This window comes from sulfur-oxidizing endosymbiont of Gigantopelta aegis (assembly GCF_016097415.1).
Taxonomy (GTDB): Bacteria; Pseudomonadota; Gammaproteobacteria; order GRL18; family GRL18; genus GRL18.
Genome location: NZ_JAEHGE010000001.1, coordinates 3,291,081 through 3,348,751 on the forward strand (window position 1 = coordinate 3,291,081; position 57,671 = coordinate 3,348,751).

Here is a 57,671-nt window from a genome sequence, read left to right on the forward strand (position 1 = left end):
TAATCAAGCCCCTTTTGTGCGCCTAGGGTAATTGATGGTGCTAACTCGGTGATCCAGGAGCTTTTAACGCCAACTTTGTCTTGCAAGAAGATATTGTCATCATATTTGGTGGAGATTCCCATCGCAGGGGATGCACTGAGACCAAAGCCAAGGGGGTAGTCTAAGGTTTTTTCCCCTGCCCATACGGTCGCCGATGTGACTAGGCTAGCTAATATCGCTAGGCTGATTAAATTTGGTTGCACTCGTTTAACTAAAAGAGTCATGCTTTTACCACTTTGCACGGCTTGGTTCATTTATAACTTACCCTAAGTATATTTAATGTTTCATGCTTAATTAGGCTCTTCTCCGCTTTGATGAGTGAGGGTTTACCCAAAATAGAACATACTCTGCTCATCAGGAATGGAGGTTTGCCTGATTTTAAGTTTAAAATATTCGGTATCCCGAATCCCTCTGGCCCTTTTTCTTATTAAGCCAATACTGACATTGCCTGCTTCAATTCTAGCGGATGTCAGCTGATGTTTTGCATAGTTGCAAATACCATCTTTATTCTTTCTCATTGAGCGAGCAAATGTTTTTAAGTAGCTCATATTGCTTTGATCAGCCATGACACACCATTGCTCTAATTCATCTTTCATTTCAGTCACGTCATTGTTATTCCACAGTGCTTGTAACTGTTCTTTCATCAGATATAAAATATTTAAATTCTGATTTTCTGATAACAGGTTATTCAATCGGTCAGATTGTTTCTCAGTGAGCTTGTCTTCATTTTTTAGTAGCAAGTAATAGCATCCCTTGAGTAAATCTTTTCCAGGCTTGCTGGCTCGTCTGAATTCAATCCTACGTTGATTTTTTATCACGTTAGAGAAATTCTTCATGACATGAAATCGATCAAAAACAATATCTGCATTGGGCAATATTTCTCTCACTGATTTTTGATACGCGGGCCCCATGTCCATGGCCACCGCCTCTATTTTTTCAGTGGTTTCCTTCGGTATTCGTTTTAAAAACTTTGTAAATACATCTGAAGTTCGACCTGTTTCTACCCCGATTAAATGTCCTTCAACCATATCATAAATGACCGTCATATAATCATGGCCTTTTGCTCTGGCCTCTTCATCAACACCGATATATTTTAAGTCCTTTAATTTTTCGGGCTCTAATGCAGGCAATGTTTTTCAAGATAAGCTTTGTCAATATTCTTAACGGTTTCCCAACGTATATTGAGATGCCTGGAAACAGCCTGAATGCTGATATGACGACAAAGACCACTAATCATATGACAAAATCGTTGTGTAAAACGACAGCCTTTATCAACAAAGTCACATCGCTCTATTCGGCGTTCATTTTTACTGATACAAACCTGAGCTAACTCAATTTCCAGATAGCATGGATAGCATGGATAGCATGGATAGCCCATAAATGGCACATCACGTACTTGTCTTTTTATGTATCGATTTATCGTCCCTTGCTGACCGGTTAAGGGATCAATTACCTTCCTTCGCTTGTCTCTTTGACAGATTATATGAACTGTCTCATGGTGTTTATTTAACGTTATTTCATTGACTCTTTGGCCAGTCAGTCCCAAAATGGTGGGTGAGATGTTGATACTCATATTACCTATTGCTTATAAAACCTTCAGAAGCTTTATATTTCAACAGGTTTCTTGAATATTAGCATCTTTCTTCACTCATCAAAGCGGAGAAGAGCCCTTAATTAATTAAAAAGTGTGACTTATTTAACATTTTGTTAATAAATTAAGATGTTAGTATATTATTACAATTCATTTCAGCAATCTAGTTGAGTTTAATTATGTTGCCCAACTCAAGGGTAAACCCTAGCAAAACGAAGCGCTAACCTAGCATTATACCTAGTATTTAATTTTTTATATGTAGGGTAAAACCTACATTATTCTCTATTTTGGGACTGAGCCAATAAGCCCATTTACCTTATATACCCATGATGCTTGTAGGATGTGCAAAGCAGTTTGATCGGTTTCTCTGTTTTTATGTTTTATTCACATTATTTAATAGCAAGGAAAGATCTTTTAAAATAAGTTAAAATGCGTATTCATTCATACCATTTTGAGGTTTTACCTTCGTAATGTCGTCCAGTGAAATTCATCATCGTCACCATACAACCAAGCAATTGTATCGCCTATTTGATCTATTGGGTGTTTTTGTCTCTTTACTCCTTGCGATGGGGTTTTATGGTATTCCGCTTAATGCCCAATATGTGCTTGCCGGTACGGCCGCCATGCTGTTTTACTTGTTAATTTCTGAAGCGACTAATATTTATACCATTGAACCGGGTCGCGCTATGAAACGGCGTATTGGCCTGGTGTTGGTGGCCACTTTTTTCACCTTTATTTTTTTGCTCGTGCTTGCTTATGTAACTAAAACCACGGGGACTTATTAACGTATCACGATCACTTTATGGTTTTTCTTGATGCCTACGCTACTCATTATCTGGCGAGTCATTGCTTGTCGCTTGCGTAGTCAATATTTTAAGGATGACAATAATTTACAAAGTGTTGCTATTCTTGGTGCCAATGACATTAGTAATGAAATTGCCGATGAAATTATTAATAATCGCTCTTTGGGCTATCGCTTTGTGGGTTTTTATGACGATCGCGATGAAACCGATGAACGAACACCCAATGACTTATTAGGCCCGATTATCGGCTCATTTGATGATGCGGTAACTGCGGCCAGTAAAGGTGAGATTGGTGTATTGTACATTTCTTTGCCCCTCGCGGCAGAGGTGCGTATTGGCTTATTACTTGAAGAATTAAGTGATAGTGCGGTGGCGGTACATATTATCCCGAATTTCTTTATTTACAATATTCTTCATGCCCGCTGGCATACGATTGGCTCGCATCAGGCGTTGAGCATTTATGATACGCCTTTTTATGGTGCGGGAAGTTTGCTGAAAAAAGTTGAAGATATGTTTATTGGCTCACTTATTTTGCTCCTTATTAGCTTACCCATGTTGGTGATTGCCTTAGCGATTAAAATGACATCAAGAGGCCCGGTATTGTTCAAGCAAAAGCGTTATGGCATTAATGGTCGGGAGCTGACGGTCTATAAGTTTCGCAGTATGACGGTGTGTGATGACGGCGATGTCATTAAGCAGGCAGAAAAAAATGATGCTCGAATCACGCCTTTGGGTGCTTTTTTGCGTCGTACCTCGTTGGATGAATTGCCACAATTTTTTAATGTGCTCAATGGCAGTATGTCAATTGTTGGCCCCCGCCCTCATGCCATTGCTCATAACGAGGAATACCGTAAGAAAATTGGTGGTTATATGTTGCGCCACATGGTCAAGCCGGGAATCACTGGCTGGGCACAGATTAATGGCCTGCGTGGTGAAACACGTTTTATTGAGCAAATGGAAAAACGCATTGACTATGATCTGTATTATATTCGTAATTGGTCACTGGTCTGGGACATTAAAATCATCTGGCTAACCATTTTTAAGGGCTTTGTTAATAAAAATGCCTATTGATTTTGACTTTTTTTACTTGATCGGTTAAAATTTAATCAATATTGTTTGAATTTATTCAGGGGTAATACATTGAACATTAAAAAGAACATTAAGAAAACCATCGCCTGTGCAGTTTTTGCATTGGCCAGTCATAGTGCTTTTGCCGATGTGGCATCAGACTATAGCAATCCGAATATACCAATGGATAAGGTTATTTCTAATGCATTAAGTCAGTCTACACCTCTGACAACAGCAGAAATTGTGGCGCAGCTTCAAGCTGCCGGTGTGGATTCAATCACCATTGAAATCACCGCTGCCGCTTTGATTGTCAATGCCCTCAACTGTACGGACAGAAAAACACCGGAACATGAAGAGCTCAATGGTTGTCAAAAATTAAGCCCTGAGTTAGTCGCTGATGTGTTAATTGCATCTTATGCCGCTCTGGAAAAACTCAATGCCGGTCAACCGGAATATGACCAGTTGACTAAAACAGTCTATAGCTTAATCCCTGTTGGTGAAGAAGCCATATTGGCAACAATTGGTGAGACGGTTTTAGGTAATCCAAATGTTGATCCAACACTCGCAACAGCACCAACTGCTGCTGGTGGAACGCCTCCCGGTCTTACTGCCCCTCCTGCGCCTCCACCTCCGGGTGGTTCTGGCGGTGGCGGTGCTGCAAGCCCTAGCTAAAACTGACTTAAAACAAAATGGGGTGGGCATAAGCCCGCCCTTTTTTATTAATGATTTTTTAATGACATAATTCTGTTACTGACATAGTGAATCAAATATCACCCCGTTCTAGCACTGCTCCTTCTACTCATTCCTCTGATCGTGTTCTTTTTTATTGTTTTCTGGCTTTATTCATTTGGTTACCTTTACCTTTGGGCAGTAATCGCACTTGGGCTATCTCTGTCATGGAAGTTTGGGTGTATTCTTTGGCTCTGTTCTGGCTGGTGTTATTTTTTCAGCAAAAAGTGCGCTTTACAGGTGTGTTTCGCGCCTCGGTTGTTCCCTTGCTCTTATTTTGTCTGTTTTTATTCTGGACTCTCTTACAATCGATTGCCCTCCCCGCTCAACTGGTGGCAGTTTTGTCTCCTGAAACCTTGAATGTCTATCAAAGCACCTTTCAGATTTTAGGTTTTGATTTAAAAACGCTCCCCTTGTCTTTTTAAATGCCTATGCCTCTTATGCTAAATTTCTTGAAACACTGAGTTATTTTTTGCTTTTTTGTTTGTTTTTGTTACTCATAAAATCCACCCAACGACTGCGATTATTTGCCTGGGTCATTGTGATCAGTGGTGTTTTTCAGGCCGTTTATGGCAGTGTAATGACTCTCTCTGGTATTGAGTATGGTTTTTTTGTTGAAAAGGATACTTATCGTGGCGTTGCCACAGGTACTTTTGTTAATCGTAATCATTTAGCGGGCTATCTTGAAATGAGTCTGGCTATTGGGGTAGGTTTATTAATTTCTACCTTGTATGAAACTCAGGCGGGCAATTGGCGAGAGTTTTTTCGACGTATTCTCGGTAGTATTCTAGGCGGGAAAATTCGCTTGCGGATTGCTCTGGCATTAATGGTCATCGCTTTAGTCTTAACCCATTCACGGATGGGCAATAGTGCTTTTTTTATTAGTTTGACGCTGATGGGCATTTTGTATTTAGTGTTGGTTAAAAAACCGCCTCGTAGTGTCAAGCCGACAAATAAAGGTGTTGATAAATGCGATAAATTAAGCTATTATTCTTGTAAAATCAACATTTAAGGGGATATCTAAATGGATAAAATATCTTCTGATATAAAACAACCAAGAATTCCAGTTGAAATTAACGATATTCAGGTTAATTTTTGCAAAAATCCATTGTGCCAAAATTATGGTGTTCCTGCCAGCACAGAAAGCCAAGTTAAACTCCATAAATCACAAAAAGACTGCTACAAATTATCAAGTGGTAGTCGAAAGCCAGTTACTAAACTGATTTGCAAGTCTTGTAATGAGTTATTCCCAGTTAAGAGCAATCAAGGAATTTGGGATGAATTACAGCGAATTGAAGAATATTTAAAAGAAACTCCAGAGGTGTCATGCCCTGATAATTCATGTAAAAATAATCTCATTAGTATTAAGTTAGGAAAAGAATTTTACCAGTCTTTTGGGAAAACAAAATCAGGTTCTAGTCGTTATCGATGCAAGTCTTGTAAGAAAACATTTTCAGTTAAACAATCTACAACTGGTCAAAAACAGCCTCATAAAAACAATCTTATTTTCAAACTTCTAATGAATAAATCCCCTTTAAGGCGAATCTGTGAAGTTGCTGATGTTGGTATGGCGACTGTTTATGCAAAAATTGATTTTCTGCATAAACAGTGCATGACCTTTGTATCAGAAAGAGAACAGAGGTTAATTAAAAGCAATATAAAGCGACTTTATGTTAGCGTGGATAGACAGGAATATATTGTTAATTGGACAAGACGAGAAGATAAACGAAATATTAAACTTTCAGCAATCGGTAGTGCTGACAATGAAACGGGCTACGTATTTCAAATGAATTTAAACTATGATCCTTGTATTAGCCCTATTGAAATAGAAGAAAATGCTTTATCTGTTAATGATTATAATGCCCAATACGCCTATCGAAAACATGCAAGATTCTGGTTGAATGGTGATTATAAAGAGAGTGTGAAAAATTCAAGATCCAAAAAGACAAATGGATCATCTTTAAGTGCCGATATATCAGCAACATACAAGGATGCAATTTCTCGTGATGATATAGAAGAATCAGAAGCTCTCTATCAAGTACAAAAATTGCCTCAAAATGGAATGCAGATCCATTCTGAATATAATATAGATGTATGGACATTTCTTTTTTATACATAAATTGTTCAGTGGTGTTGAAAAAATCAGATTCTTTTTAGATCAAGATTCTGGAATGAGAGCAACCTGCTTAACAGCTTTCCATAACGAAATAAAAAATAGAAGCTGTGATGCTTTTTATGTTCGAATAACAAAGGATTTAACTGTTGATGAAAAGCGGAGAACTTTAAATGATTCCAGGAACTATTTTTCAGATCAGCAAAAAGAACACCCTGATTTATCAAAAAATAAAATAAAATTAAAAATAATAAAAGATCGATTAGAAAACATGCAGGAAATTGGAAACTGGAAAGATAAATGGCTTTTACACCCTTTTCCTAATATGTCTGAACCAGAAAAAGCGATTTGTTATCTTACTGATTATGGTGACTATGATGAAGACCATCAGGCATGGTTATATAACAAAGCCTCCATGCATGGGATTGATAATTTTTTATGCAGGTTAGACGTAGATTATCATTATTAGAGTATTTCATCTGCCAGCAGTTCTGGCAGAAGGTGGTATGGGTATTCTGCTTACAACCCAAAGAACATTGTTAAGTTACTCGATATATTCCGAGTTTATTATAATTATTGTATTGCAGGAAAAGACAAAAAAACACCCGCTATGCGTTTAGGTCTGGCAAAAGGCATTGTTAGTCCAGAAGACATCATTTATTTTTCACCTAATTAACTATGAGCCATTATGAATAAAACAATTTTCAAACAACTTAAGAAAGACAAAGGTAACTGGCTCAATGAAACAGAAGTACGCCAGGGATGGATAAAGATTATTGGTGATGCTTTAAATATTCCTTTTCAAATGGAGAGGCAAAGAGTTGATGCCAGTTATAACAGAGTTATTATTGAATTTAAGGATAAGGGCTTATTTAATGGCAGTACTTCCAGTTCTGCATTTAAAAATGCGGTGTTTGATCGCTTAAAAAATATATCCCGACTCGTGCTAAACTCGAATCCCTCGACAATGAGATTATATTGGAATAGTTACCGATGCAGAGCATATTGCATTTGCACGGTACAGCCGAGGAAAAATAGTTCATGATGCATTATTACCATTAAGTGAATCCAGTGTATCTTTGATAGTTAAGGCTCTGACTGATTGTAAATGGGTTCCTGTTACATCAGAAAATCTAATCACTGATTTTGGTCATAGTTCTGATGCTGGCTGTAATATGTTACAGGCTTTATCTGACGCATTATCAGAGCGACTGGAAAAGAAAAATAATAATAAAATAAAAATGATCTTTGAAGAGTGGAAAGCTCTTTATGGACAAACATCAAATCTTTCCATCAGCCAAGTGAATGGGATTCTTGATAATATTGATTTCAAGTCAATTTCTCTGAACAAAAAAAGTCTGAAGAATTGAAGATCCCTGTTGCACTTTTTGTCATACATACTTACAACTCTCTTTTGATAAAAATTCTTGGTGCAGAAGTTGTTGCCGAACATGCACTAACCACTTATAAAGATTTATCAGAGAAACAGTCAGCCTTGATGGTCAATTATTAATTGACCGAATGGAATATGAAATTGAACAGGGTAATTTCTTTTCTGGTGCTGGAATAAATGGGTTTGGAGAAGAAGTTATTTTCAGTTGGTATCTTGATGTTGCAAGATTGAAACAACATCAAGCCAAAATAATTGATGGATTAAAAGGTATTTTGCTTTCATTCTCCATGTATAGAGCGGATAAATTAACTTCCGCACGTTCAAAAGATGTTCTTAAGTCGTTTTATCAAGATCTCGTGCCAAATGAGCTACGAAAAAGTCTGGGTGAAGTTTATACACCAGAATGGTTGGTTGAAGTCACTCTGGATAGAATCAATGTAAAAAATTTTTTAACTCAACGATTTCTTGATCCAACATGTGGTTCAGCTTCTTTCTTACTGGCTTTAATCAGGAAAATAAAAATACAAGCAACAGATGATGGGTGGGGTGATTTAGAAGTGTTAAAACACATCATAAACAATGTCTGGGGCTTTGATTTAAATCCTTTAGCAGTCCAGACTGCCCGAGTGAATATATTAATCGCTATTTCTGATTTATTAGACAATAACAAAGGAACAGATATAGAAATACCGATTCTTTTAGCGGATGCAGTGTATTCCCCAGCTCGAAATCCTAAAAAAGATGAATTGATTGTCTCTTATAAAATTGGTAGTGAAGTAGCCGATCTTGAAATTTTATTGCCTTCAGAATTGGCTTTTGATAGAAGTCGTTTAGATTCCGTATTTTTACTAATGGATAATTTAGTTTCAAAAAGTACTCAGTGGCGTGAGACAGAAAAAAAATTAATACAAAAAAAAAAATTAATTACATCCAATGAAATGAAAGAATGGAGATCACCACTCAAGCATACTTATGAAAAAATTCTGGATTTACATGAAAGAAACTGGAATGGTATCTGGTTTCGTATAGTGCGTAATTTCTTCTGGTCTGCTATTGCAGGAAAGTTTGATGTGGTTGTTGGTAATCCACCTTGGGTCAGATGGTCAAAATTACCCGAATTATACCGTGAACGTATAAAGCCAACCTGTGATCATTATGGAATTTTCTCAAAAACAAAATTTCATGGTGGAAATGAACTTGATATATCAGGAATGATCACCTATACCGTTGCAGATAAATGGCTCAAAGATGAAGACGGAATTTTAGCATTTGTTATCACGCAAACTCATTTTCAATCACCATCTTCAGCAGGTTTTCGATCATTTTATATCGGAAATAATCAGATCATTCAACCTGTAGGGATTGATGATCTAAAAGCTTTAAAGCCATTTCCTGATGCAGCCAATAAAACAGCTATTTTTTGCTGCTAAAAAATGCAAAGGTAACACAATAAAATATCCTATACCCTATGCTATATGGGAAGCGGCTAAAGGAAATAAAAAAGCAATCCCTGCTCACCTCACAAAACAAGAAGCTCTTGATTCAGTTGACATTGATAAGTGTGAGGCAACCCCTGTTACGGGAGGTGATTCACCATGGGCTATTACACCGAAAGGTGGTTTTAAAGCATTTAAAAGATCACTGGTGCAAGCACTTGGGTTAACGGCAGAAAAGGAGTAACCACAGAATTAAATGGTATTTATTTTGTAAAAATTATTGATACAAATAAAAATAATAATTTGGTGCAAATTAAAACCTGCCCTGACTTTGGAAGAAATGAAAAAGTAAAACCAGCAAGAAAGTTTTGGATAGAACCTGATTTTCTATATCCTTTAGTTAAGGGGGCTGGAGATATACAGGAATGTTATGTCTCAATCAAAAAAGATTTATATGTACTGGTGCCTAATAAGGGGATCACAAAACAGTTATTAGAAGATTGTGAAAATGACATGGAAGACAAACCAAAGTGTGAAGGATTTTTTAGCACCTATCAAGACCAGCTTATTTTAAGATCAACATATAGCAAACGAATGACAGAACACGCACCTTATTTCTGTATTTCAAATGTTGGCAGTTATACTTCGCACCATTTAAAGTGGTATGGCCTGAACAGCCTGGCAATAAATCATTTAGAGCGGCAGTCATTACAAAAGGTAACGATCCTATCAGTGGTCAAAAAGTTTTTGTTCCCGACCACAAATTGTTTTTTGTTGATTTTTATGATTCAGAGCCAGCCTATTATCTTTGTGGTTTACTAAACAGCTCTACAGTACAAGCTTTTATTGATAGTCATAATATTTCAATTCAAGTGGGTAATGTGTTTAAACACATGAATTTACCAGAATTTGATGCAGATAATAAGAAACATAAAGAGTTATCAGCATTAAGTGAAGTAGCACATAATGAAGATAACAAAATCAAAAGACAAGCATTGTTAAAAACTATTTCTAAACTTGGAAATTCATTACTTTGAGCAAATATGGGTGTTTTTATACAAAAATATCAACACCTTTGTTTATCGGCTTGTCGTAGTGTGGTGGTGTTATTTGTGAGTTTATTGGTCATTGATGTTTTTATTGTCGGTGCCTGGTTTGGTATTGATAACGTGGCACAGCGCTTGGAAAACACAAGCGCTAGCAAGGAAACTCGTGACGAGGTGGTCAGAGATACAATCACGATGATTAAGGATTATCCTCTAACGGGCACGGGTGGTGGCACCTATGACATTAGTTTTTTACGCTATCGGGGTGATGACATTTCAGGTTTTTATAATCATGCCCATAATGATTATGTGCAGTTTATGGCTGAATATGGTTTAGTGGGAATGACTCTTTTATCATTGTTGGTTTTAAGTTGTTTATTCTCTGCCTTGTTTGCCATGCGCAAACGAAATCATCGCTTGCTTAAAGGCATGGCTTTTTCTTCGGCCATGGGTATCTTGGCGCTGCTGATCCATTCTATGGTTGATTTTAACCTGCAAATTCCGGCAAATGCCGCTTTGTTTGTGGTTTTGCTGGCAGTTGCAAGGGTCAGTTTACATTTAAAGCTTCGCCATGAATAGAATGCTACAAATGTTATTTTTTGCTCTACTGGTTAAACCATTGGTTTTTATTGTGCTGGGTTTGAATCTTCGTGGCAGAAATAACTTGCCTGAAAAGGGACCGGCCATTATTGCGGCAAATCATAATAGTCATTTGGACACTTTGGTTTTGATGAGCTTGTATCCCCTAAGACAATTACATAAAGTGCGTCCAGTGGCCGCCGTTGATTATTTTTTAACTAATCCCTTGCTCGCTTGGTTTGCTTTAAATTGCATTGGCATTATTCCTCTGGAAAGAAAAAAGCGCTTAGCAAAAACGGACTTGTTTTCTGCTTGTCATGCAGCTTTAGATCAGGGTGACATTTTACTTATTTTCCCCGAAGGAAGTCGCGGTAATCCGGAACAAATCAGTACCATCAAAAAAGGTATTTTTCATATTGTTAATGAGCGCAGTGATACATATATCACTCCTGTCTTGATGCATGGTCTTGGCAGAGCATTGCCCAAGGGTGAGGCCTTGCTAGTGCCCTTTAATTGTGATGTGGTGATTGCCAAAGCATTACAGAAAATGGCTTCTGCCAATGACATGGTGTCGCAATTAAAATCAAGCTATCAAGACTTACAACAATATTGTGTCACCTTGTACACTCCAAAATGTGATAGCGATCACCCATCTCACCAATAGTTCATCTCCACTCTCATTGTTCAGATTCTATTCAGCTCTATACGCGTAATGTAGTCATATACCCATAGATTAATAGACAGATAAAGGAGATTATTATGTTTAAATTATTACCCGTAACGCTTATGCTCATTGCAATACCTGGACTGACATTTCAAGTAAATGCCAAAGAGCATCATCATGAAAACATCCCCAGCCATTATGAGTATGTACCCGTGCTCAGCTCTACAGCGATTTCCCAACGGAAAAATCATAGCACACCTCGTCAGGAGTGTTGGACTGAACAGGTTCAAGTGAGTCAGGCAAGGTCTCAAAATAACAATAACGCCTATGAGAATAGCTATATGAATTCTCTTTTTGGCCGCCAATCTTATACTGGAACGATACTAGGGGGTTTGGTTGGTGGTGGCATTGGTAATGCCCTTGGCCATAGCAAGTCAAATAAAAAAGCGGGGGCTGTTGTTGGAGGTTTATTAGGCGGTGCTGTTGGTTATGATCTGACCCGTAATAGACCTCAAAATGTGACCCATAATGCTCCACGTTATGAGAATCAGCAACGTTGTAAAACTGTTTATGATAACTATGAAGAAGAAAAAATAATTGCTTATAACGTTCGCTATCAGTATGACGGGCAGGTTTATTCAACTCAAATGAAACATGATCCGGGTAATAATTTACGTCTTAAAATTGTAGCCACACCCGTTCAACATTAATTTTTGTGACTTTCAGGATCTATTGTCAAAATTTATTTTTTTTATTTATAATGAAGTGGTATCCTTGACAATTATTTTTCAATGAATGAAAGAAAATGGCAAAGAAACTTTATAGTATTTTTTCTAAAGAACATACGGTCTTACGCAATGCAGAAAAATTCAGAAATGATGCTGATTTTTCTGCACAGTCCTTAGAGCAAGAGTACGACAAGTTAGTCGAAGCTTATAGAGATTTACTGAAACATACTGAGAAATTGACTAATATCGGTGATATTAATCAAATGAAGCTACTTTTGGCTGAGCGCGAAGCTAAAAAACAACAAAAGACCTTAGAAGAAACAGCCGTCTTAAGGGAAAATGTTGAGCGTATTATTCATCATGATTTAAAAAACCCACTTCATGCCATTATCAGTTTACCCACTTTTTTAATACCAAAATTACAAGGCAATGACAGTGCGGTAAAACAATTACAGCTCATTCGTCAATCGGGTGAACGTATGAACAAGCTTATAAACCGCTCCCTTGAGATGTACAAAATGGAAGTTAAAACCTATGAATTAGAGCCGGTAAAACTAGAACTTATTAGTGTGATTAAAAATGTCATTGATAGTTTAGAAGGCATTAACCGTAAAAATATTAGTGTCAATATTTTATTGAACAATCAAGCACTCACTGAGACGGATGAATTTTTTATTTTTGGTGAAGACTTATTGTGTTTTTCACTCCTATCGAATTTACTCAAAAATGCCTTAGAAGCTTCAAGCCATAATGACATTATTACTATTGCTTTGAGTAGTCATGCGATAAAAAATATAAAACAAATAGCCATTCATAATCAAGGTGCTGTGCCCAAAGAAATTCATGATACTTTTTTTGAGAAATACAGTACCCAAGGCAAAAAAGACGGTACGGGCTTAGGTACCTACTCCGCTCGCTTGAATACTGAAACCCTAGGGGGTGAAATTCAGTTTACCAGCAGCGATGAACTAGGAACTACTGTAACAGTCTCTTTGCCTGCACCTTAGTTATTGAGTAAAAATCAGTCGATGGGTAAAAAACACCAACATCTTACTTTTAAGCCAGCCTTTGGTTTAAGTCATCGGCATAGTCAGACTATTTTTTCGACTTTATTTCGTAAACCAATAGCTCCCGTAATTAGAGTTGAACGTTTTACACTCGCCGATGGTGATTTTGTCGAGTGTTATTGGCACCAACAATCTTTTCTTTCACTTGAAAACACTCACAAACCTATTGTGACATTGTTTCACGGTCTAGAAGGTTCTTTTGCTTCCCCCTATATTCAAGGCATTATGAATGCACTTCATGAGGCGGGCTTTTGCCCTGTATTAATGCATTTTAGGGGCTGTTCCGGACTAATGAATATTTTACCTCGCTCCTATCATAGTGGTGATACTGCGGATGCCAGACAATGGTTGAATACCTTACATGCGCGTTATCCTGAGCATCCATTATTGGCTATTGGCTATTCTCTCGGTGGGAATATGTTATTAAAATTACTCGGAGAAGATGGCCATTCATCATCTCTTAATGCGGCAGTTGCAGTGTCTGCACCATTAAAATTAGATCTCTGCGCTAAACAAATGAATCAGGGGTTTTCTCAATTATATCAATATCGATTATTAAAGAATTTGAAGCGCCATTTACTGAAAAAATATCAGCAACATGACATGAAGGCCCTGATCGGCATAGATGAGCAACAAGTGAAACAATTAACGAGCTTTTGGGCATTTGATGATGTTTATACCGGCCCTATTCATGGTTTTTCTTCGGCACAGGATTATTATCAGCAATCTAGCTCACAGCAATATTTATCCGCCATTAGCACTGAAACATTACTGATTCATGCCCTTGATGATCCCTTTATGACACCAAAGGTGATACCTGATAAAAGCCAGCTTTCAAGACAAATAACATTCGACTTACAAGCCACCGGTGGTCATCTTGGCTTTGTCAGTGGGCATATTTTTAAACCAAGCTATTGGTTGGATGAACGGATTGTTGATTTTTTAACAAACCGTTCATAGCTCGGTTTTAAAACATACCCCTAACAGAGAAATTATTCTATTAGTTTTTTTTATAGGTCTGACGTTGACTCAGGTGTATGCCGTCTTTTTCTATACGGATAACTTTTTGTTTGTATAAGCCGCCAATGGCTTTTTTGAATGCACCTTTGCTCATGCCAAACAAGTCGGCAATCTGTTTAGGTGCTGATTTATCATGCACATTGGCAAAACCTTGGTTCTGACTTAAGTAATTTAATATCAATGTGGCATTTTTGTCCCGACTCACCTGCCCACCTTGAAGCGTCAGATCAATTTTTCCATCATCACGAACACGCTTAATAAATCCCTTGATTGACTGCCCGAAACTCAGACGCTGGAATACTTCGTTTTCATATAAGACACCCCAGTAGTGATGCTCAATAATGGCTTTATAGCCCAGCTCGGTGGTATTAGCTATGATCAAATTAACAGCCTCATGTGGCTTGAAATCATGTGCTTCATCGTCATCAATAAATTTGTCAATTTTTGCTGAGGCGACTATGCGTCCATCATTTTTATCACGATAAACATAGACCAGATAAGAATGCCCTTCTTCCATGGGAACATGCTGTTCTGCAAAAGGCACCAGTAGGTCTTTGTCCAGTCCCCAATCGAGAAAAGCACCGATTTGATTCCGGTCAATGACGTTTAAATAAGCAAATTCACCGACTTGTACTTTGGGGATTTGTGTTGTGGCCACCAGACGATCTTCTGAGTCAAAATAAAGAAACACTTTAATCAGATCACCAATTAACAGATCTTCCGGCGTATGACGATTGGGCAATAAAACTTCACCTAATTCTCCGGCGTCTAAAATTGCCCCAAAGTCTAGAAATTTAACCACGCTAAGCTCGTAAGCTTGGCCAACTTGTATCATATTTTTTCTCAATTTTTCTGTTTTTATGTCAGTACATATTATAGGTTCTTTGTCCTAATAGATTTTATGCTTTATACTGTCAATAAGCGAGGTGAAACAAAGTAATACACACGTTTCATAGCAATATTTTGAGTCAATTTGTTTAAGTAGTTTTCAGGATTGTTGATTTTAGCCTATGCGTCATTCTTACCCGATACTCATTCTCTGTTTTGCTATTATCATTGCCTTACTGTTATACACGCTGTCTGAAAATCGTACGAATGCTATCACTTCACATGAAGCTTGGCAACAATATGACGAGGATGTCAGTAAGCTAGTGCATATTTCTGCAATGCTTAACGAGATGCAGCATCTGACACGACTGTATTTAGCCACCACAACGACTGAAGATCCCTTTGAGCTTGATACGCTTATTATCACCGCATCATTAAAACGATCACTTTATATTTTGCATTCTATCGACCTAAGAAGATTAAACCTGGATACTAATGAGCAAGAATTCCTCAGCCAACTTGACACAACAGCAGGTAAGATAAGACTCGCTCAAATCGCTTATGATGAGATGCTAAGAAAAAACGTTCCTCTTAAAGAGCGTCTTGATTTGGCCATTCAAACCATTATTTCCCCACAAAATAAAAATCAGGTCTTAATGCAAGGCTTGTTACATTACATCCGCACCCATACCATTACGGTGTCTAGCAATTACCACACGCAAGAAGAACAAGGTCATGCTCGCATTAAAAAACTACAGTTAATTACTATCTATTTGACCTTTTTCTTTGCCTTTTTGTCCACTTATCTCATTGCCAAAGGTCAAAAAACAATTCAGGACAAAAACAAGGATTTAATGAAAGCCAAAAGCTTCCTCAAATCGGCTATCAACTCGACCCCCATAGCATTACTCATTATCAATAAAGACGGACTCATTGTTATGGCCAATAATAATGCCGCCCAAGTCTTTCAGTATTCTCAAGACGAGTTAATCAATATGAATGTATCTGAATTGATCCCGGAAAACATTCGCCCAAAACATCAGCAATACCTTGATTCATATTGTAATGCCCCCGTTAATAGAGAAATGAATAATGGCTTAACGATTACTGCTCGTAGGCAGTCCGGAGAAATTTTTCCTGCTGAAGTTGGTTTAAACCCTGTTGATGATCAGGATGAGATGTTTATTGCCTGTTCAGTAAAAGATATTACAGATCAAAAAAACATGGAAAATGAAATTATAGCGAGTAAAAATAAGGCTGAACAAGCAAATCAGGCTAAATCTGACTTTTTAGCCAATGTATCTCATGAACTTAGAACGCCACTGCATGCTATTTTAAGTTTTTCACGACTTGGTTTGAAAAACCTCAAAAAAGAACCCAAATTGTCATCCGCTATACCTAAATTTGAAAATTATTTAGATAAAATTTTTACCAGTGGTGATAAATTATTGGGCTTTATTACCGATCTACTTGATAGCGCAAAGTTTGAATCAGGCAAAATGGAACTGGAATATGTGCAGGCAGACATTTTGCAACTTATTAACGTGATTATAAATGAGCAGGAAGCACGGATCCATGAACTCGAATTAGAAGTTAAAATATCTGCCAAATATTATAATCAACATGCCTGTTTTGATAAACATTATATTGGTCAAACTATCAGCAACCTAATCTCCAATGCGATTAAGTATTCACCCCAGGGTGGAACAATCACTATTTTAATTACCACTTGCCAATACCATAATATGGAAGCCCTGCAAGTGAGCGTTCAAGATGAAGGCCTGGGTATACCCAATGAACAGTTGAGTTTAATTTTTGATAAATTTGTACAAAGCACGAATAAAATTGCCGGGGGCACAGGCCTGGGACTTTCCTTATGTAAGAACATTATCGAAGCCCATGGCGGTACAATCTGGGCTGAGAATGCCGATAAAACCCTGCTTAAAAATGCTCACTTCAGTTTTATTATTCCCACCATACAATCACCCAGGCTCATGACTTCTGATAATAATTAACAAGTTTATTCATATTAGGGTTTTGTCTAATGACTTAGCCTTTTCTTCTGTGTTTCAATACGCCTCAGTTCAAATACGAACGACTTAGACTAAAAACAAACTAAACCAGGAGAAATTATGGATAATTTATTTAATGATGATTGGATGAAATCATTTCAAGATATTTGGAATGGCGAACCTGAATTAAAAGATGCTTTAGCGCAGTTAGATTTCAACTCTGCTATTGGCTATGGTGTACCCGGAGAAGATAAGCCACGTGGTTTTATTTCGGTTGTTAATGGTGAAGTCATTGATGCCGGCGCTTACTCTGATGAAGCCTTAAACTGGGACATTCGAGCAGAAGAAAAGAATTGGGGTAAGTGGCTAAACAGCGGCATTGGGATGGCTGGCATGGGTATGGCGGTTACCACTGGGAAGATGAAATTTAAAGTCGGTGACTTTAAGGCAATGATCAAAGATCCTAGAATGGCTGGGCCTTTTGTAAAAAGCTTTGAAGCCATGGGTCGCGTTTAAATCGCTCTCATTCAAAGCTCATAAATCTGCTGCTTTAGGGGGAGTCACTTATGCTAGCTCTAATATATTAGCTCTGACTTCCTCATGAGGTCATTCCCCCCCCCCCTAAAGCACTTGATCAATATATATTTTTAGCGCCCACTGAGCCTGTAGCTCAATACTTGAAAACTCAATATTAACCTGATTGGCTTGCAAATGACCCTTGGGTCAATTTTTTGGAGGACGATGAATGAGTCCCCATGATCAAGAAAGTGATTTATCATTTTTCTGGTGATGGGTTAACCGATGCTCAGCAGCTTGCCAGACGATTACTGGTGAATATCTTGATTGCAAATGGTGATGCCCATTTAAAGAGTTGGAGCCTTCTTTATCAAGATCAAATCACGCCAAGATTATCTCCTGCCTACGACATTGTGACCACCAGCGTTTACATAGATGATGAACGAGAATACGCCCTGAATCTTGGTAAAACAAAAGAGTGGTTTTCAGTGACGGAGGAAAATTTTCAACAATGGGCAAAGAAATCCGGCATTCCGTGGCGCGCTATCAAACCACATATTGATGACACCATGGAAAAAGCACGAGCATTGTGGCCGAAGGCTTTGAAAGATTTGCCAATGGATGAGGCGCATAAAGAAAAGCTCAAAGAACATTGGCTTAAGCTTCACACTGATTTTCGGATAAAGTATTAACTTTAACCTAAAAAAATCAGTTGAAAATAACTTAGAAAGAATTTTCAGAATCAATGAAGATGTAGAGTGGGCATGGTTTTATCTGCCCACGCTGACTCCTGAGCTTATATTCACACTTTCAGCGTGGGCACAAAAAGCGTGCCCACCCTACGACTTTCACAATTCATCAAAAAGCCTTTTTTCTAAACCAGAATAGCGTTGCACTTTTCGACTTACCGCTATACGCCAGATATTTTGTTCAGCCCAAATACTGAGGCGTTTACTGGCTCGAGTGATGCCAGTATAGAGTAGTTCACGTGACAGAATTTGACTATCTATTTCAGGTAGAACCAAAGCAACATGAGTAAATTCTGAGCCCTGAGTTTTATGAATAGTCATCGCATAAACTGTTTCAACATGGGGTAATCGTGCCAGACTAATGCGACGCAGCGAATCATTTTCTGGAAAAAATGCCTGTAGTTTACTTTCTTGCATATCGTCTTGTTCATCGCCTTGCTGTTGCCAGATCAGTCCCGTATCACCATTGTAAAGTTTTACCCCATAATGATTTTCTGTGATCATGATAGGCCGACCCGGATAAAATTCTTTGCTACCCGTGATTAAGCCCTTAGCCTGAAGATAGTTTTCTACTATGTCATTGATGTTATCAACACCATGATGACCTGCTCGGGTTGCAGCCAGCAATCTAAATTGATTCAATTGGTTAAAAGCCTGAAGTATCGCTTGCTCATCATTGCCCTTTATTTCAAAAAGTGGCACATAGTATCGCTCTACCATTTGTTCCAGCCAGGTTTTAAATGAAGCTTCTTTTATTTGTTCAATTTGTTTTTCACCCTGCTTTAGTATTTGCCAACTATTTTCCACTGAACCCTTAATCACTTGACTGGCCAAACGGCCAATTTCTCCCACGCCATCAAAACGATGACTTTTTTGTAACACTGTCAGGTAATCCAGATTCAAATGATCAGCGGTTTGTACTGGTAAATCAAGTCCCGTTAAGTCCGCTAAGATGTCATGACTTTCTAAACTATAAGCCGGTGTTTGTCGCGGTGTTAAATCACTGAGCACACTGCCTGCCGCAACGGAGGGCAGTTGATCTGCATCACCCAGCATAATGATGCGACAATCGGCATCAATAGCTCTCATGAGACGAGTCATCAGGGCTAAGTCAATCATGGAAATCTCGTCAACCAGAACTACATCGTAGGGCAATTTTTTGTTTTCAGCAAAACGAAAATCATGTGAACCGGGAATCACACCTAATAGCCGATGTAAGGTACTGGCACTGTCTGGAATGCTATCTAAGGTTTCTATTGTGGCTAAATTATTTTCTAATAACACGGCCTTGGCCTTTTGAATGGACTCATTCAATCGTTGTGCGGCCTTACCCGTTGGTGCGACCATAGCAATGTGTAAGTTATTGCTTGCCAATGCTTGCAAGGCCGATAAAACTTTAGTGACCGTAAAGGTTTTTCCCGTACCGGGGCCTCCCGCAATAATAGTAAACTGGCGCATTAAAGCATTAGCCACGGCGATTTTTTGCCAGTCTAATTCATCGCTAGCCGTATCGGGAAACAGTTGTTGTAAAATTTGCTTAGCATTCTCTTTACCATGGCCCTTATCAACAACCGCTTTCTTGCTGATTAACGCCATTAAAATATTGGCCAATTCAACTTCAAACTGCCAATAACGGCGTAAATATAAGCGCCTATGTTCATAGACCAGGGTTTGCCCATCATCGGGCTTTATATTCAGTGCGGATAAATGTTGATGCCAGCTATCTCTGTCAGGAAATTGATAACCGGGTTTGTCTTCATCTTTATTCTGCCAAAAGCTTGCGTCGTTGCTTTTAGTATCAAGTTTGAGGCAGGTATGCCCTTCTCTTAAGGCAGAGGAACAAGCCATAATTGAATGCAATAAAATATCATCATCCAGCGCATCTAAAGCCTGAGTGATTTGTCTGGCAAGATAAAAATCAATCGCCTGTACCGCATCTAATTGAGACTGACAATGTTGTAAATGCTTATACATTTTCTGTCCCCTTATTATTTGTACGCTCATTTTTTATAACATTGTTTGGCTCATCTTTACCATCAAACAAATTATCCAGTTCCTTTAGTAGTTCGGCACTGATATCAGCACTGAAGATACCGGTATGAGTTTTTGGATCAGGCGTCATTCCTCTGAGATACAAATAGTGAATACCACCAAAATGTTGCTGTGGTTCATAGTCAGACAGACGCAGTTTTAAATAACGGTGTAGGGCTAAGCTATACAATAAATATTGCAGATCATAATAATTATCACGGATATTTTTTTCTAAATTATCAGTTTGATAGGCACTCAAGTCATTGCCCAAATGAGTGGACTTGTAATCAACGATATAATACTTTCCCTGCCAGTGATAAATTAAATCAATAAAACCATGCATCATACCTTGCAAGGCTTTATTGCCGGGTAATTGAATGGGATTTATTGTGAAAGCAGTCGTCATTTGTCGCTGCTGGCGATGATTGGCCAGTAAACGCCCTAATGCAAGTGGCTTGACTTGTTCCATGGGAAAATAAAATTCAGTTTCTCGTAAGGTATGACCCCAAGAGAGATCACTGAGTCTGGGTGAATTTTCATCTACGCCAAGCGGTGTTTCCAGGCAGGCATCTAACCAGTCCATGAGTTCATGTTGTTTATCCTCATCCAATACTTCATTAAAGCGAGCAATAGGACGCTCAAAACTGCGTTGCCAAAGAGGCTGAGAGAAGTCCGTATGTTCCAGTATATCGTGAAGTAGATTGCCCGCAGCAGCCCCCTTGGTTAAGGTAAAGCGTATAGTGTCCGACTTGTCTTTACTCGCTAATGGCTGGTCTATCTGTTCATCCTGATCTCTATCCGGTGTTGAAATACCACCATGACGTAGATTTCTTGTCAGCGCAGAAAATGAACTTAGCCACCAATTACGTTCAATGCGTGAAGTAAATGATGCGGGGCTTAAGGCCATTGAGTTTTGTGTGCTTGCTTGTTTAACGACAGTAAAATCCGTACCACTGACTGCAACATAATGACTATCTGGCTTGCCTTCTGAGCGGCTGAGCATTTGTAAGCTTGAGGCTAAATCACTCTCATCCGATAATTGTAAAATCTGTCCCAATGCGGACAAATGATAATCTTTAAAGACTGTGGCACACACATAACAACGATGCTCTGCTCGGGTGATTGCCACATACAATAAACGGATACTTTCGGCCCATTCTTCCTGACAATATTGTTCACTGATAACACTATTCTGTCCCATAAAATAACTCTGACGATTATTATGATTAGGGTCATGGTATTTGAATAACTCAATGTTTTTATTGCCAAATTTGATGGGATTTTTATAGCGTGTTGCAAAGGGAATAAATACCACCGGATACTCAAGTCCTTTGCAGCCATGTTGTGTAATTATTCGGATCAGATTGGCATCACTTTCCAGACGTAATTCGGCTTCTGCATTAGCCCCCTGGGTATCAATTTGTTCACGTAACCAATTGAGCAATTGCTCCGGCTGACGATGTCGTTGACTGGCCTGTTGTAATAATTCCAGCAATTGAATCGCATTGGTTAAAGAGCGTTCATGATGCTGTGGATGCGGTTTGAAACCCTCATGTAATATTTCCAACGCCATCGCCATAAAGCCTCGTTTCAACCAAATGATGCGTAAATTAAAGACGCGATCGCGTTGGGCTTCCCATTGTTGTTCATCTTCTTGTAAAGCAATTAGGGTGGCAATATCGCCTCCCAGCAAACGGGTGGATAAGGCTGCAATTAATAAGCGATCATTTTCTAAGGATAGAATCCCACTTAATACCCGTTCTAATTCAAGTGCTTCATCAGAAGAAAAAACATTATCATGGGTACTTAAATAAACAGAGGGATAACCGGACAAACGCAAGGCATCTTGCATAAAAGCGGCTTCTTTTTTGTCTCTAACCAGAATAGCAATATCCTGTTCTTGCAAAGTCTGTTCACCGATACAAGTATTACTGTTTAGCAATTGATCAATTTCTTTACTACACCAGTGGGCAATGACTTCGCAAAAATCCTGATTAACAAAATCTTTTTTACTATTACCCAGCTTATAATCTTCATTAAAGGGAAAGTGGATAAATTGTAAGGCAGCCTGTGACGCATCATCTAAAAACACATCGCTGCTCAAGGCTTTTTTGTCTGCCAACCCACCTGAATTAACCGGGCTGTATTGAATGCCAAACTTAAAGATATCTTTGGCGCTTGCATTTAAGGGCGCACCATAAAACAAGCGATTATAAGCATTAACCATCGCACTACTTGAGCGCCAATTGGTATTCATTTGCCATTGTTGATCGGCATCATTTCTCGCTGCCAGATAGGTAAACACATCACCACCACGAAAAGCATAAATTGCCTGTTTTGGATCACCAATCATATACAGCGCAGCATTTTCCTGTTGATGGTAAACAGCTTTGAGAATATGATATTGCTGAGGATCGGTGTCCTGAAACTCATCAACCAGCGCAACGGGATATTGCGTTCGTATTAACTCAGCCAAAACATTTTCGGGCTGGCTTTCAGTCGCTTCTAACGCATTTGTCTCCAAGGCATTTGTATCTAAAGCTATCGAGAGCTGATTAATCAGATCATCATAGTTCATTAACCGACTACGCTGTTTTTCAGTAATGATTTTTTCACGAATAATGACAATGCCCTGACGCGCAATCTGATAGGCTTTGGCTTTTTGAATTTGTGTCTCAATTTTTCCTGCATCGTCTTTTAATTGTTTGACAGCCTGAAAACAAGCCAATAATTGTTGTTTGATCTCCGGTGGTTTTTTTCCATAGCGAGCACCATGAAACACATTGCTTGCAGATTTTGGCATCAAAGGTGATGTGTCATCCGCATAATCACTATTGAGCCAGTCAATGAGACTCTGCCATTCTTCTGCACGTATATCCTCTTTTGCATGACCCTCTATTAATTGTTGAAAAATAAATGTTTGACTGTCTTTTAACGCTTCTAATGCTTGTTTTTTTCTTGCTTGAAAGTCTTGCTTAAGCGCTTCGGGATCATTACCTTGCACAGCAGTGCTATTGGACAGTAAGTTATAAAAAACTTGACGAAAATCTTCAGGGGATGGCCAGTTATTGCTTAATAATTCATAGTCGTCTGTTTTCGCTAAAATACGATACCAGTCTCTCACCGCTTCTAATTCAATTTCAGCCGTGTCTGCTTCCATTTGTATATTAAAATCCACCCCACTGCTAAAGGCATGTTGGGATAGTACCCGATTGCAAAAACTATGGATGGTAAAAATGGCCGCTTCATCTAAATTCAACAAGGCATTATTCAATGCTGGTGAAACATCAGCAATCGAAAATTTTGCCGTTAGTGCGCCATAAAAACTATCATGCTCAGGGAAATTGCCCCAGTTTTCTAATGCATCCCGCAGTTCTTTGGCAATGCGTCCACGTAGCTCTTCAGTCGCAGCACGGGTAAAGGTCATGACGAGAATATTTTTTACATCTAATTGTCGCTCTAATAACAAGCGTAAATAGATGCGAGTAATATTATAGGTTTTTCCCGTGCCAGCACTGGCTTCAATTAAATGACAGCCGGTTAAAGGTAGTATTTCTGGTTGTAGTAATTCACCCATGATCCGTTGTCTCCTGACGATTGGCATAGAGTGGTGCATACATTTCTTCTATGGCTGATTGCCAGTCCTGCTCCCAATTGGGCAGTTCCGCTTGATCACCCCAAAACCAATTAATGTAGGGGTCACTGCCCATTCCCTGAGTTTGAAATTGATCCTGCCAAAAAGCAGCAAAGGTAAAATTATTGAGCGGTGTATTGGTCGCCTTATTTTTGGCATTACGTTTAATGTAACAGTGCTTTCTACCCAGTTGTGCATCGAATAATAAAGCCTTGTTCATGCCTTGCTGCCAGCGTTTGATAAGAGTGCCTAACAATTCCTGAGCAGTGCTTGCATCAAGAGGGCTATAGCGCACAGTTAGGATGGCCATTTCATTATCTTTTAGCTCACCGCGAAACAGGCCATGAGTTTCTGTTTCACCCAATTCAATTTGCGCAATCAGATGATGGATCCAGAGGCGGATATCATCCTTAGGCTTGGGATTAGCTAAGCGCCAATAGAACAAGTGTTCACCTAATAAAGGTAAATCTGCCTGGAGTTGAATGTTATTGATTGTTATTGTCACTGTTTTAACTTCTAGCTGACGCTTTGTGCTGGATTGAATTTTATCCTGCACATGACGAGAGAATTTAAGCCCCTGCTGTTGCCATTGTTCTAATTCCTGCTCTGTATTGGGTGTGTCGGGCAGTTGGCCGTCTAAACGATGACTCTGCATAACGCCTTCTATTGCATCTGCATTTAAAGACGTTGCCAAAGCAGTGCTGATGATTTCTTCTTGTATGGTATAACGCACTAAATTATTACTGACAAAGGGTTCACTGTCTTCTGGTATAACGGACGCTTGCTCATCAAAAAATAAGCCTAAGCGTTGCTGAGCAAATTGCTTGCAAGGATTGTCAAAAAATCGCACCAATTGTTCGGCATTTATTTGCGTGTCAGCAGTTGAATAGTCGTTCACTTCTATAAGATTATTTCTGAGTTCGCCCGGCTCACTGAGCTTTAACCATTGTTTGCTAAAACTCTGCCATTGACCTTGATAATTAGCAGTATTAAAGGCTTGTAAGGGGACGTTTAATTGACGTTCTGAGCTTTCCCAGCCATAGCCCTTGGTTAGATAATTGCTCAGTTCATTAAGTACCAAGGAGGGTTCTCGTTGATTATTGGTTTTTATATCATGTCCCTGATAACTCAAATACAATTTATCACGGCAGGAAATGATGGCTTCAAGGAATAAGTATCTATCATCACCACGTCTGGAACGATCACCTTTTCTCGGTGGTTCTACGGCCATTAAATCAAAGCTCATTGCCTGTCGTTGTCGGGGAAATTCACCATCATTTAAACCGAGCACAGCAATAATTTTGAAGGGTACACTACGCATTGGCACCATCGAACAAAATGTCACCTGTCCGGCCATAAATTGTCTTCCAGGCTCTGCCTGACTAAAGTGACTCGATAAAAAGTCACGAATTATGCTCAGGGGAATTCGCTGTTTATAATGGGCATGATTGGTATATTCACCTAGATCATCAATGGCCTGCGTAATGATCTGCTGGGCATTATTATCATCGCTTATATTGCTGAATAAACTGTCTTTGATTTGCAATAAAAACTGTTGCCAGTCTTTTGCACTACGAGCCGTTTGCAATTCTCTAGCGCAATATTGCAGTTGTTCCAATAACTCAAAATAGCGACCTAATAATAGCGCTTCATCACCTTCTACATCAGGCAATAATAATTTATCCTGATAAATCAGCGCTTGATCAGCGTGCGCAAAACCGAGCAATAAGCGTTCAAGGCCGTACTTCCAAGTGAATTTATCATTAGAGTCTTTATTTTCAAGTACCTGTTGTTTATGACTTGCATCCAGTCCCCAATGAATAGCAGCACTTTTGAGCCACCGCTCTAATAAGTTTAAGTCCGCTTCAGTGAGAGAAAATTTATCTTGTAGTGCTGGCAAGCGCAAATAAGCCAGCAGTTGACTCACTTGAAAACGACTATCGGGCAAATCCAATAAGTCAGAAAAGGCTTGTACCAGAGGCTCTGAATCCTTGAGTGTTCTGTCGGCAATAGAACAAGGTAAGGGTGGCACTTGTTCACTCCAATCGTTCCAAGCATGCGCAAAAACAGCATCAACATAGGGCGCATAATTTTCAACATTGGGACACATGACAAGAATATCTTTTGGGGTCAACTCTTTATCGTTATTAATCTGATGCAATAACCAGTCATGCAATGCCTGAATTTCTCGCAAGGCACTATGCGCTGAGGCAATACAAATACTGTCATCGTTTTTAAACGACAATGCAGTTGATGCCGACATTTCGGTATTTCGAGCATCATTGAGATTTAAAATATCGGTCTGAATACTTTGCAACAAAGTCAGTTGCTCGCCAGTTTCCAGAGCAAGGTCTTCAGGTGATTCATAAATTGGAATTTCTAAACTGGTATGATCTTGTAATAGATACAAAAAATCTTTACCCTGAGAACCCAGATTGGCCAATATGGGATTGGTACTTATCGTGTCTTGCTCGTCTAAAGCCGGTGAACGCTCATGAGACAATTGTGCATAGTCACTGCTTTTGAGCCAACGGTAAAAATGTTCTTTTGCCTGCGCCTTATCTGTTTTTAAATCGCCCCAGTATTCGACACAAGGGTTAAGATGGAAAAAATGCACTTGAGTGTGCTCACCCAGTTCACTTAGAAATTCCAGCCAAATTTGTGGTAGGGTATTGATGCCAAAGAGGCTGATACGTTCCGGTAAATGACAGGCTTGACTCTTATTTTTAAGGCTTGTGATTGCTTGCCTTAGCAACTGCACCGGATGCTGTGGATCTTGAGCGATTAATAATTGCCATAGAAATGCTTGCCAGCCGCCCTGCCCCAAATCACCTTTTTGCCAGGCCATTAACCAGTCCGGGCGAAAAATTTGATATTGCTCAAAGAGATCGGCCAATTGACAAGCCAATTGGTAACGCTTGTCTTGACTAGCCTCCGACTGACCGCCATGAGTATTTTTATTAGGCGCATTATTTTTAGCCATCCAGTATTGGCTTGCTTCCTGACAGAGAGGATTATTCACCATCGCTTCACTGGCTAATAAATCGTGAATACGCCAGCTTAATACCTCACGGGTATAGCTTGATTGCTCAGGCACTTGATCTTTACCTAAAATAGCTCTGATTTGATTCCAGAAAAAGGCCATGGGCAGACTAAAACTCAGGTTCATACTGATGCCCCGGGTTTCAGCCAGTTTCAGGTTCAGCCAGTGCTGCATACCCTGGCTTTGTACCAGTATAATTTCTTCACTGAGAATGTTGTGATTGGAGCCAGTTTGCATGACTCTATCAAGCAGAAAGACCAGATTTTCAAGGCGGTTGGCAGGATAGATATTAATCAAGTTTACTTATTTCCTGTGCGATTTATTTTATGATGTTTACATTTAGCGGGATTGAATTGACTTAAAATATAGCATAGTTTGTAATAGGACTATACTCCTGATACTTGGAAATTCAGTAATTATTAGATAGGACATCATAATGCTCCAACCCGTTTCCATTCGCATTAATATTCTCAGTAATTTTTTGATTGTTATTGTGCTTATCTCGACAGCACTTTTAGCCTTGCAATACTATTTCAGTCAGCAATTAGCCCTTTCTGCAGCACATAATTATTTTATTCAAACTACCAAAGTGATTGCCCAACATATCCAATCCCGTGACAGACTCACAAAAAACATGCTCAATTACACCGAGTTGTATCCAAATTTGACCCTAGCGCCAGGTAAAGCAGAATAAACAGGCGATTAGAACCGATCCCTATCTTTTTTCTAATCTAAAACAACAAGGCATTACTTTTGCTAAAGTCATTCATCAATCAACTGCCGTTTTAGGCATTGATTTTACTCTAAGCCGACTGAATGAATTCTTACAACATGAAAAAATTGATCCCATTAGATGTACCGGAGTTTCTTTATGATTATGGTGAAATCTATAATTTCTGTGTCGAGAAAGGCGCATTAACAGAAGAGGAACGATTCAAAATCAGTGAGCATGTCATTATGAGCATCAAAATGCTGGAAAATCCTTAAGATTCGGTGCATAAGGCGGTCGCAGTAGGTTCAACTGATTTTTTTAGGTTGAAGCACTAACCGCCAGTGATCGTCCCTATAAAAAGGGCAAAACAATTTCTGAAGCGATTCAAATTATGAGTTTCATGAAGCAGGATCAGCATATTGACGGGGAGATATTTGAATTGTTTTTACGTTCGAAAACTTATTTACACTATGCAAAAAAACACCTCAAGGCTGAGCAAATCGATGAGGTCGATATTGAGTCATATATTCTTTAAAGCGGCATCTCTGGCTTTTTTTCTTTTAGGGCATGCCAGATACTTTTCACATCAACATGCCGGCCTTTATGGCAAATGAGGGTAATTAGAATCTGTTCTAGTGCGGCATAAAGAGAAAATATAATGGCAACTTTTAATGGCCAATCAAGCAGACCGGTAAATAGCAATACATAGGCTATCACACTAATTGCCACCGCAACTTTAACACTTAGGGTATGGTAGCTAGTCCAGGTCTTAAATTTTATAAGGCCTATAATAACAGGCAAAGTGAAGCAAGCAATCATGATGATGACATAAACCAATTCACGCATCACAATATCAGGCCAAAGTAGCCAAGCACTAATTGCCATCGTAATATAAACAAAAAAATCACCCCAACTATCTAACTGAGCACCCAGTTCAGAGACCAGATTCATTCGCCGAGCCAGATAACCATCTAACACATCCGTTAATTCAGTGAAGATCAATAACAAAATAAAACTGATAGGCAGTCCATTAATTGCCAGATACAACAGGATTGGAGCCATTAATATGCGAATGGAGCTAACGATATTGGGTAAATGTCGAGAGATTGAATTTAACATAACTTGAATTTAACGTAGATTGAAATCACTGACTGTATCAAACAGATTTATTATTATTATATTTTTTAGTATAACCTATTTTTCAAAATGATATACAATTTGCATTCTGGGCTTAAAAAATATTATAAAATTAATCAGCTTAATTCTTGACCAATTCACTCTGATAAACTAGATTTAAATGGCAGTTTCATATTTTTTTCTTAAATCTAGGAGAAATTCTCATGATGCAACACAGACTCAGTACCATTGATCCCATTTCCATGAATGAAGTTAACAACTTAGAAGGCAAGCCCTACCTCGTTGTCGGCACACACTACAATGATCTCACCATTTATTTTGAAAATAAAACCAACCGGCAAATGTATGAAGACATCCCTGTGGAATGCCCTGCTAATGACTTCAGCATGGATATAGGCAATAATATTGATGAAGGTATCGATGAAGGCTAATTAGCGCCCATCCGTTTATTCTAGAATTATTTGATAATTTTGACCGTAGGGTGGGCACGCTTTTTGTGCCCACGCTGAAAGTGTACATAATAAGCGCTTGAGTCAGCGTGGGCAGATAAAGCTATGCCCACCCTACGGTTCTTTATATAAAAAAACCTATTGACGGATGGACACTAATTAAGATGCCCAGCACACCAAAAGCTTCTGACAATGAAATTGAAATATTCTTGGCTGATAACCCTGGCTGGTCTTTAAATGCTGGCAAGCTCCAGCAAACGTATATTTTTAAAAATTTTGTCATGGCCTTTGGCTTTATGACTCAAGTAGCTCTCGTTGCAGAACGCTCTAATCATCACCCAGAATGGTCAAACATTTACAAAACAGTGACCATTGACTTAACGACTCATGAAGCTGGTGGAATAAGTCACAAAGACTTCGCTTTGGCAAAAGCCATGGATAGGATGAGTCACCAGTTAATAAATGAGTAGCTTTAAGCTTCAACCACTGGATAACAAGCCTCACCCCAAAAAGCATTATGATTATCCATCATAATTTCAATGATCATGGGAATTAACTTTTTCAGAAAATTAACTGCATCACGCATTTGTTCACGGTTAACCGCACTATTCCAAGTTGCACCACCATGTAATAGCTGATTTCTCAAGGTATAAAGCCGAGAAAAGACCACCGCCAGCACTTTACCCGTATTTTTATTCCCCAAGGCTTTATTCGCACAATGTTTAGCATCATGAAATTTTGTCTGCCATTCATTTTCAGTCAGTTTTTTATTTTGAAAATCCCAAAAAGGCTGAAAGACAAACTTATTGTCCAATAACACACGTATACTACCAGCAAACTCAGACCAAATTAGACCATCAATCTTTTGCTGTGAATCCATCTCACATAAACGATTCATAAAATTCTGAAACGTATCTTGTTCTGTAAAACGTCGATGATCATCAATCTCATTAGCATAAGCTGCATTATAAGCAATCCATAAAAAGATAAATTCTGCATCCAGATCATCCTCACACTGCTCTGCTCGATTAAGCCAACTCAAAGCACGATGAACACGTAAACCCAAATTACGCGGATAATGCTCACGTTCATCACGTTGTCTGTCTTTCAATATTTGATAAGATAAGGTCATTTGCTGATTCCATTGATAGTATTAGTTCACTATAAGCCAAAAATTCATTATCTGCTTGACTATATTCGCCAATTATTTATCTTTTCAGGACAAGTTTGGTTGTCGCCCAATAATATTAGATGTACTTTTATAAAAATCACACTAATCTGTCAATATCTCTCGGAAAAATCTTATAAATTACTTGATTACCCACAAAGCTCCGCCATATTTCGATAACTATACTATAATTATACTATAATTATACTATAATTATACTATAATTATACTATAATTAAAGTATAGATTATGTGTGGAGTAGAATGATGTCAAAAAATAAAATTCAGTTTCAAGAAGGTTATAGTTTATTTGAGCTTTTTAATGATTATGGCACTGACAAACAGTGCCGACAAGCCTTATTTAAATGGAAATTTCCTGATGGATTTGTTTGCCCAGAGTGTGGCAATAAGACTTATTGCACTCTAGAACATCGCCATCTTTATCAGTGCCACCATTGTCATCATCAGACATCAGCAACCTGTGGGACAATATTTGATAGTACCAAACTGCCTTTATCTAAGTGGTTTTTAGCGATTCATCTTATGACTCAATTGAAGACAGCGGTTTCAGCATTAGAATTAAAGAGACAGCTTAAGGTAAGCTACAATACAGCCTGGAGTATGAAACAAAAGATCATGCAGGTTATGAAAGAACGTGATGACAGTAAACCTTTATCAGGCATCATTCAAATTGATGATGCCTACTGGGGTGGTGAGCACAGAGGCGGCTCCAGAGGTCGTGGTTCAGAAAATAAAACACCGTTCGTTGCAGCCGTTTCTACTAATGAAGATGGACACCCGATTGCAATGAATTTAAATGTGCTTAAAGGGTTTAAATCCAGTGAAATAAAACGATGGGCACAAACTCATTTAACACCTGGAAGTACTGTTTACTCAGATGGGTTAAATTGTTTTCCTGCGGTTAAAGAAGCTGACTGTAAGCATGTTCCAATCGTCACGGGTGGTGGTGCGGCAAGTGTTGATAAAATTGAGTTTATCTGGGTTAACACTATGATAGGTAATATTAAAAACTCTATGAAGGGAAGCTATCATTCCATTAACTCAAAACATTTACCTCGGTATCTTGCTGAATTTTGTTATCGGTTTAATAGACGCTTTAACTTAAAAGACATGATGCCAAGGTTTTTATGCGTGGCGATGAAAACGCCACCTATGAATGGAAAGCTCCTAAAAATGGCGGAGCTTTATGGGTAATCAAGATAAATTATGTAGAATGAAAATTTGGTACAAAGTATTCAATTAGGAAATAAATTACCTGATACAATTTATTTGCACCGATCTCTTATTAAGATCTCCCATTTTCTCATAATGGATATTTAAATAATATTGTTAATAAATTGGAGATGAATTTGTCAAGGTTTTATGAAATTGAACCAACTACTGAAAACTATTGGCGTGCTATAGTTTTATTTGGACGTAACACAGCATCTTATAAATTTGCTCTGGCAAAATCACTGTACGATCTTTATGAAAACAGCAATACATTAATTTCCCTTGATGAATTAGCTATTCCCTTTGCAAGCCATCTCTGTGATCACTTAAAAAACATCCTAAACAAATTTCTGGTAATAAAAGTCAATTTTTAAATCAGCTTAAAAGTTATAATGAAGGCAATATTAGAAAGGAGAAATGTTAAATCAAACGGTAAAATTAGGATTTAATAATGTTATTGATGCATTTCATAACGTACATGGCGCTGAAGTTGGTATCCGTTTTTCATAGATGAACGTAAAATTAACGGGAGCATACGTTTAACAGATGATTTTTATAAATTAGGTGAGTTGTTTCAGTTTCATAACCTACAACAGGAAACTGAAGCTCGTTGGAATTTGGTTGAATCTGCCTGGGAAAACAATATCTCTCGAAACTTAATGCTCATTGAATATGAAGATAAAAATAAAATGCTAATTGGTGTAAACTCTATTCGACGCACAACCGTTACTTCAGCACGTTCAGCACTCAATGGCTATCAAAAGGACGTTGTTTTTATTGTTATAGGGAAATATCAACAATAGCAGGAACTCAAGATTTAGCCGACGTAGATCATTTTTCCCTCATAAATTAAAAATGTGTGATAACAATAAACCAATTGATGGTGTTGCGAATCTTGTCCTCTCATGCCAAGAATGCAATAGAGGTGTTAATGGGAAATTTGACAGGCTACCAACCACAGAATTATTAGAGCGTCTCTTTACTCGCAATGAATATCTCATCACATCTCATCACCCTTTAAGAGAAACTCTCATTTCACAAACAGGGATGAAGGTAACAAAACGGCAAGAATATCTACAAGAAGCTTACAATTGTGCCACAATGTATTTAGGATCAGCTGGAAAAGAAAAGTGGCATGCAAAACCACAAGGCATGAATGTTTTCTAAAGTTATTTTAATTGGATGGTTGCTGAAAAATAAGATTGCCATTTCAATTTCTGTTGCATGATTGATTGCTTTAATTAATTTAGGCAACAGATAATCCGTATCTCCTCGAGTTGTCAGCCTGAAATCACTGTTTAAACTTTGTTTACCCATAAAATAATATTAGCCTTTGATTAAAATGGCATTAAGCCATTTCTCATTAGTCCGTTCAGGACGGACATCATCGGTTATCCATATTTTTCCACTGATAAAAAACTACCCTGTATAAATTGTTTTAATCTTTTTTCATTGGCATTGGTGAAAGAACGGCCGTGACTTTCAAAATCAGTATTACCATATTTAAACGAACAATAAAAAATGCCACCCTTCTTTAAATACTGTGAAATATTTTTTATAACCAGTATCATTTCATCTGCGGGCACGTGAAGTAATGATGCACAGGCCCAGATTCCATCATAACTATCTCTGCTTTTAAAATCTTGAAAGCTGTTGACTTCTACTGACTGACCAATATATTCTGATGCAATCGTAGCTAATTCTTTACTGGCATCAAAGGCAGAGATAGCAAAACCATGTTCAATAAAATAGCGACTATCACGGCCTGATCCGCACCCCGCATCAAGTATGTGCATACCTTTTTTAGATATGATAAAAAATATTTTGTATAGATGACATATCGACATCGACACTTGTCAAAAAAATTCATCTGCATTTTTATTATAAAAATCAATCGTCATCATATATATTTTAAGTTATAGATCAAGTGTTCCTGAATTTATGGAGTGCTATTATGCATCGTGGAAAAGCTTATCAATTATATTATCTTTCATAATAGCACGGCTTCATTTAGTATCTTGGGAAAAAACTGAACTAAAAAATCAACATCACTTTCTTCATTCGAATCCCCCTTGTAACAGAGCCAAAACCCTGATATTTTTAGCATGATATTGTTCTAATATTTTATTAATTTGAAGGATTATAAAAAGTGACTATAAGCACTATAAACTAAATGCTTTATTAATACTTATCTTTACGTACCAATATTTTTTCATGATAACTTTAACCGTCGTTTTGATGGGAAGTGACTACATTTCGAACTGTAAGCTGATTTTGATACCCGAAAGGTTTAAAAGCTCGACTATATTCTAGTTAGTGTCCATCCGTAAATAGGTTTTTTATATAAAGAACCGTAGGGTGGGCACTCTTTTTGTGCCCACGCTGAAAGTGTACATAATAAGCGCTTGAGTCAGCGTGGGCAGATAAAGCCATGCCCACCCTACGGTCAAAATTATCAAATAATTTTAGAATAAACGGATGGACACTAGTTAGTCACTAGCTTCAAACGAACTGGGTTTATTTTTATCTCTAATTTCTTGCTGTTTGTTAGCTTCTTCAATAATTTGATGCGTTACACTATAGGATTTTTACAAAACTCTGCAAAGCTTTGTAATTGCTCTTTTCTGGCCAGACACCAGTTTTTTGTCCAGCTGACCAATTGTTCTTTGATAGTTTGACAACAGTTCGATATATTCTTTTCTGTTTTTTGGTCAATCATTATTGGTGGTAAACCAGCATGCAAAACGGGTAAGTTTGCGAGTAGTCTTGCAAGCCTTCCATTCCCATCCCAGAAAGGGTGTATATGTGCAATGCCAGAATGGATTGTTGCATAAACTTCTGATGCTGTTTTTGTTGTTAGTTTTCTGTTTTGTGCAAGGTTAATATATTGAATAACTTCACTCATTAAGCAATCAACAGAATCAGGATGTGCATATTCAATGTATACTCTTTTATTGTCATCATCTACAGCATAAGTGCCATTTTGCTCTACTTTCCAGGCTCCATTTGGCTTATATATGTCCGTTATCAATTCTGTTTGGATTGCTTTGTGTAGTAAAAAACATCCTCTTTATTGACCTGACGAGCAATCATTGTATACATTAAATCAATGGCTTTGATGTGTCAACACTTTTCCGGACAGTTTTCTAAATATTTTTTGGCTGTTTCAAGTGATTTTTGTCATTTTGTATTTCCTATCATTTTAGTTTCTCATGTTAACTTTAAACAGATGAAGAGAAAGGGCTTTGCCCTCTGGAACGATAGAGCCGTTCCATTCACCCAAGGTATTTTCACAACGGTAATGATCCTGTTACAATATCTTCACGGCACAGGCTGAGGAGCCGATGGCCGTCAACGGTAATGGGCGGCATTTATGTCGCCTTTACCCCTCTTCAATCAATCGATTTAAGCTATTTCCTGCTGTATTTCATAATCGACTGGTGACAAATAATCATTAGCCGAATGAAGTCGCTCCCGATTATAAAATACCTCAATATATTCAAATATTGCCTGCTTTGCTTCTACTCTGGTTTTGAATCGACAATGGTGCGTCAATTCAGTTTTCAAACTATGAAAGAAGCTCTCTGATACAGCATTGTCCCAGCAATTTCCTTTGCGGCTCATAGACTGAATTATGTTATGATCCGACAATATTTTTCTATGACTATCAGAGGCATATTGGCTACCTCGGTCAGTATGCCAAAGCAATCCATCCATTGGTTTACGCTTCCATATGGCCATCAGTAAAGCATCATTGACTAGCTTGGCTTTCATTCGCTCATCCATCGACCAGCCAACAATTTGCCTAGAGAATAAGTCAATGACAACCGCTAAATATAACCAGCCTTCCTTGGTGGCAATATAGGTAATATCACCCACATAGTAGCGATCAGGTTGAGAGACAGTAAACTCTCTTTCCAGTAAATTTGGAGATATACGCTTATTATGCTTGGAATTAGTCGTCGCTTTAAAGCGTCTCTTCGTTTTACAAAACAAACCGGCTTTTTCATTAATCGACCAATTCTCCGGCGGCTTATATGAACGCCTTTTTCAGCCAGTTTTCTTTTAAGACGACGGGTTCCATAAGTCTTGCGACTGTCTTCAAACAGTTTTTTAGCTGCTCAGTAAGCGCTTCATTTTCTTTCTCTCTATCCGTTTTAGGAGAGCTAACCCAATCATAATAGCAACTACGGAAACATCCATAAAACGGCACAGAATCGTTACCGGGTAATCTTTAGCCTGATCAGTTATCCATGCGTACTTCACAAAGTTTCCCTTGCAAAGTACGCTGTGGCCTTTTTAATAAATCACGCTCCTGAATCACTTTTGCCAATTCTTTTTTCAGACGTTTTACTTCATCATAAATGTGTTCATCACTTCTATTGGCTACCGTCTTCACCGGTTTGGAATATTTACTGATCCAGGTATGTAGAGTATTTACATTAACACCTAGCTCCCTGGCAGTCTGAGAAACGGGTTGATCCGTCTCATTAGCTAATTTGACAGCTGATTCTTTAAATTCTGATGTATAGCTTTTATTCGGTTTTTTTGTTTGATCATTCATTTTAGGTCACACTTTTTATCTTTTAGTTATTTTAAGTTGTGTGTCCGGTTAAGTATAGCCACATTACTTTAGCATGTCCGATGATTTCGTTATGCTCTTTAATTGGTTTTCCAGAGACAGTGAGCCCCTCATCCAGAATAAATTTTGTATCACCCAGAGAAAGCGTATTGCCTTCAATTGCAGTGGAACTATGTGTCCATTGATCACGTAACTGGTTTAAAACAGTTTGTTGTAAGTCTTTGTCTAATGATTCTAAAAACTGCATTTTGCTCATAATAAGACCCAAGATATTGTGCGCTATTGATGATGCGCTTCGTTCCTCAGCAGCATCCTACTGCTCTATAATCCATTTTGAAAATAGATAAGGATATTTGTATTTAATATTATCACGTCTCATATTCCTCAGCACTGATTTTTAGGTTAAAGAGTTTGAATTTAACAATGATATTTATTTTGTGGGTGGTACAACAATAGAAAAAAAAAGGACTGATGAGTAATCATCAGTCCTTTTTTGAATATGGTGCGCTCGACAGGAGTCGAACCTGTAACCGCTCGGTTCGTAGCCGAGTACTCTATCCAGTTGAGCTACGAGCGCATACTTTTTTGTTATTTAAAACCGACGTTTTAAATAAATTTAGCTCTTAAAAAGTGGGTGAATTATGAAGTTTTAAGATAGATTTGTCAACCCAATCTTTTATAAAACCTGCAATATTTTCGATTCTATTTTAAGTGCTTTAAAATGGCGAAGAGGGGGGGATTCGAACCCCCGATACGGCTACAAACCGTATACTCCCTTAGCAGGGGAGCGCCTTCAGCCACTCGGCCACCTCTCCAAAATTTGAACGCTAGGATACCTTTAGTTAGCGTTCAGGTAAAGTCTTTTTTTACTTTTTTACAAACTATTTTTAAATTTCAATCCTAAGCTTTTAAAATTCAACCTCAAGGAGCATTTTTAAAAATTACTTGTTGCCATCTGCTTCATCAGCAGATGATTTTTCATTCTGAATACGCTCGTAAATCTCTTCACGGTGAACAGAAACACTTTTAGGTGCATTGATACCAATACGGACCTGATTTCCCTTCACGCCCAATACAGTGATATGTACGTCATCACCAATAATCAATGTTTCACCAACACGGCGAGTTAAAATTAGCACTATGGTTCTCCTTTACACTTAGCCAAGATTATTATTCGTAAACCAGCAATATTCAGCTAAACGAGCTTTTAATAATTAATACTTATGTTTTACTACTAGCTACTATTAATACAATAGTGCTAAAAAAAAGAAATTTCACCTTCTTATTGAAAAAATATAAAAAAAACTCATATTTTCCACTTATTTTTGTTGTAAAACTCTTTTTTAAACCATTTTCCTATGTTTTTTCGCAAAAACAACTATTTTAAAACTTTTCTTAAACTTTCTGTTCCAAACCAAAAGCAGTATGTAAGGCTCTAACGCCTAATTCTAAATACTTTTCGTCTACAACAACAGAAATTTTTATTTCTGAAGTAGCAATCATATTAATATTAATGCCCTCTTCAGCTAATATTTTGAACATTTTGCTGGCAATGCCCGCATGAGAACGCATACCCACACCCACTAATGATATTTTGACAATTTTATCGTCACCCACTACTTCACGTGCACCTAGGTCGTTAGATACTTTGCCCAAGACTTCTTTAGCTTCAACATAATCGTTACGATGTACGGTAAAAGTAAAGTCGGTAGTGCCATCAGCACTGATGTTCTGGATGATCATATCAATTTCGATATTACTATCACCCACAGGTCCCAAGATAGCATATGCAACACCTGGTTTGTCAGGAACACCCAAAATAGTGAGTTTGGCTTCATCCCGATTAAATGCAATACCCGAAATTAATGCCTGTTCCATATCATCATCCTCATAGGTAATAAGGGTGCCGTTAGCACCGTCACCTGAGCCATCATTTGCAAAGACTGGCTCATCAAAACTGGAGAGTACTCTTAAAGGAACGTTGTATTTTCCTGCAAACTCTACCGCTCTTATTTGTAGCACTTTTGAACCAAGACTTGCCATTTCGAGCATTTCTTCAAAAGTGATTTTATCTAGTCGTCTGGCTTCAGGGACGACTCTTGGATCGGTGGTATACACACCATCCACATCCGTATAAATCTGGCATTCGTCAGCCTTAAGTGCTGCGGCTAAAGCGACTGCAGTGGTATCTGAACCACCACGGCCTAAAGTCGTAATATTGCCACCATCATCAACGCCCTGAAAACCGGCCACAACAATGACTCTGCCCTGCCCGATGTCAGCGCGCATTTTTTCTTCTTCAATACTGAGGATGCGAGCTTTATTGTGTGCGCTATCGGTCAGTATGTGTACTTGTGAGCCGGTATAGGAACGCGCAGGAATACCACGCTTGTTCAAGGCCATACTCAAGAGTGCAATCGTTACCTGTTCACCCGTCGAAAGCAGTACATCGTATTCTCTCGCTTCAGGCTTGTCGTCAATTTCATGCGCCAGGGAAACTAAACGATTGGTTTCACCACTCATGGCTGAAACCACGACCACAATATCGTCACCATTATCACGAAACTTACCGATACGCTTCGCTACATTTTCTATGCGTTCGACTGTGCCTACGGAAGTGCCACCAAATTTTTGAACAATTAAAGCCATATCGATTGTTTCAGCTGTTTTTTAATCGAGCAACTATACTAATAGTGTCGCTCGAAATAATTTATAAGGTTTTTACAAAGCCGCTTATTCTAACTGATTTTCTACCCAAGATGGAACCGCTGCAAGTGCTTTTTCCAGATTTTCTGGTTGATTACCACCGGCCATCGCCATATCGGGTCGTCCACCGCCCTTTCCACCCACCTGACTGGCCACACTATTAACCAAATCACCGGCTTTGAGTCGCTTGATGCTGTCTTTACTGACGCCTGCGGCCAGGCTCACTTTATCGCCATTCACTACAGCAAGCACAATGGCACAAGAGCCTAATTTGCTTTTCAGCTGATCCATGGTGTCACGCAAGCCTTTTGCATCCACGCCTTCAAGTTTGGCGGCCAATACTTTAAGGCCACCAATTTCAACGGCATTATCACTTAATTCACCACTTTGAGCATTGGCCAGTTTGCCTTTTAATTGTTCCAGTTCTTTTTCTAATTTCTTCGAGCGATCCAGCAAGGCTGAGACTTTATCAAACAACGAATCTCGATTGCCTTTTAGTAACGAGGCGCTATTATCCATTTGTTGTTCATTACGCTCAATATAAGCCAATGCACCCTGCCCTGTCATCGCTTCAACACGACGCACACCAGCAGCCACACCACTTTCGGCGGTGATTTTCATCAGGCCTATATCACCCGTACGACTCACGTGCGTACCACCACACAGTTCAACAGAAAAATCACTCATGCTTAATACGCGTACTTTATCAGCATATTTTTCACCAAATAAGGCCATTGCACCACTTTCTTTAGCGGCATCGATGTCCATTAATTTTGTCTCAACACGGTGGTTATTGCGGATCTGCTGATTTACTAAATTTTCAATAGTTTGTAGTTGTTCAGCCGTGATGGCTTCAAAGTGAGAAAAATCAAAGCGTAATTTTTGCTCATCAACTAATGAGCCTTTTTGTTGTACATGATCGCCCAACACGGTTCTTAACGCTGCGTGTAACAAATGTGTTGCTGAATGGTTGCAGGCAATGTCACTGCGCTTAGTTTGACTCACTTGAGTTCTAACAACATCACCCGTTGTCAATGAACCTTTTACTAATTGCCCTATATGGACGAAAACATCGCCATTTTTCTGGGTATTAATCACATCAAATTGCGCACCCGTGGCCGTTGTTATCGTCCCGCTATCACCAACTTGGCCACCCGACTCCGCATAAAAAGGAGTACTGTCCAGAATAATCATTGCGGTTGCATCTGACACGGCCAATTGCTGACATTGTTCGCCATCAATAATAATATTGAGGATTTTTGAGTTGTCATTATCCAACGCATCATAGCCAACAAACTCGGTTTTGCCTTGCAGGTCAATACTATCGTTATAGTCAATATCAAAGGCACTGGAGGCACGTGCCATTTCACGCTGCTTTTCCATGGCGGTGTCATAGCCTTCCCGATCAATGTCCAAGGCATGTTCACGGGCAACATCGGCGGTTAAATCAATGGGAAAACCATAGGTATCATAGAGTTTAAACACCACATCACCGGGGATAACCTTGCCTTTCAGTTGTTTTATTTCGGCACTGAGGATTTGCATCCCCTGATCCAGTGTTTCGGCAAAGCGAATTTCTTCCTGCTTAAGGATTTTTTCAACTTGCGCCTGTGCCTTGGTCAGTTCGGGATAGGCTGCGCCCATTTCCTGATTCAGAACATCGACTAATTGATAGAAAAATGGTTCTCTCAGTCCTAACTTGTGTCCGTGACGTATAGCACGACGAATAATACGGCGCAATACATAGCCCCGCCCTTCATTGGCAGGAATCACACCGTCAACAATAAGGAAGGAACAGGCACGAATGTGATCGGCGATCACGCGTAAGGATTTATTTTCTAAGTCCTGACATTGTGCTAATTCAGCAATGGTTTTGATGATGTGTTGAAACAAGTCAATTTCGTAGTTGTTATGCACGCCTTGTAAAATAGCCGCCAGACGTTCCAAGCCCATACCCGTATCAACAGAGGGATGTGGCAAGGGAGTCATTTTTCCGGATTTATCCCGGTTGTATTGCATAAAGACCAGATTCCAGATCTCGATATAGCGATCACCGTCTTCTTCGGGCGTACCCGGTGGTCCACCCGGCACATCAGCACCGTGGTCGTAAAAAATTTCACTGCAAGGACCACAAGGGCCGGTGTCACCCATGGACCAGAAATTATCTTTGGCACCAATTTTTGAAAAACGATCCGGTGAAATTTTCATTTCCTTCAGCCAGATATCGGTAGTTTCATCGTCGTCTTCGAAAACTGTGACCCATAGGCGTTCTTCCGGTAAGCCGACGACTTCGGTTAAAAATTCCCAGGCATATTGAATCGCATCACGTTTGAAATAATCACCAAAACTGAAATTGCCCAGCATTTCAAAAAAGGTATGATGTCTGGCGGTATAGCCAACATTTTCTAAATCGTTGTGTTTACCACCTGCTCGTACACAGCGTTGGCTACTTGTGGCACGTTTATAATTGCGCTTGTCCTGTCCGAGAAAAACATCTTTGAATTGCACCATACCCGCATTGGTAAACAATAAGGTCGGATCATTTCCTGGCACTAATGGGCTGCTCGAGACACATTTATGTTCATGTTGTTCGAAGAACTCAAGAAAGGCTGTGCGTAATTGCGCACTGGTTTTGATGGAAGCGTTTGCCATAATGGAACTTATTCTCTTTACTAATTATTTAGACGGTTTATTTCAAAGATACTGTTTTACAATAAATTTACGGTTTAATACTTATCTGCAAATAAGCGTTGAATCAGTTCACCGCTAAAACCACGCTGATATAAAAAGCGTGATTGTTTGCTTTGTTCTTTGTAGTCTTTTGGCAATTGTTTGCCAAAACGCTTGTTTCTAGCCGCTTTAATATGTGCCTGCCAAAAATCATAGGCGTTTTCCATATAATCATCGACCATCTCACCCGCAATACCGCGATTCTTGAGTTCATGACGAATTTTTATTGGCCCAGAGCCTTTATTGATTCTGGAACGAATAAAAGCCTCGGTAAAACGTGCTTCGTCGAGCAGTTTTTCCGCCAGTAATTGTGCTAGAACCACTTCTATTTGTTCTGCGATTCGCTCTGGTTTATCAAGCTCTGGTTTATCTAGATCTGATTTGCCTAAGTCAGACTCAGTGTTTGTTTCTCGTCGATTTAATTTACGCTGCAACTTTTGGCGCATTTCAGCAATGCTATGTTCTCGACCAGCCAGTATATTCATTGCTGAGATGCGTATACTGAGTAAACGCTTCTTTAACGCTTTTGCCTCTACTTTTTCCTCTAGAGACTCGTGTTGAATATCATCGTCAATAATATCGGTATCCATACGGGCAAAGCCTTCTTCTCAAAATCAAGTTAAATTTGAACCAGAGCAAATTAAGACGGCTGGGATTTTAACATATTATGCACTTTGATTGCTAGAAAAGTAGCGCCTAAAGCTGAGAGAGAATCTCGACTTAAAAAGGCCTACAGCCCTGTTAGAGTATGATTCTATCATAAGTCCAGTACAAGCCGATTAGAGCGATTAACAAGGAACCGGGAATCACAACAAATTTCCTATATTGCTGCTCATTGGCCAATTGTCTACGCAGACCAAAGCCAAGGATTAAATAAGCCACTAGAATAATGGATAATTGGGCTATTTCTACCCCGACATTAAAGCTAATTAAAGCCGTCGCAAAATCATTTTCCGGCATACCAAAGTCAGATAAAACGCTGGCGAATCCCATTCCATGTAAAAGGCCAAAGGCAAACACAATGAACAGACGACTACGATGCAAACGCGGAGAAACAATGTTTTCAATGCCAATAAAGGCAATCGACAAGGCAATCAAGGGTTCAACAATATTGGCAGGCAAATTAATATAGCCATTCATCGATAGGCCCAGGGTAATGGTATGGGCAATGGTGAACATCGTGACTTGCCATAATAAGGGCTTCATACGGACACTGAGAAGAAAAATTCCCAGAATAAACAAAATATGATCCAATCCCTTAGGCAGAATATGTTCAAAACCAGAGACAAGATAGACTTGAATTATTTCCAACACGGTCTGTTGAGTAAACACTTCAGTCAAGGAAAAAGGCTGGCTAATCTCATCGTCTTTCAACCATTGCCAAGATGACCAATGCCATTTTTCATTCACTTCATCCACTTGACGCACACGTACTGCATTATCGCCAAAACGCTCAGGATAATACCAGGATAATGATTCCGCCGACGTATCTATCGCCCCGGATAAAATAATCACACTGATTCTAGGGACTTTGACATAGCCCCGCTCAGGGATAGTCACTTTGTCTATATGGGGCTGTGTTCGCTGGCCATTGATCAGCAGCTTTACTTCATCTAAAAAGTCACTTTCAAAAGGCACAAAAGCCTGACGTAATTTTTCTGGAGGGAGTACACGTAAATCATCATAGGCCTGTGCATTGGGCGACTCTTTGGTATTCTTATAACGGGCATTAATACCTGTTAATAACGCTTCAATACTGGCACGAATTTCTATTTGATAAGTACCATCTGTTTTGACACTAATTTCAATCAGAGCAGGCTTTACCACGTCGGCATGGGCAATGCTGCTCCCCAAAATGGTCGCTAAAGTAAGAAAACTAAGAAAAAGAGTGCATAAAGCATAAAAATAAGATTTTCTGATCATAAAAACAACTTCTATCGATATAAAACGATTAAATTCCTAAAAAAAGTATGATATAAAAGAAAAATTATTATACTATAAAAAAAAACTAAAAAGCTTACACTTAATCCTCGATTAATAGCTCAAACCCCATAGTTAAAACCATAGGATGTTTTATGTCACCAATAAATCGCCGAAAATTTATAAAATACATTGGTACAAGTGCAGCTGCCACCAGTCTTCCTGCGATGTTACCGCTTAGCACAGCCAACGCCACGCAAGGCAAAAAGTTTCCTAAAGATTTCTATCACTTACCGATTCAAGGCAATGTTCGTATTTTGCATATCACCGATGTTCATGGTCAGTTAAATCCCGTTTATTTTCGTGAGCCCAATGTTAATTTAGGTGTCGGCGATGCTTATGGTCGTCCTCCTCATGTGGTCGGGAAAAAACTGCTTAAATGGATGGATTTAAGTACTGATAGTCCAGAAGCCTATGCTTATACTTATCTGAATTTTGATAATGTCGCACCGATTTATGGCAAAACCGGTGGCTTCGCACAAATTAAAACTTTGCTCAAACGCTTGCGTAGCCAAGCCGGTGGCAGACAAAACACCCTCACCATTGATGGCGGTGATTTATGGCAGGGCTCTGGTACGGCCTTGTGGACTCGTGGCGTTGATATGGTTGAAGCCTCCAATATTATGGGTGTCGATGTCATGGTTGGTCACTGGGAATTTACCTATCGTGAAGAAGAAGTGTTAAGTAATGTTGCCTTATTTAAGGGAGACTTTATTGGCCAAAATGTGCGGGTCAAAGAAGAGGCCATTATGAGCGATGAGTATCCCGCCATGGTGCAGCGCTTTGATGGTAACGGGCTTTATGATGAAGATTCCGGCCATGCTTTTCGACCCTATGTCATTAAGGAAGTCAATGGTGCTCGTATTTGTATCATTGGTCAGGCCTTTCCTCGTACTGGCAATGCCAACCCTCAGGAGTTCTTTCCTGACTGGTCTTTTGGCTTGCGCGAAGACGATATGATAGAGCTGGTCAAAGAGATACAAAAAAATGAAAAGCCTGATGCCATTGTCTTACTCTCCCATAATGGTATGGATGTGGATATTAAAATGGCGGAAAATGTCCCCGGCCTGAATGCCGTATTCGGTGGTCATACGCATGATGGTATGCCCAAGCCGCTCAAAGTAAAAAATGTCAGCGGTGGCACTTGCTTAGTGACCAATGCCGGTTCTAATGGTAAATATATCGGTGTTATGGATTTTGATATTCAAAAAGGCAAAATCAAGGCCATTCATTACAAAATGCTACCCATTATCACTAACTGGCTACCCGCCGATAAAGAAATGGCCGCCTATATTAAACAAATGCGCCAGACTAAATACGATGACAAAATCATTGAGAGTCGCGCCAAGGAATATTTCTTTAATAAAAATAGAGTCGGCAAAAGCTATGAAGAAATTCTCAGTGAAAAACTCGCCATTGCGGATCGTACCTTGTATCGCCGAGGCAATTTTATGGGTACCTGGGATCAGGTACTTTGCAATGCCCTAAGGCATGAATACAATGCTGATGTGGCCATGTCTCCCGGTGTTCGTTGGGGAACAACAACGCTAGGGGGTGACTGGATCACAATGGAAGATGTGATGACTCAATGTGCAATCACTTATGGTGAAACCTATGTGGCTGAAATGACTGGCCATGATTTATTGAACATTCTGGAAGGCGTTGCTGATAATTTATTCGACCCCGATCCTTATTTGCAATCAGGAGGTGACATGGTGCGTGTCGGTGGCATGAATTATACCATTGATCCCGCTAAGAAATTATACGAACGCATCAGCGATGCCCGCTTAGATAATGGGCATGTTATTGAAGCGGATATGACTTATAAAGTCGCTGGCTGGGCTTCTGTCAGTCGTACTCCTGAGGGACGCTTGATGTGGGACATCGTTCGAGACTATATTCTAGCCAAGCGTGGGAGCGATAATGTATTGAAGTTACCCATTATTAATCACCCTAAATTGGTCGGCGTTAAGAAAAATCCAGGCATTGCCGATTACCCCGGTGAATTGGAATAATCAATTCTATAAACTAAGCGACGATTAAAGGTGGATGTGCAATTTTATCCACCTTTGAATTCACTTTATCAATGTTAAAAACCATCAAAATAAATCCACTTCCCCCTGCTCTTCCGAGGTACTCTCAAATTGTTTTTTCTGTGTCACTAACTCATCGATCAAGCTAACGACTTCTTCACTGCTCGATTCTGTCTGCTTGAAATAGTCCATTAGTTTGTCTTGTAACTCTTGATTATGCTGCCAGTCATCGTCCTTAACCATAGCCAAAATTTGATGCACATTATTATGGACATGATAATGTGGCTCCAGTAATTTTTGGTAAGCCGGTAAATGTTTATACTGCGCCCCACCGCCCTCGGTGTCATTCAGCCATTGTCCAAAACGACAGTTTTGATCATCGACGGCAACGTCCCGTGCTTCTTGCGAACTAACACCTGATTCCAAAGTTCGATAGGCTTTTTGCACATAAACAATATGATCTAATTTCGCCAATGCAGTGAAGCCAACTAACTTAGCATGGCTAACAACCTCTAAAGTGCTTTGTGAAACATCAGAAAAATGAGCAAAGTTTCTTTCAAAGTCATTAATGACTTCATGAGACTCTTTAGAAAGTTCATTCATTTTTTCAGTATCACTATAAATCGTACTACTGGACTCAACCAATTGTTTAATAATACGGGAGATATTATCTGTCGCTTCTTTGGTATCCACCGCCAAATTACGTACTTCATCTGCCACGACGGCAAAACCACGACCGGCTTCGCCTGCCCTAGCCGCTTCAATGGCTGCATTCAGTGCTAACAAATTAGTTTTGTCTGCAACACCCGCGATAAAGCTGGTGACTTCAGTGATTTCTTTGCTGGCCTGATTTAAGGTTTCAGTTGAACCACGCATTGTTTCTATTGAGGCAATTAATTGACTAATATTACTTAATACCCGTTTGACTGATTGCTCACTTTCTTGTGCAGTTTGCACAGATTCGGATGATGAAGATTCAACATGTGCCATCTCAGAAGACATTAATTGTAAATCAGCCTGATTTCTTTTGAGATTTTTCAATAAGTTTAAATTACGCATAGAGTCTAATTCAAAGAGCATGTCATTTTTTTGCTTTTGCCAATAAGCTTGTTCCATTTCTTTAACTGTTAAATCAATCTCAACCAATGTTGCTTTAAAAACGCCCTGTAAACCAATAGGAAAACTACTGCGATAATATTTACCCTTCCATATATAGCCAAATACTGTATTGACTTCTCGAATAAGGGTTTCCATTTGATCTAAAGTATCATTGAGCGATTCAGCAATCACATTGATTTGCATATTATTATCATAGTCAATGGGAAAAATGCGATCTTCTAATTCGCCCTCAATCATGCTCTTACTGACGCGTAAAATTGACGTTTGAATTTTTTGCGCATAAAAAAACTTTTTGTGTTGTATCAACAAAAAAATACTACCCAGTAATAGCACAATAATAAAAACGGGATCCAAACCATAACGAATAATCGCATAAATGGGTGTTAACATTAATAGTGCACCAACCAGCCTTAACAAACTGAGGGAACTAAAGAGAGAGAGCAAATTGGTCATAGCCAACTCCTGATGCGTCTAATTTTTCCGTTAAAATTGCTGTGGATACATCAATTGCTGTTTTTGTGGTCGCATTTTTTTCGGCGATAAGCATTTCTTGATAAAGTGGCTTGATAATATCCAAGGATTTTTTCGAGGCTTTACGTCTGACAGAGTAGTAGCCGATGATTTGATCATGACTATAACTAGGGGTCACATTGGCGAACACCCAATAAAAATCTCCAGTCTTGGACATATTTTTTACATAGCCATTAAATTCGTGACCCGAGCTAATGGTTTCCCACAGCAAATTAAAAATAGCTCTAGGCATTTCAGGATGACGCACCATATTATGCTGTTTATTGAGAATTTCCGTTTGCTTGAAACCGGAAAACTCCACAAATATTTTATTGGCATAAATAATCCGAACTTTTAAATCTGTTTTTGAGACAATAAAATCATCATCTCGCATCACGATTTCTTTGTTTGTCGGTTGAATTTTGTTCTTCATAAAACCCTCTATCTGGACATACTATTAGTATAATCGGCACTATTCTAAATAACATTAGGCAAATAATATGATTAAATTGAGTATAGCCCATGAATTGGACTTTGTAAGAGAGTTAGGGGGGTAAATGACAACAAAATGTAGGGTGGGCATGGCTTTATCTGCCCACGCTGACTCAACACCTTGTATTCACACTTTCAGCGTGGGCACAAAAAGCGTGTCCACCCTACGGTCACTAAAGAAAGGGGAAGTTAAATTTAAGCTTCTTCCGTCTCAGGTTCAATGCCATCTTCTGGCTCAGGCTCACCAATAACAGGTAAGAGTTTTTCTCGAATTTTAGCATCAATTTCTGCGGCGATGTCTGGATTCTCTTTTAAGTAATTCCGCGCCTTGTCTTTACCCTGACCAATTTTATCACCATTATAGGCATACCAGGCACCGGCTTTATCGACAAAGCCCTCTTTTACGCCCAAAGAGATTAACTCACCTTCATAGGAAATACCTTCGCCATAGAGAATATCAAATTCGGCCTGTTTAAATGGTGGGGCAACTTTGTTTTTCACCACTTTCACCCGGGTTTCATTACCTAGAATCTCATCACCTTTTTTAATTGCACCAATGCGACGAATATCTAAACGAACAGATGCATAAAACTTCAGCGCATTACCGCCGGTGGTGGTTTCTGGATTACCGAACATGACACCAATTTTCATCCGTAATTGATTAATAAAAATCACTAAGGTATTAGAGCGTTTGATAATGCTGGTTAATTTACGCAGTGCTTGAGACATCAAACGGGCTTGCAGTCCCATGTGAGAATCACCCATTTCACCATCAATTTCTGCTTTGGGTGTTAAAGCCGCCACCGAGTCAATGACCAGTACATCAACCGCACCAGAACGAACTAACATATCGGTGATTTCAAGGGCTTGCTCACCCGTATCAGGTTGAGAAACAAGTAAGCTATCGATATTAACCCCTAATTTTTCAGCATAAATCGGATCAAGTGCATGCTCAGCATCGACAAAGGCTGCTGTACCACCCGCTTTTTGTGCTGCGGCAATCACTTGTAGGGTCAAAGTGGTTTTACCTGAGGATTCTGGTCCATAAATTTCAATAACACGACCTTTTGGCAAACCACCTATGCCCAAAGCAATATCCAGTCCCAACGAACCCGTTGAAATTGATTCAATTTGAGTGATGCCTGCATCCCCCATTCGCATTACCGAACCTTTACCAAACTGGCGATCAATTTGAGAAATGGCAGCGTCTAGTGCCTTTTGTTTATTTGCATCCATAGTTATTTGCATCCATAGTTGTTTCCGTTTTTTATTACGAGAATGGGATTAGCTTTATATTGGTTCTTTATATTAGCGCCGAATGATATTTGTACAACAATTATATGCAGTCTTGTCTAAAGGGTCAAGGGATAATCCTAAAATAAATCAGATGAGCCGTAGCAAGAGCGATCAAGGTAGTGCAATTTCTAATAATTTTTGTAATGCATATAGGGCTGATTGCTGACGGACAGCATCGCGATCACCGGAAAATTGTTGTTGTTCAGTGGTCGCTATTATGGCTTTATCACCACTATAAGCCCAGCCAAAGCAAACTAAGCCCACTGGCTTTGAGTCAGAACCGCCACCTGGTCCGGCAATACCTGTAATTGACAAGGCTAATTGTGCCTGAGAATGTGCCAGAGCACCTTTTACCATCGCTAGGGCAACTTCTTCACTCACCGCCCCAAATTCACTAAGCAATGATGTTTCAACACCGAGCATTTGCTCTTTGGCGAGATTACTATAGGTTACAAAACCGCGTTCAAACCATTGTGAGCTACCCGGCAAATCGGTCATTAGCTTGGCCACTAATCCCCCGGTACAAGATTCAGCAGTCGTTACTTGCAACTGCTGTTGCAAACAAAGTTTAGCTAAATCATTAAGAATGACATCTATCATATTGATCTTGGATTAAATTTATTTGAAAAGTGGTTAAATCTGTATTTCAAGACTATAATCAGGGTATGCAGATTTCTAACCCCGTCATTTCACAATACCTTAACAGCACGGTTAATGGTAGTGCTAATCGCACTCAGCAAGCGGATCGCCTGCCGGTTAAGGCGGTCACGATTGAAGGGCAGTTGCTAGATGAGGACAAACAATTATTTTCCAGCACCGCCATTAATCAGGATGACGAATCTCAACAGCAATCGTCACAACTCATTGCCCCCGTTAATCAGCAACAAAACACGCCTGCAAGCAATGCCGATAATGTCGGTAGTGCGCTTTTAATTCAAAGAAAATTAGGCAACAATTCACTACAGACAAGACAAAATGAATCAGCACAGGCCGAACCCAGCTTTCCTTATGGTAGCCGACGTAGTTCTCAGGGCGTTGCGGGCAGTTCCTTGGTGTTAAAAAACTATTTAAGCAATGAATCTGCCAATCAAAGCAATAACTCTCAAGGCCGTTCAGGCCAGAGAAATATTGATATCTTTATTTAAGTGACGTGCTCTAAAGAAACACCCACAATATATTGTCCATTATCTTCATCCTGAACCACTCGCATGACCTTTGCTTTCGCACTCAGCGGTGTAACGGTTTGAATCACAGGATGCACAATCACATCAATTTCCTGGCCTTCTTTGAGTGGTCGTTCGGTAATAAATTTAACCCCTGTAGCGCTTAAATTTTTACCTTCCCCTTTATATTTTTCGCTACTTCCCTGTTCAGAAAATTCAATGTGGCAATCGACTGACATGCGATAAAATGAACGTTTCTCATCATAGTTGATAGTCATGGATACAGTTCTACCTTTAGTAAATAATTTTACAAATCAAAGAAAATTTTTAACAACTTAATTTTTATTCTGTCATTAATAATAACAGTAAACATTATAAAAACCGAGTAATAGTCGTAATCTAATGCAAGTCTTTTGCTACTATTCAGCTTATTGTAACGTACCCATAGAGTATCCGGTTAAATGGCTTGTCTTTACAGGGTTTTGAAAACAGGATATTTTCATAAAGCGTCACATGGATGTGCTGGAGCGCCCCTGTAAAGACAAGCCATTCAATCGGAGACGGGAATTAATGACAGTCTTTTTATGTCTATTTATCTTAGTTAGTGCCCATCCGTTTATTCTAAAATAATTTGATAATTTTGACCGTAGGGCGGGCACGCTTTTTGTGCCCACGCTGAAAGTGTACATAATAAGCGCTTGAGTCAGCGTGGGCAGATAAAGCCATGTCCACCCTACGGTTCTTTATATAAAAAAACCTATTTACGGATGGGCACTAGTTAGCATTTATTTTTAATAGTTTAGATTTTTTTTCAGAACTGACGAAATAATACTTTTCATCTTCTCGCAGACACATGGCTTCAGGCTGATAAAGCCCTTTATATTTCAATGAGTTGTCATATTTCCATTGATTTTTTTTAGAACTATAATGAAATCGATGGATACGCGCATAAGTATGCACCGACATCAGCTTACCATCGAGACTGATATCCAAAGCACTCGGTCGCTTGATTTGTTTCAGCTCACCGACTTTAATCGCCACCTGTGTACGATCTAAGTTGCTCGGTTTCAAGTCCAACTCAAACAAGATGCTCTGCTTTGTCCGCTTGGTTAATAAGAGTATTTTTTCACGTGAAATATCGACGGCAACCGCTTCAACGTCATGGGATTGATTATCATCATATTTAAACGTAATAGTCCAAGCAGGTGAAATTGAAGAACGACTGGCATTTTTTTTAGCAGAATTGAGTTTTGGTTCTTCAATAATATATAAACGATAATCCCAGCGCATTTTAATATTATCGCCGGTATCTGCTATCAGTAGGTAATGTTTATCCTGATAAACAAAGGCATCCATATCTTCCCAGTCATAACTGTCCATGTCATCCAAATAGAATGTACCGCGATCCTTACCTTTCTGACTCAGCGCATAAATAATTGGCATATGACCACTGTCATTATGTGTCCAAAGTATTTTTTTATTATGTGTCGAACAGGCGAGACCACTGGACTCATTTATTTGTTTATTCTCAATATTGTAGCGTTTTTGTTTATTAACGATCAGGTTTTCTTTGGCCAAAATCGCTTCTGAGATAAATAGCGTCAGAATGATAAATAATGATATTTTCAATTTTTTCCCTGAAGATCACTCTAAAAAGCCGCTTTAAGTCTCGGTAAAACATCCAGTGTATTGGTATAGAGTTGTACAATAATTTTCTCATTCTCTGATCTTGAGTTATATAAGTCCAGGAACGTTTGCACGATTTCAGTTAAATACTGAGGGCTATTTCTTTGCCCATGATATTTTTCCGGGCTCATATCCGGCGCATCTGTTTCTAACACCCAGGCCTCTAATGGCAGACGGGGCACTAGCGAACGTAATTTAGTGGCCTGAGGATAGGTAAAAGCGCCACCGAAGCCTAATTTAAAACCCAGCTTTAAATATTCTTTCGCTTGTTCATAGCTACCACTAAAAGCATGAATAATACCTCGCAGAGAAGTATTCCCTTTAAGCTGTTGAATGACTTGTTCATGGGATTTTCGGGCATGGATTAATACCGGCAATTGATGCTGAGCAGCAATATCCAATTGCTGAGAAAAGTAAAAAAGTTGTTTTTCCTTCTGATGATTTTGTGCTTCAGCCTTACTTTTAAATATAGAGTTTTTAAACATAGAGTTTTTAAAAATAAAAAAATCCAAGCCTATTTCACCCAGAGCAACAATGGGTTCAGACTGGCAGAACTGTGCCAATAAATCCAGGTCATCACGATGATGCTCAGTTACAAAGCAGGGATGCAAGCCAAGCGCAGGTGCTAATAAGTCATTTTCCTGACAAGTAGCCAGTAAAGCCTGCCAGTCCTGACGGCAAACACCTGGAACCACAATGGCTGTAAAGTTCAGCGCCTGACAAGCCTCTATAATGTGTGTTCGATCAGCATCAAAAGCCGGAAAATCCAGATGGCAATGGCTGTCGATAAATTGTCCGTTTGCTATAGAATTATCGGACAACTGAACCAAACACTTCTTTAAGCAATTCGGTCGAACGTGCCGCAGGATTGGCACGAATCAGTTGTTCTTGTGCGGCAATTTTATTAAATAAACCAGCCATTGTTTTATCGGTCACATAGCTATCGATATCGGCGGCATCACCAAGGTAAGCATTCATTAGGCCAAAGGTATCATAGCGTTTTACTTGCTCTGTCATGGACTTATAATACTGTGTAACCTGAGCTTGATTCATTGACTCAGTAACATAGGGTTTAATGAGTTGACTCAATTGCTCAGAAGTATTTTTCTTAAAATAATCCGTTGCCGCCGTATCAGATCCGGATAAAATACTTTGCGCATCTTCCAGGGACATTTTTGAAATAGCATCGGCAAACACATTGCCGACCAGAGGTATGGCTTTTTCAGCTGCACGATTCATGCTGGTGACAAATTCATCAGCAGCTTGTTCCTGACCAAATGACCGTAAAGCCTGCTCAACTTTTTGCATACTTTCAGGCATCAGAATTTTTACTGCTTGATCGTTTAAAAAGCCGTTTTCCTGACCTAGCAGTTCAATTGCCTTTTTGACCCCGACATCAAGTGCCTCTTTTAAGCCTTGAGCAATCTGGTCATTCGATAAGGCTGAGCTCATTGTTGCTGTCGTGTCTTTTCCAGTGGTGGATTTCAACACAGAATCGGCTTCTTTTACCCAGTCCTGCCAGCCTGAATATGCGGTATTAATGGTCGTTGCCATAACGGCGATAAGAGAAAATATTAAGCGTTTTTTATTCACTGTCTATCCTTGCTTTTAAAAGAAAAATTTATACTGTTATTTTAGTACAAAATGAATCAAATTAAAGAGTTTATAATTTTTCATGAGAAATAAGCAGCTGATTTTGTTTTGCATTACGCCCTTTTTTAGTCAAGATTTCGTATTCTAAAGCCTGTTTTTCACCGCTAGCGATAGTCGTATGAATATCAATATTTTGGAAATCATGTTTTTTGATCGTTAAAGTGCTTTTTATCTGTGCATCACCCGCAATTAGGCGACGAATTTCCACTTTAATCGCCTGATCAGTAAAATTACGCACATGTTGAACATAGCCTTGATGCACATTCCAACCTGAAACCTTGCTATTATGATCGACAATCATATTGCCATCACTCACTCGACGATGTAGATTGCCTTTTTTATAATGCATCCAGATATTATCACGCCAGTTTTTTAAATTAACCAGAGAAAAATAAATGGCTGGATTCACCCCGCTATTTAACTCGACCTTCTCACCCACCGAAGTGTATTTTAGCTTCAAACCCGCAATATAGGTCAAACTCGATTGCTCATTTTTCTGATATAGCTGTATCTGGCCTTCGGGCAATGGGGCATCACCCAGTGAAGACTTGTCATTATTCTTAAAGATTAAAATACGCGCCAGCTTATCACCATATTCTCTGGGACGATAACGATAAACCGTATCAATAGGGATTGCTTGAGCGAAACCACTGCGCAGCCGTTTTGACCATTGATTAGGAATGCTTTCCCTGCCCTCGATGGAAAAAATGGTGTATTCACTGAGACTATCCTTCGCCACTTCTTTTTCTTCCATGAAAACAGCGTCCATTGCAGCTGATGGCATAGCCTGTAATTTATATCGCCCCGATTTTTTCTTCATCATCTTTTGGGCTAAGTCTTTGCGCATGAGTCGTTTACGGCTGCGTATTTCATTTTCTTTTATACTAGCAGCATTGACCAGGTCATTAACCCGTTCAACCAGATTGATTTTTCCAATGACCAGACGAATTCGCGCATTATTATAATCTTCACCTGATAGATTAGTGACCGTCACAAAGGAGTCCAAGGCCATTGTTTTGGCTTTTGACTCAAGAATCCCCAGATAATCAGCTTGCCAACTGATGCCCGAAGTAAAATAGGTGATTTCCACCGTGGCCTGAGTCGCCAGTTCACTATTAATATGCCAATACAACATCTGCGGCTTATCATGGGGGAATTTGGTATTATTTAAATGCATTTCCCCCGGATGTGAAAGAAATTCCAATTGTACCGAGGTGGGGTCGATTCGCGTGTTAGCCCAGCTAAATTGCAAACGGTTTTGTCCCTTTTTAATACTAACCTGACGCGTTTCACGCACCAGAGTTAAGTCTTCAGAGTTATAAATCGTTAATTGCACGCTCTCTCTTGATGGCAAGGTCGATAGGTCAATGTTTTTTGCCATTATGGTCATGCTGATAAGGCTTAATAACAAAGCAAACAAAGTGACTTTTATTGATTTTATCTTGATCATAATATTCTCCCCTACCATTCATTCTTAATGAGTATATGCAGTTTCTTTTCCAGTTTAAGCACTTTACTTTGCCCTGTTCTAGCCGGGAGCGTCACCTGGTAAGCAATGGTTTGGCTGTCTGATTGTTTTTTGAGTGGTTCTGAGCTAAAAGAATTTTGTTTACCGATTTGCCACTCAATCACCTGTACTGCCATTCTAGGTCGCCTTGAGGAAAAGACTTCATCACGTAATAAGGGAATTGATTCTTCAATGATTAAGTTAAGTGGCTTATCTTTAAAATTTTCAATTTCATATTTTACGATAGCATTGATATTATAAAGATTACCATTGATGCGCTGACGCTTTTTACTCTCTATTGTGCGTTTTACAACAATGTCTCTGGCTTCACCAACAAATAATTGGCCACTGTCTTCACGGGCGATAAATTTACCCCAGTCTTCACCGATGAATACTCTGGTGCCATTACTATCCCGCTGATAAATTCGCACTTTGCCTGCGGCCAGGGATTGCTGCCCTAAGTTGTGCTTGGCATCATTATGAATATTATAGTGCATTAAAACCTTTAACTTATCCTGAGCCCGATCACGATAGCCTAATGTTGCCGCATTCACCGTATAAGTCTTATCGATTGGAATGGCTTTAAATTGCTGGTTTAAAAATTCTTGCGATTCATCCAGCCCCATAGGCAGTCTAATTGCCCTGCCCGAGCCCGTATTGATATCCGCATTTAAAAAAGCTTCACCGGATTGGTTATTTACTTTGACATATTGTTGTAAATCCATCAGTGTTTCATCGGTATTAGCACGCGCTATATAATGATAGCTTCTATCTAAACGCTCAATGGCATAAGTAATTCGCACGCGCGCACTACCATGAGCACTGGCCGACACCGTCCAGGTCAAAGCAGATTCATTGGGGGGATAACTCACCGATAAGACATTGGCTTTAAGCGATGCATTGGCATCATCTGAAGGCAGAACACGAAAAACAATCGTGTCCGGTTTGATACTCGTATTGTGCCAGGAAAAATCAATTTCATTAGTGCCCTTTCTTAAAGGCACTATCCGTTCTTCTTCTATGATCGTGGTATTTTCATTTTCCAGTTGTATTTCCACGTGCTCTCTTACGGGTAAGGTAATGAGCTTTATCCGAGCATAGGTATTCGTTGTAAAGAAAAGTCCCAAGCTCAAGGCGATGAGCGCATGGCGAATTTTAGATGGCATAATATTTCCTTTTTTTAAAAATCATCTTTCATTTGATAGGTATAGACGATATTATTCTGAAAAAGGGTTAAATCATTTAAAAAAAGAAAATATTATATTCTAATGCGTAATGCGACCCGGTAAAGACATACAGCTTAACCGGATACGGGTTTATACTGAATAGTTACTTTAATGCTAGGTCTCATCACCTGCGATATAATGTTCTAATTGCTCAATCATGTGCTTTTGTTCAGCAATAATATCCTTAATTAAATCACCCACAGAGACCATACCAATGAGTTCATCGCCTTTAAGCACGGGCAAATGCCGGATGCGACGCTCGGACATGACCACCATGCAATCATCAACGGTCTGACTGGGAAAGGTATAATAAACCTGTGTACTCATAATATCTTTGACGGTGGTATTTTTTGATGAGCGGCCTTTTAAAATCACCCGCCGGGCATAGTCACGTTCTGAAATCATACCGACCAATGCCCCATCATTGAGCACCGCTAAAGCACCCACACCTTTTTCATCCATGAGTTTAATGGCCTCAAACACCGTATCATCCGGAGCTGCACTCCAAATACTATGCCCTTTGCTATCTAATAATTCACCGACTGTGATCATAATCCCCCCTATGACACATGATTTGTTTATAATTTAACTTATAGACTAAAATAAGGCTTTGTTCCAAAAATCTTAATAAATAGTGAATTTTAAATCGTTACAACGGCTGGATGATGAAGAAATATGAGTGATTTACAGAGAACCATGGCTGACTACGGCTTTGAATCCAATGATGATTATGAGTATCATCTGCGTTGTTTGATGAACAATCCCTATAATGGCATCAAAGCAATCAACATTGAGGGCCATAAGGGACGCCGTAAGACCGCCTTTGCCAATGCCCTGGGGCGAGCCTTGGAATACCCTCATTTGTTTTATTATGACTTCACTCAAAAAGCCGAAGCGGAAGGTAAGGTCATTATTCCCCCCAGTGAAGATGAGCATGGTCTGACGGAAGCACCTGTTGGTGACTTTGATCATGTCATGAGTGAAGCCTGTGCTTTTAGTGAGGGAGAGCAAACAGTATTAATTTTAGATCAATTACAAGCTGCCGACTTTAAAGATCATATTCGCATTTATCACTTCATAAAAAACACCGAATGGTCTTATGGCAACAATGTGTTGAAAGCCAGCATGAAAAACTTGCTGCTAATACTCATCAGTGATGAGCCTTTATATCATAGTCTGCAAAAATCCAGCTTTAGAATCT

Annotated in this window: 54 protein-coding genes, 2 tRNA genes and 5 pseudogenes (2 of these 61 cut by a window edge); 31 read left to right on the forward strand and 30 right to left on the reverse strand. The window is 39.1% G+C overall.

The features are described from left to right. Together JEU79_RS16820 and JEU79_RS16825 are read right to left on the reverse strand one after the other, a co-directional pair. Positions 1–293, reverse strand: the 5' portion of a protein-coding gene (locus tag JEU79_RS16820) for an outer membrane beta-barrel protein (RefSeq protein ID WP_198265031.1). Its footprint begins 955 nt before the window's first position; only the first 293 of its 1,248 coding nucleotides appear in the window; it begins with the start codon at positions 291–293; its stop codon lies off the left edge, out of view. 72 nt (positions 294–365) lie between these two features. Then, positions 366–1,612 (reverse strand): annotated as a pseudogene (locus JEU79_RS16825) (ISL3 family transposase). 488 nt (positions 1,613–2,100) lie between these two features. Here JEU79_RS16825 and JEU79_RS16830 point away from each other — a divergent pair. From JEU79_RS16830 to JEU79_RS16910, 18 genes are all read left to right on the forward strand, one after another. Further along, positions 2,101–2,415, forward strand: coding sequence for a hypothetical protein (locus JEU79_RS16830; protein WP_198265032.1), 315 nt, complete (start codon positions 2,101–2,103; stop codon positions 2,413–2,415). 9 nt (positions 2,416–2,424) lie between these two features. Further along, positions 2,425–3,504 carry an undecaprenyl-phosphate glucose phosphotransferase gene (locus JEU79_RS16835; protein WP_281401074.1) on the forward strand — a complete coding sequence of 360 codons (1,080 nt, stop codon included), beginning with the start codon at positions 2,425–2,427 and terminating at the stop codon, positions 3,502–3,504. A 69-nt stretch (positions 3,505–3,573) separates the two neighbouring features. Beyond that, complete coding sequence (locus JEU79_RS16840) at positions 3,574–4,173, forward strand: hypothetical protein (RefSeq protein ID WP_198265034.1); 600 nt, start codon at positions 3,574–3,576, stop codon at positions 4,171–4,173. An 86-nt stretch (positions 4,174–4,259) separates the two neighbouring features. Continuing rightward, positions 4,260–4,655, forward strand: a complete 396-nt coding sequence (locus JEU79_RS16845) for a hypothetical protein (protein WP_214660609.1) — start codon at positions 4,260–4,262, stop codon at positions 4,653–4,655. A gap of 59 nt (positions 4,656–4,714) precedes the next feature. Next, entirely contained in the window at positions 4,715–5,242 is a 528-nt protein-coding gene (locus JEU79_RS16850; protein ID WP_198265036.1) for a hypothetical protein, read from the forward strand. A 12-nt stretch (positions 5,243–5,254) separates the two neighbouring features. After that, a complete protein-coding gene (locus JEU79_RS26695) occupies positions 5,255–6,349 on the forward strand; it encodes a hypothetical protein (RefSeq protein WP_246540351.1) in 1,095 nt (364 codons plus the stop codon). A gap of 1 nt (position 6,350) precedes the next feature. Next, positions 6,351–6,812: a hypothetical protein gene (locus JEU79_RS26700; RefSeq protein ID WP_246540353.1), complete on the forward strand. Its 462-nt coding sequence runs from the start codon at positions 6,351–6,353 to the stop codon at positions 6,810–6,812. Positions 6,813–7,031: 219 nt separating this feature from the next. Further along, positions 7,032–7,388 (forward strand): hypothetical protein, encoded by a 357-nt coding sequence (locus JEU79_RS16860; protein ID WP_198265037.1) that lies wholly within the window; start codon positions 7,032–7,034, stop codon positions 7,386–7,388. Positions 7,389–7,422: 34 nt separating this feature from the next. Continuing rightward, positions 7,423–7,713, forward strand: a complete 291-nt coding sequence (locus JEU79_RS16865; protein ID WP_198262940.1) for a hypothetical protein — start codon at positions 7,423–7,425, stop codon at positions 7,711–7,713. Between the two features lie 151 nt (positions 7,714–7,864). Continuing rightward, complete coding sequence (locus JEU79_RS16870) at positions 7,865–9,166, forward strand: Eco57I restriction-modification methylase domain-containing protein (RefSeq protein ID WP_198265038.1); 1,302 nt, start codon at positions 7,865–7,867, stop codon at positions 9,164–9,166. Next, the gene (locus JEU79_RS16875) at positions 9,132–9,416 is read left to right on the forward strand and encodes a hypothetical protein (protein WP_198265039.1); all 285 of its coding nucleotides are present in this window, start codon (positions 9,132–9,134) and stop codon (positions 9,414–9,416) included. The genes JEU79_RS16870 and JEU79_RS16875 overlap by 35 nt, the downstream gene beginning before the upstream one ends. Positions 9,417–9,475: 59 nt before the next feature. Next, positions 9,476–9,994, forward strand: coding sequence for a hypothetical protein (locus JEU79_RS16880; protein ID WP_214660610.1), 519 nt, complete (start codon positions 9,476–9,478; stop codon positions 9,992–9,994). A 71-nt stretch (positions 9,995–10,065) separates the two neighbouring features. Then, positions 10,066–10,209: a hypothetical protein gene (locus tag JEU79_RS16885; protein WP_198264411.1), complete on the forward strand. Its 144-nt coding sequence runs from the start codon at positions 10,066–10,068 to the stop codon at positions 10,207–10,209. A gap of 6 nt (positions 10,210–10,215) precedes the next feature. After that, positions 10,216–10,797 carry an O-antigen ligase family protein gene (locus JEU79_RS16890; protein WP_198265041.1) on the forward strand — a complete coding sequence of 194 codons (582 nt, stop codon included), beginning with the start codon at positions 10,216–10,218 and terminating at the stop codon, positions 10,795–10,797. Then, positions 10,790–11,461 carry a lysophospholipid acyltransferase family protein gene (locus JEU79_RS16895; RefSeq protein WP_198265042.1) on the forward strand — a complete coding sequence of 224 codons (672 nt, stop codon included), beginning with the start codon at positions 10,790–10,792 and terminating at the stop codon, positions 11,459–11,461. Before JEU79_RS16890 ends, JEU79_RS16895 begins: the two co-directional genes overlap by 8 nt. A gap of 95 nt (positions 11,462–11,556) precedes the next feature. Then, positions 11,557–12,171 carry a glycine zipper 2TM domain-containing protein gene (locus JEU79_RS16900; protein ID WP_198265043.1) on the forward strand — a complete coding sequence of 205 codons (615 nt, stop codon included), beginning with the start codon at positions 11,557–11,559 and terminating at the stop codon, positions 12,169–12,171. A gap of 95 nt (positions 12,172–12,266) precedes the next feature. Beyond that, positions 12,267–13,196 carry a sensor histidine kinase gene (locus tag JEU79_RS16905; protein ID WP_198265044.1) on the forward strand — a complete coding sequence of 310 codons (930 nt, stop codon included), beginning with the start codon at positions 12,267–12,269 and terminating at the stop codon, positions 13,194–13,196. Positions 13,197–13,199: 3 nt separating this feature from the next. Continuing rightward, complete coding sequence (locus JEU79_RS16910; protein WP_246540355.1) at positions 13,200–14,216, forward strand: hydrolase; 1,017 nt, start codon at positions 13,200–13,202, stop codon at positions 14,214–14,216. A 40-nt stretch (positions 14,217–14,256) separates the two neighbouring features. On the opposite strand, the gene JEU79_RS16915 is transcribed toward JEU79_RS16910, so the two are convergent. Further along, positions 14,257–15,111 carry a CvfB family protein gene (locus JEU79_RS16915; protein ID WP_198265046.1) on the reverse strand — a complete coding sequence of 285 codons (855 nt, stop codon included), beginning with the start codon at positions 15,109–15,111 and terminating at the stop codon, positions 14,257–14,259. 175 nt (positions 15,112–15,286) lie between these two features. Here JEU79_RS16915 and JEU79_RS16920 point away from each other — a divergent pair, with 175 nt between their 5' ends. The 3 genes and pseudogenes from JEU79_RS16920 to JEU79_RS16930 all read left to right on the forward strand — a co-directional run. Next, entirely contained in the window at positions 15,287–17,119 is a 1,833-nt protein-coding gene (locus JEU79_RS16920; protein WP_198265047.1) for a sensor histidine kinase, read from the forward strand. Between the two features lie 117 nt (positions 17,120–17,236). Next, entirely contained in the window at positions 17,237–17,632 is a 396-nt protein-coding gene (locus JEU79_RS16925; RefSeq protein ID WP_198265048.1) for an SCP-2 sterol transfer family protein, read from the forward strand. A 242-nt stretch (positions 17,633–17,874) separates the two neighbouring features. Beyond that, positions 17,875–18,324: pseudogene (locus tag JEU79_RS16930) on the forward strand (type II toxin-antitoxin system HipA family toxin); the annotation flags it as partial. Between the two features lie 156 nt (positions 18,325–18,480). Here JEU79_RS16930 and recD read toward each other — a convergent pair. The 3 genes from recD to recC are packed head-to-tail and all read right to left on the reverse strand — an operon-like array spanning position 18,481 to position 27,386. After that, a complete protein-coding gene (gene recD, locus JEU79_RS16935; protein ID WP_198265050.1) occupies positions 18,481–20,355 on the reverse strand; it encodes an exodeoxyribonuclease V subunit alpha in 1,875 nt (624 codons plus the stop codon). Beyond that, on the reverse strand, positions 20,348–23,989 hold the full coding sequence (gene recB / locus JEU79_RS16940) for an exodeoxyribonuclease V subunit beta (RefSeq protein WP_198265051.1): 3,642 nt from the start codon (positions 23,987–23,989) through the stop codon (positions 20,348–20,350). Before recB ends, recD begins: the two co-directional genes overlap by 8 nt. Continuing rightward, the gene (gene recC, locus JEU79_RS16945) at positions 23,982–27,386 is read right to left on the reverse strand and encodes an exodeoxyribonuclease V subunit gamma (protein WP_198265052.1); all 3,405 of its coding nucleotides are present in this window, start codon (positions 27,384–27,386) and stop codon (positions 23,982–23,984) included. The genes recB and recC overlap by 8 nt, the downstream gene beginning before the upstream one ends. Positions 27,387–27,525: 139 nt before the next feature. Between recC and JEU79_RS16950 the strand changes: the two genes are divergently transcribed. Both JEU79_RS16950 and JEU79_RS16955 read left to right on the forward strand, forming a co-directional pair. After that, on the forward strand, positions 27,526–27,783 hold the full coding sequence (locus tag JEU79_RS16950; protein ID WP_198265053.1) for a hypothetical protein: 258 nt from the start codon (positions 27,526–27,528) through the stop codon (positions 27,781–27,783). A 122-nt stretch (positions 27,784–27,905) separates the two neighbouring features. After that, the gene (locus tag JEU79_RS16955) at positions 27,906–28,076 is read left to right on the forward strand and encodes an HD domain-containing phosphohydrolase (RefSeq protein ID WP_198265054.1); all 171 of its coding nucleotides are present in this window, start codon (positions 27,906–27,908) and stop codon (positions 28,074–28,076) included. 256 nt (positions 28,077–28,332) lie between these two features. Here the strand turns inward: JEU79_RS16955 and JEU79_RS16960 are convergent, their stop codons facing one another. Further along, entirely contained in the window at positions 28,333–28,920 is a 588-nt protein-coding gene (locus tag JEU79_RS16960; protein ID WP_198265055.1) for a CDP-alcohol phosphatidyltransferase family protein, read from the reverse strand. A 221-nt stretch (positions 28,921–29,141) separates the two neighbouring features. Between JEU79_RS16960 and JEU79_RS16965 the strand changes: the two genes are divergently transcribed. Continuing rightward, the gene (locus JEU79_RS16965; protein ID WP_198265056.1) at positions 29,142–29,369 is read left to right on the forward strand and encodes a hypothetical protein; all 228 of its coding nucleotides are present in this window, start codon (positions 29,142–29,144) and stop codon (positions 29,367–29,369) included. Between the two features lie 182 nt (positions 29,370–29,551). Further along, positions 29,552–29,857 (forward strand): 4a-hydroxytetrahydrobiopterin dehydratase, encoded by a 306-nt coding sequence (locus JEU79_RS16970; RefSeq protein ID WP_198265057.1) that lies wholly within the window; start codon positions 29,552–29,554, stop codon positions 29,855–29,857. Between the two features lie 2 nt (positions 29,858–29,859). Here the strand turns inward: JEU79_RS16970 and JEU79_RS16975 are convergent, their stop codons facing one another. Then, positions 29,860–30,519 carry a HEPN domain-containing protein gene (locus JEU79_RS16975; RefSeq protein ID WP_198265058.1) on the reverse strand — a complete coding sequence of 220 codons (660 nt, stop codon included), beginning with the start codon at positions 30,517–30,519 and terminating at the stop codon, positions 29,860–29,862. Positions 30,520–30,821: 302 nt separating this feature from the next. Between JEU79_RS16975 and JEU79_RS16980 the strand changes: the two genes are divergently transcribed. Both JEU79_RS16980 and JEU79_RS28765 read left to right on the forward strand, forming a co-directional pair. After that, on the forward strand, positions 30,822–31,769 hold the full coding sequence (locus JEU79_RS16980; protein ID WP_198262526.1) for an IS1595 family transposase: 948 nt from the start codon (positions 30,822–30,824) through the stop codon (positions 31,767–31,769). A 149-nt stretch (positions 31,770–31,918) separates the two neighbouring features. Beyond that, positions 31,919–32,954 (forward strand): annotated as a pseudogene (locus JEU79_RS28765) (HNH endonuclease family protein). Between the two features lie 224 nt (positions 32,955–33,178). Here JEU79_RS28765 and JEU79_RS16990 read toward each other — a convergent pair. The 11 genes and pseudogenes from JEU79_RS16990 to JEU79_RS17040 all read right to left on the reverse strand — a co-directional run bounded on the left by JEU79_RS16990 (position 33,179) and on the right by JEU79_RS17040 (position 43,728). Then, positions 33,179–33,583: a class I SAM-dependent methyltransferase gene (locus JEU79_RS16990; RefSeq protein ID WP_246540359.1), complete on the reverse strand. Its 405-nt coding sequence runs from the start codon at positions 33,581–33,583 to the stop codon at positions 33,179–33,181. 776 nt (positions 33,584–34,359) lie between these two features. Next, complete coding sequence (locus JEU79_RS16995) at positions 34,360–34,830, reverse strand: Fic family protein (protein WP_281401076.1); 471 nt, start codon at positions 34,828–34,830, stop codon at positions 34,360–34,362. 362 nt (positions 34,831–35,192) lie between these two features. Next, positions 35,193–36,351, reverse strand: a pseudogene (locus JEU79_RS17000) (IS3 family transposase). 31 nt (positions 36,352–36,382) lie between these two features. Further along, positions 36,383–36,625: a hypothetical protein gene (locus JEU79_RS17005; protein ID WP_198265060.1), complete on the reverse strand. Its 243-nt coding sequence runs from the start codon at positions 36,623–36,625 to the stop codon at positions 36,383–36,385. 244 nt (positions 36,626–36,869) lie between these two features. After that, a tRNA-Arg gene (locus JEU79_RS17010) sits at positions 36,870–36,946 on the reverse strand. A 145-nt stretch (positions 36,947–37,091) separates the two neighbouring features. Then, a tRNA-Ser gene (locus JEU79_RS17015) sits at positions 37,092–37,184 on the reverse strand. Positions 37,185–37,310: 126 nt separating this feature from the next. After that, the gene (csrA, locus tag JEU79_RS17020; protein WP_198265061.1) at positions 37,311–37,508 is read right to left on the reverse strand and encodes a carbon storage regulator CsrA; all 198 of its coding nucleotides are present in this window, start codon (positions 37,506–37,508) and stop codon (positions 37,311–37,313) included. 256 nt (positions 37,509–37,764) lie between these two features. Continuing rightward, positions 37,765–39,018, reverse strand: coding sequence for an aspartate kinase (locus JEU79_RS17025; RefSeq protein WP_198265062.1), 1,254 nt, complete (start codon positions 39,016–39,018; stop codon positions 37,765–37,767). An 84-nt stretch (positions 39,019–39,102) separates the two neighbouring features. Further along, complete coding sequence (gene alaS, locus JEU79_RS17030; protein WP_198265063.1) at positions 39,103–41,727, reverse strand: alanine--tRNA ligase; 2,625 nt, start codon at positions 41,725–41,727, stop codon at positions 39,103–39,105. Between the two features lie 74 nt (positions 41,728–41,801). Further along, complete coding sequence (locus tag JEU79_RS17035) at positions 41,802–42,395, reverse strand: regulatory protein RecX (protein ID WP_198265064.1); 594 nt, start codon at positions 42,393–42,395, stop codon at positions 41,802–41,804. Positions 42,396–42,546: 151 nt separating this feature from the next. After that, positions 42,547–43,728 carry a HupE/UreJ family protein gene (locus JEU79_RS17040; RefSeq protein WP_198265065.1) on the reverse strand — a complete coding sequence of 394 codons (1,182 nt, stop codon included), beginning with the start codon at positions 43,726–43,728 and terminating at the stop codon, positions 42,547–42,549. Between the two features lie 224 nt (positions 43,729–43,952). On the opposite strand from JEU79_RS17040, the pseudogene JEU79_RS29110 reads away from it, so the two are divergent. Together JEU79_RS29110 and JEU79_RS29115 are read left to right on the forward strand one after the other, a co-directional pair. Further along, positions 43,953–44,873, forward strand: a pseudogene (locus JEU79_RS29110) (thiosulfohydrolase SoxB family protein); the annotation flags it as partial. A gap of 363 nt (positions 44,874–45,236) precedes the next feature. Then, a complete protein-coding gene (locus tag JEU79_RS29115; protein WP_484637482.1) occupies positions 45,237–45,800 on the forward strand; it encodes a 5'-nucleotidase C-terminal domain-containing protein in 564 nt (187 codons plus the stop codon). Between the two features lie 84 nt (positions 45,801–45,884). On the opposite strand, the gene JEU79_RS27600 is transcribed toward JEU79_RS29115, so the two are convergent. From JEU79_RS27600 to JEU79_RS17065, 4 genes are all read right to left on the reverse strand, one after another. Continuing rightward, positions 45,885–47,390, reverse strand: a complete 1,506-nt coding sequence (locus JEU79_RS27600) for a methyl-accepting chemotaxis protein (protein WP_214660611.1) — start codon at positions 47,388–47,390, stop codon at positions 45,885–45,887. Then, complete coding sequence (locus JEU79_RS17055; protein WP_198265068.1) at positions 47,365–47,880, reverse strand: PAS domain-containing protein; 516 nt, start codon at positions 47,878–47,880, stop codon at positions 47,365–47,367. The genes JEU79_RS27600 and JEU79_RS17055 overlap by 26 nt, the downstream gene beginning before the upstream one ends. Positions 47,881–48,134: 254 nt before the next feature. Further along, complete coding sequence (gene recA / locus JEU79_RS17060; RefSeq protein ID WP_198265069.1) at positions 48,135–49,175, reverse strand: recombinase RecA; 1,041 nt, start codon at positions 49,173–49,175, stop codon at positions 48,135–48,137. A gap of 171 nt (positions 49,176–49,346) precedes the next feature. Next, positions 49,347–49,835 carry a CinA family protein gene (locus JEU79_RS17065; protein ID WP_198265070.1) on the reverse strand — a complete coding sequence of 163 codons (489 nt, stop codon included), beginning with the start codon at positions 49,833–49,835 and terminating at the stop codon, positions 49,347–49,349. A 29-nt stretch (positions 49,836–49,864) separates the two neighbouring features. Here JEU79_RS17065 and JEU79_RS17070 point away from each other — a divergent pair, with 29 nt between their 5' ends. Next, complete coding sequence (locus JEU79_RS17070; protein WP_198265071.1) at positions 49,865–50,380, forward strand: hypothetical protein; 516 nt, start codon at positions 49,865–49,867, stop codon at positions 50,378–50,380. Here the strand turns inward: JEU79_RS17070 and JEU79_RS17075 are convergent. The 7 genes from JEU79_RS17075 to JEU79_RS17105 all read right to left on the reverse strand — a co-directional run bounded on the left by JEU79_RS17075 (position 50,377) and on the right by JEU79_RS17105 (position 57,022). Continuing rightward, positions 50,377–50,676, reverse strand: coding sequence for a PilZ domain-containing protein (locus JEU79_RS17075; RefSeq protein WP_198265072.1), 300 nt, complete (start codon positions 50,674–50,676; stop codon positions 50,377–50,379). The genes JEU79_RS17070 and JEU79_RS17075 overlap by 4 nt on opposite strands. A gap of 496 nt (positions 50,677–51,172) precedes the next feature. Beyond that, positions 51,173–52,027 carry a hypothetical protein gene (locus tag JEU79_RS17080; protein WP_198265073.1) on the reverse strand — a complete coding sequence of 285 codons (855 nt, stop codon included), beginning with the start codon at positions 52,025–52,027 and terminating at the stop codon, positions 51,173–51,175. Positions 52,028–52,047: 20 nt separating this feature from the next. Then, a complete protein-coding gene (locus JEU79_RS17085; protein ID WP_198265074.1) occupies positions 52,048–52,905 on the reverse strand; it encodes a TatD family hydrolase in 858 nt (285 codons plus the stop codon). Further along, positions 52,895–53,677: a DUF4197 domain-containing protein gene (locus tag JEU79_RS17090; RefSeq protein WP_198265075.1), complete on the reverse strand. Its 783-nt coding sequence runs from the start codon at positions 53,675–53,677 to the stop codon at positions 52,895–52,897. Before JEU79_RS17090 ends, JEU79_RS17085 begins: the two co-directional genes overlap by 11 nt. Positions 53,678–53,747: 70 nt before the next feature. Further along, positions 53,748–55,187 carry a DUF4139 domain-containing protein gene (locus JEU79_RS17095; protein ID WP_198265076.1) on the reverse strand — a complete coding sequence of 480 codons (1,440 nt, stop codon included), beginning with the start codon at positions 55,185–55,187 and terminating at the stop codon, positions 53,748–53,750. A gap of 11 nt (positions 55,188–55,198) precedes the next feature. Then, positions 55,199–56,410: a DUF4139 domain-containing protein gene (locus tag JEU79_RS17100; protein ID WP_198265077.1), complete on the reverse strand. Its 1,212-nt coding sequence runs from the start codon at positions 56,408–56,410 to the stop codon at positions 55,199–55,201. A gap of 174 nt (positions 56,411–56,584) precedes the next feature. Next, the gene (locus tag JEU79_RS17105) at positions 56,585–57,022 is read right to left on the reverse strand and encodes a CBS domain-containing protein (RefSeq protein ID WP_198265078.1); all 438 of its coding nucleotides are present in this window, start codon (positions 57,020–57,022) and stop codon (positions 56,585–56,587) included. Positions 57,023–57,145: 123 nt separating this feature from the next. Here JEU79_RS17105 and JEU79_RS17110 point away from each other — a divergent pair, with 123 nt between their 5' ends. After that, positions 57,146–57,671, forward strand: partial view of a hypothetical protein gene (locus JEU79_RS17110; RefSeq protein WP_198265079.1) — the 5' portion only. The gene runs 326 nt beyond the window's last position; 526 of the gene's 852 nt are visible here — the first part of the coding sequence; its start codon is at positions 57,146–57,148; the stop codon falls past the right edge of the window.

What these genes read in the sequence shown, in the direction of transcription:
- JEU79_RS16830 (WP_198265032.1), top strand. Translation starts at nt 2,101, where the DNA reads ATGTCGTCCAGTGAAATTCATCATCGTCACCATACAACCAAGCAATTG.
- JEU79_RS26695 (WP_246540351.1), top strand. Translation starts at nt 5,255, where the DNA reads ATGGATAAAATATCTTCTGATATAAAACAACCAAGAATTCCAGTTGAA.
- JEU79_RS16860 (WP_198265037.1), top strand. Translation starts at nt 7,032, where the DNA reads ATGAATAAAACAATTTTCAAACAACTTAAGAAAGACAAAGGTAACTGG.
- JEU79_RS16870 (WP_198265038.1), top strand. Translation starts at nt 7,865, where the DNA reads ATGGAATATGAAATTGAACAGGGTAATTTCTTTTCTGGTGCTGGAATA.
- JEU79_RS16875 (WP_198265039.1), top strand. Translation starts at nt 9,132, where the DNA reads ATGCAGCCAATAAAACAGCTATTTTTTGCTGCTAAAAAATGCAAAGGT.
- JEU79_RS16885 (WP_198264411.1), top strand. Translation starts at nt 10,066, where the DNA reads ATGAATTTACCAGAATTTGATGCAGATAATAAGAAACATAAAGAGTTA.
- JEU79_RS16890 (WP_198265041.1), top strand. Translation starts at nt 10,216, where the DNA reads ATGGGTGTTTTTATACAAAAATATCAACACCTTTGTTTATCGGCTTGT.
- JEU79_RS16895 (WP_198265042.1), top strand. Translation starts at nt 10,790, where the DNA reads ATGAATAGAATGCTACAAATGTTATTTTTTGCTCTACTGGTTAAACCA.
- JEU79_RS16900 (WP_198265043.1), top strand. Translation starts at nt 11,557, where the DNA reads ATGTTTAAATTATTACCCGTAACGCTTATGCTCATTGCAATACCTGGA.
- JEU79_RS16905 (WP_198265044.1), top strand. Translation starts at nt 12,267, where the DNA reads ATGGCAAAGAAACTTTATAGTATTTTTTCTAAAGAACATACGGTCTTA.
- JEU79_RS16915 (WP_198265046.1), bottom strand. Translation starts at nt 15,111, where the DNA reads ATGATACAAGTTGGCCAAGCTTACGAGCTTAGCGTGGTTAAATTTCTA.
- JEU79_RS16920 (WP_198265047.1), top strand. Translation starts at nt 15,287, where the DNA reads ATGCGTCATTCTTACCCGATACTCATTCTCTGTTTTGCTATTATCATT.
- JEU79_RS16925 (WP_198265048.1), top strand. Translation starts at nt 17,237, where the DNA reads ATGGATAATTTATTTAATGATGATTGGATGAAATCATTTCAAGATATT.
- recD (WP_198265050.1), bottom strand. Translation starts at nt 20,355, where the DNA reads ATGTATAAGCATTTACAACATTGTCAGTCTCAATTAGATGCGGTACAG.
- recB (WP_198265051.1), bottom strand. Translation starts at nt 23,989, where the DNA reads ATGGGTGAATTACTACAACCAGAAATACTACCTTTAACCGGCTGTCAT.
- JEU79_RS16950 (WP_198265053.1), top strand. Translation starts at nt 27,526, where the DNA reads ATGCTCCAACCCGTTTCCATTCGCATTAATATTCTCAGTAATTTTTTG.
- JEU79_RS16955 (WP_198265054.1), top strand. Translation starts at nt 27,906, where the DNA reads ATGAATTCTTACAACATGAAAAAATTGATCCCATTAGATGTACCGGAG.
- JEU79_RS16960 (WP_198265055.1), bottom strand. Translation starts at nt 28,920, where the DNA reads ATGTTAAATTCAATCTCTCGACATTTACCCAATATCGTTAGCTCCATT.
- JEU79_RS16965 (WP_198265056.1), top strand. Translation starts at nt 29,142, where the DNA reads ATGATGCAACACAGACTCAGTACCATTGATCCCATTTCCATGAATGAA.
- JEU79_RS16970 (WP_198265057.1), top strand. Translation starts at nt 29,552, where the DNA reads ATGCCCAGCACACCAAAAGCTTCTGACAATGAAATTGAAATATTCTTG.
- JEU79_RS16975 (WP_198265058.1), bottom strand. Translation starts at nt 30,519, where the DNA reads ATGACCTTATCTTATCAAATATTGAAAGACAGACAACGTGATGAACGT.
- JEU79_RS16980 (WP_198262526.1), top strand. Translation starts at nt 30,822, where the DNA reads ATGTCAAAAAATAAAATTCAGTTTCAAGAAGGTTATAGTTTATTTGAG.
- JEU79_RS16990 (WP_246540359.1), bottom strand. Translation starts at nt 33,583, where the DNA reads ATGCACATACTTGATGCGGGGTGCGGATCAGGCCGTGATAGTCGCTAT.
- JEU79_RS17005 (WP_198265060.1), bottom strand. Translation starts at nt 36,625, where the DNA reads ATGAGCAAAATGCAGTTTTTAGAATCATTAGACAAAGACTTACAACAA.
- JEU79_RS17025 (WP_198265062.1), bottom strand. Translation starts at nt 39,018, where the DNA reads ATGGCTTTAATTGTTCAAAAATTTGGTGGCACTTCCGTAGGCACAGTC.
- alaS (WP_198265063.1), bottom strand. Translation starts at nt 41,727, where the DNA reads ATGGCAAACGCTTCCATCAAAACCAGTGCGCAATTACGCACAGCCTTT.
- JEU79_RS17035 (WP_198265064.1), bottom strand. Translation starts at nt 42,395, where the DNA reads ATGGATACCGATATTATTGACGATGATATTCAACACGAGTCTCTAGAG.
- JEU79_RS17040 (WP_198265065.1), bottom strand. Translation starts at nt 43,728, where the DNA reads ATGATCAGAAAATCTTATTTTTATGCTTTATGCACTCTTTTTCTTAGT.
- JEU79_RS29115 (WP_484637482.1), top strand. Translation starts at nt 45,237, where the DNA reads ATGGGTACCTGGGATCAGGTACTTTGCAATGCCCTAAGGCATGAATAC.
- JEU79_RS27600 (WP_214660611.1), bottom strand. Translation starts at nt 47,390, where the DNA reads ATGACCAATTTGCTCTCTCTCTTTAGTTCCCTCAGTTTGTTAAGGCTG.
- JEU79_RS17055 (WP_198265068.1), bottom strand. Translation starts at nt 47,880, where the DNA reads ATGAAGAACAAAATTCAACCGACAAACAAAGAAATCGTGATGCGAGAT.
- recA (WP_198265069.1), bottom strand. Translation starts at nt 49,175, where the DNA reads ATGGATGCAAATAAACAAAAGGCACTAGACGCTGCCATTTCTCAAATT.
- JEU79_RS17065 (WP_198265070.1), bottom strand. Translation starts at nt 49,835, where the DNA reads ATGATAGATGTCATTCTTAATGATTTAGCTAAACTTTGTTTGCAACAG.
- JEU79_RS17075 (WP_198265072.1), bottom strand. Translation starts at nt 50,676, where the DNA reads ATGACTATCAACTATGATGAGAAACGTTCATTTTATCGCATGTCAGTC.
- JEU79_RS17095 (WP_198265076.1), bottom strand. Translation starts at nt 55,187, where the DNA reads ATGATCAAGATAAAATCAATAAAAGTCACTTTGTTTGCTTTGTTATTA.
- JEU79_RS17100 (WP_198265077.1), bottom strand. Translation starts at nt 56,410, where the DNA reads ATGCCATCTAAAATTCGCCATGCGCTCATCGCCTTGAGCTTGGGACTT.
- JEU79_RS17105 (WP_198265078.1), bottom strand. Translation starts at nt 57,022, where the DNA reads ATGATCACAGTCGGTGAATTATTAGATAGCAAAGGGCATAGTATTTGG.